At 40.5% G+C, this 52,037-nt stretch carries 40 protein-coding genes; 16 read left to right on the forward strand and 24 right to left on the reverse strand.

Annotation, left to right across the window (positions count from 1 at the left end; all coding sequences use genetic code 11):
- Positions 1-211: 211 nt before the first annotated feature.
- The 4 genes from QZ576_RS18345 to QZ576_RS18360 all read left to right on the forward strand — a co-directional run bounded on the left by QZ576_RS18345 (position 212) and on the right by QZ576_RS18360 (position 2,623).
- Complete coding sequence (locus QZ576_RS18345) at positions 212-820, forward strand: hypothetical protein (RefSeq protein WP_297099734.1); 609 nt, start codon at positions 212-214, stop codon at positions 818-820.
- Positions 821-999: 179 nt separating this feature from the next.
- A complete protein-coding gene (locus QZ576_RS18350) occupies positions 1,000-1,554 on the forward strand; it encodes an ester cyclase (RefSeq protein WP_297099736.1) in 555 nt (184 codons plus the stop codon).
- Positions 1,555-1,594: 40 nt separating this feature from the next.
- Positions 1,595-2,188 (forward strand): YceI family protein, encoded by a 594-nt coding sequence (locus QZ576_RS18355; protein ID WP_297099738.1) that lies wholly within the window; start codon positions 1,595-1,597, stop codon positions 2,186-2,188.
- A gap of 9 nt (positions 2,189-2,197) precedes the next feature.
- Entirely contained in the window at positions 2,198-2,623 is a 426-nt protein-coding gene (locus tag QZ576_RS18360; protein WP_297099740.1) for a DoxX family protein, read from the forward strand.
- A 96-nt stretch (positions 2,624-2,719) separates the two neighbouring features.
- On the opposite strand, the gene QZ576_RS18365 is transcribed toward QZ576_RS18360, so the two are convergent.
- Positions 2,720-3,964 (reverse strand): ATP-binding cassette domain-containing protein, encoded by a 1,245-nt coding sequence (locus tag QZ576_RS18365; protein ID WP_297099743.1) that lies wholly within the window; start codon positions 3,962-3,964, stop codon positions 2,720-2,722.
- A gap of 231 nt (positions 3,965-4,195) precedes the next feature.
- Between QZ576_RS18365 and QZ576_RS18370 the strand changes: the two genes are divergently transcribed.
- On the forward strand, positions 4,196-4,792 hold the full coding sequence (locus tag QZ576_RS18370; protein ID WP_297099745.1) for a c-type cytochrome: 597 nt from the start codon (positions 4,196-4,198) through the stop codon (positions 4,790-4,792).
- Between the two features lie 144 nt (positions 4,793-4,936).
- On the opposite strand, the gene QZ576_RS18375 is transcribed toward QZ576_RS18370, so the two are convergent.
- The gene (locus QZ576_RS18375; protein ID WP_297099747.1) at positions 4,937-6,994 is read right to left on the reverse strand and encodes an acetate--CoA ligase family protein; all 2,058 of its coding nucleotides are present in this window, start codon (positions 6,992-6,994) and stop codon (positions 4,937-4,939) included.
- A gap of 113 nt (positions 6,995-7,107) precedes the next feature.
- Between QZ576_RS18375 and QZ576_RS18380 the strand changes: the two genes are divergently transcribed.
- The 3 genes from QZ576_RS18380 to QZ576_RS18390 all read left to right on the forward strand — a co-directional run bounded on the left by QZ576_RS18380 (position 7,108) and on the right by QZ576_RS18390 (position 11,417).
- Entirely contained in the window at positions 7,108-7,920 is an 813-nt protein-coding gene (locus QZ576_RS18380) for a hypothetical protein (RefSeq protein WP_297099749.1), read from the forward strand.
- A 117-nt stretch (positions 7,921-8,037) separates the two neighbouring features.
- Entirely contained in the window at positions 8,038-9,015 is a 978-nt protein-coding gene (locus QZ576_RS18385) for a hypothetical protein (RefSeq protein WP_297099750.1), read from the forward strand.
- 200 nt (positions 9,016-9,215) lie between these two features.
- Complete coding sequence (locus QZ576_RS18390; protein WP_297099752.1) at positions 9,216-11,417, forward strand: hypothetical protein; 2,202 nt, start codon at positions 9,216-9,218, stop codon at positions 11,415-11,417.
- Positions 11,418-11,475: 58 nt separating this feature from the next.
- On the opposite strand, the gene QZ576_RS18395 is transcribed toward QZ576_RS18390, so the two are convergent.
- The 3 genes from QZ576_RS18395 to QZ576_RS18405 all read right to left on the reverse strand — a co-directional run bounded on the left by QZ576_RS18395 (position 11,476) and on the right by QZ576_RS18405 (position 17,499).
- Complete coding sequence (locus tag QZ576_RS18395; protein WP_297099754.1) at positions 11,476-11,619, reverse strand: S46 family peptidase; 144 nt, start codon at positions 11,617-11,619, stop codon at positions 11,476-11,478.
- 78 nt (positions 11,620-11,697) lie between these two features.
- Positions 11,698-15,057, reverse strand: coding sequence for a sensor histidine kinase (locus QZ576_RS18400; protein ID WP_297099756.1), 3,360 nt, complete (start codon positions 15,055-15,057; stop codon positions 11,698-11,700).
- Positions 15,058-15,351: 294 nt separating this feature from the next.
- Entirely contained in the window at positions 15,352-17,499 is a 2,148-nt protein-coding gene (locus QZ576_RS18405; protein WP_297099758.1) for a S46 family peptidase, read from the reverse strand.
- A 183-nt stretch (positions 17,500-17,682) separates the two neighbouring features.
- Between QZ576_RS18405 and QZ576_RS18410 the strand changes: the two genes are divergently transcribed.
- A complete protein-coding gene (locus QZ576_RS18410) occupies positions 17,683-19,479 on the forward strand; it encodes a histidine kinase N-terminal 7TM domain-containing protein (protein ID WP_297099760.1) in 1,797 nt (598 codons plus the stop codon).
- On the opposite strand, the gene QZ576_RS18415 is transcribed toward QZ576_RS18410, so the two are convergent.
- From QZ576_RS18415 to QZ576_RS18455, 9 genes are all read right to left on the reverse strand, one after another.
- The gene (locus QZ576_RS18415) at positions 19,459-20,550 is read right to left on the reverse strand and encodes a serine hydrolase (RefSeq protein ID WP_297099763.1); all 1,092 of its coding nucleotides are present in this window, start codon (positions 20,548-20,550) and stop codon (positions 19,459-19,461) included. The genes QZ576_RS18410 and QZ576_RS18415 overlap by 21 nt on opposite strands.
- Positions 20,551-20,583: 33 nt before the next feature.
- A complete protein-coding gene (locus tag QZ576_RS18420; RefSeq protein ID WP_297099765.1) occupies positions 20,584-21,714 on the reverse strand; it encodes a glycerate kinase in 1,131 nt (376 codons plus the stop codon).
- A 250-nt stretch (positions 21,715-21,964) separates the two neighbouring features.
- The gene (locus QZ576_RS18425; RefSeq protein ID WP_297099767.1) at positions 21,965-23,275 is read right to left on the reverse strand and encodes a Gfo/Idh/MocA family oxidoreductase; all 1,311 of its coding nucleotides are present in this window, start codon (positions 23,273-23,275) and stop codon (positions 21,965-21,967) included.
- A 41-nt stretch (positions 23,276-23,316) separates the two neighbouring features.
- Positions 23,317-24,240 carry a PmoA family protein gene (locus QZ576_RS18430; protein WP_297099769.1) on the reverse strand — a complete coding sequence of 308 codons (924 nt, stop codon included), beginning with the start codon at positions 24,238-24,240 and terminating at the stop codon, positions 23,317-23,319.
- Complete coding sequence (locus tag QZ576_RS18435) at positions 24,237-25,172, reverse strand: FAD:protein FMN transferase (RefSeq protein ID WP_297099771.1); 936 nt, start codon at positions 25,170-25,172, stop codon at positions 24,237-24,239. The genes QZ576_RS18430 and QZ576_RS18435 overlap by 4 nt, the downstream gene beginning before the upstream one ends.
- Positions 25,173-25,342: 170 nt before the next feature.
- Positions 25,343-26,686 carry a Gfo/Idh/MocA family oxidoreductase gene (locus tag QZ576_RS18440; protein WP_297099773.1) on the reverse strand — a complete coding sequence of 448 codons (1,344 nt, stop codon included), beginning with the start codon at positions 26,684-26,686 and terminating at the stop codon, positions 25,343-25,345.
- A 17-nt stretch (positions 26,687-26,703) separates the two neighbouring features.
- Positions 26,704-27,543, reverse strand: coding sequence for a sugar phosphate isomerase/epimerase (locus QZ576_RS18445; protein WP_297099775.1), 840 nt, complete (start codon positions 27,541-27,543; stop codon positions 26,704-26,706).
- A 313-nt stretch (positions 27,544-27,856) separates the two neighbouring features.
- A complete protein-coding gene (locus tag QZ576_RS18450; RefSeq protein WP_297099777.1) occupies positions 27,857-29,965 on the reverse strand; it encodes a S9 family peptidase in 2,109 nt (702 codons plus the stop codon).
- A 126-nt stretch (positions 29,966-30,091) separates the two neighbouring features.
- Positions 30,092-32,053 (reverse strand): GNAT family N-acetyltransferase, encoded by a 1,962-nt coding sequence (locus tag QZ576_RS18455; protein ID WP_297099779.1) that lies wholly within the window; start codon positions 32,051-32,053, stop codon positions 30,092-30,094.
- 175 nt (positions 32,054-32,228) lie between these two features.
- On the opposite strand from QZ576_RS18455, the gene QZ576_RS18460 reads away from it, so the two are divergent.
- Positions 32,229-33,572 carry a sodium:solute symporter gene (locus QZ576_RS18460; RefSeq protein ID WP_297099781.1) on the forward strand — a complete coding sequence of 448 codons (1,344 nt, stop codon included), beginning with the start codon at positions 32,229-32,231 and terminating at the stop codon, positions 33,570-33,572.
- A 79-nt stretch (positions 33,573-33,651) separates the two neighbouring features.
- Here QZ576_RS18460 and QZ576_RS18465 read toward each other — a convergent pair whose 3' ends face one another.
- From QZ576_RS18465 to QZ576_RS18485, 5 genes are all read right to left on the reverse strand, one after another.
- Positions 33,652-35,433 (reverse strand): aminopeptidase P family N-terminal domain-containing protein, encoded by a 1,782-nt coding sequence (locus QZ576_RS18465; RefSeq protein ID WP_297099783.1) that lies wholly within the window; start codon positions 35,431-35,433, stop codon positions 33,652-33,654.
- Positions 35,434-35,436: 3 nt separating this feature from the next.
- Positions 35,437-35,967 carry an NUDIX domain-containing protein gene (locus QZ576_RS18470; protein WP_297099785.1) on the reverse strand — a complete coding sequence of 177 codons (531 nt, stop codon included), beginning with the start codon at positions 35,965-35,967 and terminating at the stop codon, positions 35,437-35,439.
- Positions 35,968-36,049: 82 nt separating this feature from the next.
- The gene (locus QZ576_RS18475) at positions 36,050-36,952 is read right to left on the reverse strand and encodes an alpha/beta hydrolase (RefSeq protein ID WP_297099787.1); all 903 of its coding nucleotides are present in this window, start codon (positions 36,950-36,952) and stop codon (positions 36,050-36,052) included.
- A 2-nt stretch (positions 36,953-36,954) separates the two neighbouring features.
- Complete coding sequence (locus QZ576_RS18480) at positions 36,955-37,488, reverse strand: hypothetical protein (RefSeq protein WP_297099789.1); 534 nt, start codon at positions 37,486-37,488, stop codon at positions 36,955-36,957.
- A gap of 73 nt (positions 37,489-37,561) precedes the next feature.
- Positions 37,562-39,982: a LysM peptidoglycan-binding domain-containing protein gene (locus QZ576_RS18485; protein WP_297099791.1), complete on the reverse strand. Its 2,421-nt coding sequence runs from the start codon at positions 39,980-39,982 to the stop codon at positions 37,562-37,564.
- Between the two features lie 215 nt (positions 39,983-40,197).
- On the opposite strand from QZ576_RS18485, the gene guaA reads away from it, so the two are divergent.
- The 5 genes from guaA to QZ576_RS18510 all read left to right on the forward strand — a co-directional run bounded on the left by guaA (position 40,198) and on the right by QZ576_RS18510 (position 46,381).
- The gene (gene guaA, locus QZ576_RS18490; protein ID WP_297099793.1) at positions 40,198-41,727 is read left to right on the forward strand and encodes a glutamine-hydrolyzing GMP synthase; all 1,530 of its coding nucleotides are present in this window, start codon (positions 40,198-40,200) and stop codon (positions 41,725-41,727) included.
- Positions 41,728-41,805: 78 nt separating this feature from the next.
- Entirely contained in the window at positions 41,806-43,431 is a 1,626-nt protein-coding gene (locus tag QZ576_RS18495) for a S41 family peptidase (RefSeq protein WP_297099795.1), read from the forward strand.
- Between the two features lie 5 nt (positions 43,432-43,436).
- Positions 43,437-44,042, forward strand: coding sequence for a nicotinamide riboside transporter PnuC (pnuC, locus tag QZ576_RS18500; protein ID WP_297099797.1), 606 nt, complete (start codon positions 43,437-43,439; stop codon positions 44,040-44,042).
- 257 nt (positions 44,043-44,299) lie between these two features.
- Entirely contained in the window at positions 44,300-45,226 is a 927-nt protein-coding gene (gene epsC, locus QZ576_RS18505) for a serine O-acetyltransferase EpsC (RefSeq protein ID WP_297099799.1), read from the forward strand.
- An 18-nt stretch (positions 45,227-45,244) separates the two neighbouring features.
- Entirely contained in the window at positions 45,245-46,381 is a 1,137-nt protein-coding gene (locus tag QZ576_RS18510) for a class I SAM-dependent RNA methyltransferase (RefSeq protein ID WP_297099800.1), read from the forward strand.
- A gap of 74 nt (positions 46,382-46,455) precedes the next feature.
- On the opposite strand, the gene QZ576_RS18515 is transcribed toward QZ576_RS18510, so the two are convergent.
- The 3 genes from QZ576_RS18515 to QZ576_RS18525 are packed head-to-tail and all read right to left on the reverse strand — an operon-like array spanning position 46,456 to position 46,936.
- Entirely contained in the window at positions 46,456-46,602 is a 147-nt protein-coding gene (locus QZ576_RS18515; protein ID WP_297099802.1) for a hypothetical protein, read from the reverse strand.
- An 18-nt stretch (positions 46,603-46,620) separates the two neighbouring features.
- Entirely contained in the window at positions 46,621-46,758 is a 138-nt protein-coding gene (locus QZ576_RS18520; RefSeq protein ID WP_297099804.1) for a hypothetical protein, read from the reverse strand.
- A gap of 31 nt (positions 46,759-46,789) precedes the next feature.
- The gene (locus tag QZ576_RS18525) at positions 46,790-46,936 is read right to left on the reverse strand and encodes a hypothetical protein (RefSeq protein ID WP_297099806.1); all 147 of its coding nucleotides are present in this window, start codon (positions 46,934-46,936) and stop codon (positions 46,790-46,792) included.
- Positions 46,937-47,072: 136 nt separating this feature from the next.
- Between QZ576_RS18525 and QZ576_RS18530 the strand changes: the two genes are divergently transcribed.
- Complete coding sequence (locus tag QZ576_RS18530) at positions 47,073-49,958, forward strand: CHAT domain-containing tetratricopeptide repeat protein (protein ID WP_297099807.1); 2,886 nt, start codon at positions 47,073-47,075, stop codon at positions 49,956-49,958.
- Between the two features lie 47 nt (positions 49,959-50,005).
- On the opposite strand, the gene QZ576_RS18535 is transcribed toward QZ576_RS18530, so the two are convergent.
- Both QZ576_RS18535 and QZ576_RS18540 read right to left on the reverse strand, forming a co-directional pair.
- The gene (locus QZ576_RS18535; RefSeq protein ID WP_297099810.1) at positions 50,006-51,505 is read right to left on the reverse strand and encodes a hypothetical protein; all 1,500 of its coding nucleotides are present in this window, start codon (positions 51,503-51,505) and stop codon (positions 50,006-50,008) included.
- Positions 51,495-52,037 (reverse strand): sigma-70 family RNA polymerase sigma factor (locus tag QZ576_RS18540; RefSeq protein WP_297099811.1); only part of this gene is annotated, 543 nt, incomplete at its 5' end. The genes QZ576_RS18535 and QZ576_RS18540, both read right to left, overlap by 11 nt.

A 52,037-nucleotide genomic window follows, 5' to 3' on the forward strand; every position in this document is an offset into this window, starting at 1 on the left:
AATAACGAATTTTATGATTAGCAACCTAAAGGTACTCGAGCCTGAGCACTTTAGCTACCTTTAGGTTTCGTTCAACAATTTGTAAATTGCATTGCGGGGTTCGTGGTGTGTCGTTTATTACTAATAACTAACGCAACCATTTAACCTTTAAATAAATCTTTTAAGAAAAAGCCATAAATACGAAGCTTGCAAATTTTTCACACCAAAACCGATGAAGAAAAGCATACTACTCCTGTTCCTGTTCATTTTTGTCTTTAGTTCTGCTAAAGCTCAATTTTCAGAAAATAATGCCATTTATTACTCCGACGGACTGAGTATTGGCAACTACTTTGGAGTTGATGTAAACCTGAACTACGTTTATCGGGAGAAGTATTCGTTAAAAATCGGGTACATTCACAATTGGAGAGAACCAAAATCTCAACCCGGCGACTATTCTGCAGGATTAGCAAAAGCATTACTTTTCGGTGCTGCAGATCCTCACGATCAAATGAGAAATTACCAAATTGCTGTGGGGAAAATATACCTTCTTAACGAAAGCCGGACCATACGGATCAATTTTAGTGTTGGGCTGGGTTATACAGAAATTAAAGAACCTGCAAACTGGCTAAAAACAGAATCGGCATTCCTTGCCGAGAATTATACCTGGAATTACGAAAACCGGAATACGCTTAGCCTATTAATAAATCCACGAATTGAATTTCCGTTTACCACCATTTATGGTTTATCCCTCTCGCCAATGGTACAAATAAATAAACACCGTACCTTCTTCGGTATTGGTGTTGGACAAATGATTGGCTTGCTTCGAAACAGAAATTATTAATCTCCGCTCCCACTTCCAAACCCAACAGCCACAACCTTATTTACTCATTTACAGCATTGTAAACCAATGTGTGGTAACTCACTCTTGACCTACATCAAGGCGCTTTCTTATCATAGGTCAAGTGTACGAGGCATGGCTCCACGGTATCTTTGTATCATAAAATTTAAACAACGAAAAAAATGAAAAAATTAAATTTACTTCTCGTAGCAGTAGCACTATTAGGCGCACTATCTGCCAATGCACAGTCGAAAAAAGAAATCGCTGAAGCAAAAAAACAACTCAATGAAATTTTAGCCGGCCAAAAGCTGACTGAAGAGTACCTGCAAAAATTCGATACACTGGATTTTGTGGTTTACAGTAACCAGGAATGGGAAAGATTGCACGAAAGTCATGCTGAAAACATTCTTGTTTATTACCCCGACGGAAGCACAACGGTTGGTTTGGAAGACCACATTGCAGCATTAGAACCGATGTTCGTTTTTGCACCGAACACCAAAATCAACGTTCACCCAATTCGTTTTGGAACCGGACAATACACCGCAGTTACCGGTTATATTGAAGGAACATTCTCTGAACCAATGCCAATCGGCGACGGAAAATTTATTGATCCAACCGGAAAATCGTTCAAATTACCGATGGTTACCATTGGCCTGTGGAAAGACGGTACCATGTACGAAGAGCACCTGTTTTGGGATAACATGGCATTTATGCAACAAATCGGATTGGCAAACTAAATAGAAGTATTCACAATTATCACTATTAAAAATTATTACCATGAAAAAATTAAGTTTATTATTCTCGATAGTGGCTGTACTGACTTTATCAGCATTCACAGCCGGAACTTCGTCGGTTTGGACAAACGACGCAGCACACTCTCAACTGTTCTTTACTGTAACGCACCTGGGCATTAACGATGTAAGCGGAACATTCGACGACTTTACAGTTAGCATTGAATCATCAAAAGCGGATTTTAGCGACGCCGTGTTTAACCTCACCGCTAAAACCAGTTCGATTAATACCCGTGTGGAAGCCCGCAACAACCACTTGAAAAGTGCCGACTTTTTTGATGTGGAGAAATACCCGGAACTGACGTTTACAAGTACAGGTATTAAACCGGCAGGCGAGAACAAATACAAACTTACCGGAGATCTTACCATCCACGGCGTTACAAAAACGGTAACTGTTGATTTGTGGTACCGCAGACAAACCACCAACCCAATGTCGTCGAAACTAACTACCGCGTTTCAAATTGACGGAACCATTAAACGTTCCGATTTTGAAGTTGGCGGAAAATTTCCGGAAGCGATTGTTAGCGACGAAGTAAGAATTGTTGCAAACGGCGAGTTTGTACAAGCCGACCAACAATAATGTAGAACAATGGAACTATTAAATAGTATATTAGGAATTAACCAGAGTGCTGCAACTATTGATGTAGCACTCCTGGTTTTACGAGTAGCCATAGGCGTGTTAATGCTCCGCCATGGTATTCCCAAAATAAAGAAGTTACTATCGCCCGAGCCGATACATTTCTTTAAAACATTCGGATTAAGCGAACGACACTCGTTAATGGCCGCAGCATTTGTGGAAGTCTTCTTTTCACTTTGTTTGATACTGGGACTGGGAACTCAGCTTGCCGTTCTGCCCTTACTGTTTACCATGTTGATCGCCGCATTTTACACCCTGAAATCGCAACCGTTCGACACCAAAGAAATCCCCGTTTTGTTTCTGCTGATCTACATTACTTTGTTTCTTGCAGGAAGCGGTAAATTCTCGTTGGATTACCTGCTTTTTGGAATTCGATAAATAGTTGCTTTGAAATTAAATTGTCACTGCTGCTTTCTTAACCGTCTTCGCTATTCAGTCGCCGGCGTTTTATGAAATCAGCAGTGACAATTTATGTTAACACACCACCTCTCCCACCGATCCGTTCTCTCCGGGCACTAACTCAAAAACAAACTGTGGTCTTAAATCCGGCTCTGTACGGTGCGAGACATAGAGAATAGCCGTCTGACTTTCGTCGGCAATTTTATTGATGAGAGCCGAAAGCAGCGCCGCACTTTTATCGTCCAGTCCCGTTGATGGCTCGTCGAGTATCAGCAGTGGCGGGTGTTTTACCATCGCACGTGCAATCAACACCATTCGGCGGTGCACCTGCGAGAGTTCGATAAAAGTATGCCCTCCTTTGTTTTCAAGTCCCAGTACTTTTAACCATTTGTTGGCCACATGTTTTTGTATCTCGCTAGGCCGGTGGTACAAACCAATGGAATCGTGAAAACCCGAGATCACCATCTGTTCGGCCGTATGGCGGCGTTTAAACAACTCCATCATCGACGGCGTAAAATACCCGATCTTCTTTTTGATCTCCCAAACACTTTCGCCGGTTCCCTTTCGGCGGCCAAATAATTCGATGTTCTGCCCAAAAGCTTTTGGGTTATCACCATTTATCATGGTAAGAATGGTAGTTTTCCCTGATCCGTTAGGACCTTTCAATTGCCAGAACTCACCGGCTTTTATGATCCAGTTGATATTATTTAGGATTTGCCTTTCCTGGTAATGCACTGATACATCGCTGAGTATGATCAGCTCGTTGTACTTCACCTCTTCCTCATGCAACGGTCCCGGAATTTCGATAGCAAAATGTACCTCTACCTCCGGTTCATACTTTTCAAGGTATTGTTTTATACTGTCGGAGTATACTACTCTTCCATTGTCAACGCGCATGGCATGCTTTATAAACGGCAACAGGTCTGACTTTCTTTTGAACACCAATATCACCGGCATTTTTGTAGCGATCGTTTCCAAACGAACTTTTAACTGTTTTACCGATTCCACATCCAGCGCATCAAAAGGATTATCGAGAATAATAAAATCAGGCTGTTTCGCCATCAGGTATTCCAGCAGCGCCTTTTTTTGCTCGCCACTGGAGAGTGTACGTATGCTACGGCCGTAGTTTTGGGTCAGCTCAAAATTATCATGTCGGAACTCGTCCTCGATAAACTTCGCCAGCGTTGTATTCGAAAACAACACGCCCTTTTTGCCTTGCAATTCCGGAAAATGCTCCGTACTCTCCCCTTTCAAAAGTTGTTTCATAAAGGCCGAATCCATCGCCAAATCATCGCCATTTAACGCCACATGTTTATGCATACTCTTGTTTTGAATACGCCAAATTAGAAATATCTGAGCAATTTCTAGGATGCATTCCTGACATTCGGATAAATCCTTCCGACATTTTATTTTGAATTAATCTTAATAAAATGTAAATTGAATTCAATTACCCTCCGGCATACATTCCAAGCCAAAAAAACATCCAAAGTCAGCCTGCTTTTTGTGAAAAGTGAAGCTATTTTATGATATGTATAACTTAAAGTAAACACTATGAGAAAGAACAAATTTGTTTTACTGATTTTTGGAGCCATGTGCTTTGCCCTGCTTAATTTTTCGTGCACCAATGGATCGAAACCGGCGGCTGCTGAAGCTCAACCCGCCGAATTAACGGGCGAAGAACTGGTAGTTCGTGGCGAGTACCTGGTAACAATTATGGGTTGTAACGATTGTCATTCGCCCAAACGAATGGGCGCCAACGGGCCGGAGCTAATCCCCGAGTTACTTTTATCGGGCTACCCGGGCGACCGCCCAATACTTGATTTAAAAACAGAAATGACCGCGCAGGGTTTTGCCACATTTTATCCGGATTTAACCGGTAGTGCCGGTCCGTGGGGAATGTCGTTTGCAGCCAACCTAACACCCGATGCAACGGGTATCGGCACCTGGAGCGAAGAACAATTTAAAAAAGCAATGAAAGAAGGTAAATTCAAAGGTTTGGATGGCACACGTCAGCTTTTACCTCCAATGCCTTCCGAGAATTTTAAGGATATAGAAGATGAAGATATCTCAGCAATTTTTGCCTATCTGAAAAGTTTAAAGCCAGTTAAAAATGTCGTTCCGGCAGCAATTCCGCCTAATGAGATGTAATTCTTTCGAATAATAAAGGCTGTCTTAAAAGTGAATTATATAGTATAGACGTCACCCTGAACTTGTTTCAGGGTCTGTGATACAAAGATTCTGAAACAAGTTCAGAATGACGAGACAAAACGCTTTTAAGACGGCCTTGTATTTTTAATGTTCTATCCGAATACGGGCGTCAACAGCCAGAATTTCCTTTTCGTTGCCCAACAGCGGATTAATATCAATTTCCTTGATTTCAGTGGCAAAACGCAGCAACCACGACAAGCGCACAATTATATCCACATACTTATCGATATTCACGCCCGCCTGTTTGCGGAAACCTTTCAGAATTTTGTAGGATTTCAGACTGGTAACCATCGACCGTGCTTCGCTGTGTGTAAGCGGTGCAAGGCCAGAGGCCACATCTTTCATCACTTCTACGTAAATACCTCCCATCCCGCACAACACTACATGCCCGAAAGTTTCTTCGTAAGTAGCTCCCAAAAAAAGCTCGGTTCCTGCAGCCATTTGGGCAATCAACACCCCCTCGGTTCCTTCAATCTGAAACAGGTGATGAAACTCTTTGCGCACCTGGGTAACATTCCTGACATTAAGGATTACGCCGCCAACTTCGGTTTTGTGCACCGGCCCAACCACTTTCATCACCACCGGAAAACCGATGTTCATTGCAGCTAAAACAGCTTCCGATTCTGACTTGGCAACCATTTCTTTTACCCGCGGAATGCCCGCCAGATCAAACAAATTATGAATTACTTCGGGTGGCTGATAACCATCTTTTGCTTCAGCAATTACTGCTTTTACCGCCTCAGGATCGATTCCATGTGCCACTTCTGTTTCTGTTACAGGCTGTGGCGTATTCATCACTTTTGTTAGCGCACGCCCAAGCAACACTTCGTCGGGGAAGTTTACATTGCCTCGTGACAAAAAGTGGGCAACGTCATCTTTTACATTGATAAGCGATGGAAGAATTGGGTAAATCGGTTTTTTACAAACCTTCATTTTTTCGGAAAGCACATCGTAAACATCGCCAATCGGGAATAATCCCGGACTTCCGAAAATTACCGCCATCCCATCTACATCAAAATCATTTTCGCAGGCGTCGATAATATGCCCCAACTGTTCGGCGGTTCCGGTTGCCAGAAAATCGATTGGGTTTTCCACCGACGATCCGGGAAATAACTTTTGCAGCAGAGCAGATTTCGCTTCGGAATCCGCGATCTCTGGTATTTTTAATCCGCCGTCTTCCAAAGCATCGGTAAGCATCACACCCGGTCCACCGGCGTGTGTAATGATCGCCAGTTTTTCGCCCTGCAATTCTTTGCACATAAATACGCTGGCAACGGTAGTCAACTCCTCACGACCGTAACAACGTACAATTCCTGCTTTGCGGAACAGTGCTTCCACCGCGGCATCAGAACTGGTTAGTGCCCCGGTATGCGACGATGCAGCACGGCTTCCGGCCGATGAACTTCCGGCTTTTATTGCAGCAATCCTGCATCCTTTTTTAATCAAAGAAGTGGCGTGATAGAGCAATTTATCCGGATTATTGATATTCTCGATATATAGCAATTTTACGCGCGGACTTTCGCCATCCACATAGTGTTCATCAAGGTAGGCCAAAACATCTTCAACACCAATGTGTGCGCTGTTTCCCACTGAAAAAACACTGGCAAAACGCAAGCCTTTCGGGATTCCCGATTCCATAATAAAAACGGCTGTAGCTCCCGAGCCGGAAATAAAATCGCAACCTTCAGAAGTCAGCTCCGGAATCGGCGTGGTAAAAACGCTGGCATGCCACGGCGTCATCACGCCAATACAGTTTGGTCCGATCAAACAAGCATCGTGCTTTTCAACAACCTTAACAATTTGCTGCTCGAGCTCTTTACCGGCGTCGCTGGTTTCGCCAAATCCTGCCGAGATGATGATAAAAGCTTTGGTGTTATTTTGCTCCGCCAGATCAGTAATGGTTTGCAAACAATACTTGGCAGGAACCGCCAAAATCGCTAAATCGATCTCCGGAAGTTCCGCTACATCGGGAAAGGCAGGAATTCCCTGAATTTTAGATTCGTTGGGATTGATCGCGAAAAGATCGCCGGCAAAATGATGATCCAGCAGGTTTTTAATGATCTTTCCTCCGGGTTTTGCAATATTATTCGACGCACCAACAACTACAATACTGTTGGGTTTGAGCAATTTTTCGTTAATCATAGTTTGCGCTTTAGCAGCATAAAAGTAGGTAAAAGCATGTTAACCTTTCCTGATTTTTTTCAACAACAAATAAAAGCGTAGCCGAAATCCTTATTTTTACCTGAAAAACTACAATGGCCAATAGCAAAGAGCAGAAAATAGTTGTGTTTATCGAGCTAAAAGACTCGGATCAGAACCTGATTATTCATGGTTTAAAACTGGCAGCTATTTTCAAAAAGGAGCTTTGTTTACTTTATAATTATCAACCCAAACAAAAAAAGCAGCGCGACGAGTTAAAGCAAAAATTGCAAAGTTATGCAGCCATCGTAAAACAGGAAGTACCCGAGCAATTAGTATCAACACTTTTGTTGTGCGAGAGCCAAACGCAGCTGCCTGACCGGCTTGCCGAAGATTATGAAGGGATAATCATTGTACTGAATTCCCTGAATTTGAGAAGCTATACAACGGCACTTGCCGAGACTTCGATTCCGTTCTTGTTCGTTCATCCCGAGTCGAAAATTATGGATTACAATCACCTGTTACAGCCCATTGATCTGCGCAAGGAAATCAGCGACAGTTCACTTTGGTGTTCGTATTTTGGCCGCTTTAATGCTGCACAGATCGTTACCATTTCGGCCAACGACAAAACAAAGGAAGCCAAAACCAATGTGATGAAGAATACGGAAATGACGCGGAAACTGTACGAGAAATTCAAGATTGCACACAAACGTTATAAAGGCAGTAGATCGAGCTTACGCAATGTTTTTGAAGCACTGGAGCTGGCCCTTGCATCCGATTGTAACTTGTTGGTAATTCTGGGAAGTTCTACTATTACGCCTGTAGATTTGCTGATTGGCTTACCCGAAAGAAAAGTGATAAAAGCGGCAGGCAAACTGCCTGTAATGGTTATTAATCCACGGAAAGACAATTATATTTTGTGCGACTAAGATTCGTTTGCAGTCTAAATGTACAATCACAGATTAACAATTTTGCAGTTTAACAATTTAACCGTTTATCAATTGATGAAGGTTTTATTACTTTCGCAATGAAATTCTGAGTTTAAAATGAAACGAACACTATTTATAATTTTCCTTTTCGGTGCGTTGTTCAGCCGCGCACAGGAATTTAAATACCAGCTATTATTTGAAGGCATTGGCGATAACCGCGAGTTTACGCAGCCTTATGCTTACCCGCAAACCATTATGGGAAGTCGCGGTGCTTTTGAAGTAGGAGTTGACATCGACAACCATCAATTACGCGGAGGATTGAGCCACTTACTTGAATTTGGCAGCGATTTGGATGCGCAAAAACCAAAACTGACGCTCTACTATCAGTTTCAGGATGAAGACAAAGAGTTTGCTTTTGGAGCTTTTCCACGACGCGATAAAATTGATTTTCCGCTAGCCATGCTAACGGATACTTTGCAATATTACCGCCCCAATATTGAAGGAATGTTTGGCGAAATCAGATGGGACTGGGGACATCAAAATGGATTTGTTGACTGGGTTGGTAGGCAAACCGAAACGCAGCGCGAGCAGTTCATGGCCGGACTTTCGGGCGAGATCTTCTTTAAAAACCTGTTTTTGCAAAATTACCTGCTGATGTTTCACAATGCACACACACTGCACAACGATCCGCCGTTACACATTGAAGATTACATGGGATTTGCGCTTCAGGGAGGAATTCGCACACCGGAGAATGTTAGTGTTCAGGGAGAGCTAAAAGCGGGATTGCTGACATCGCAATATCGCGAACGGAATGTAACTGACGGTTACGAAACGGCCACAAGCTTTTTTGCTGAAGCCAATATGCGCTATAAAAACCTCGGAATAAAATCGGTGATGAGTTTGGGAGCCGGACACAAATTTGCGTACGGCGATCCATATTACCGTGCTAAAAACTACTCGCGCACCGACCTGATATGGTATTTTATCAATCACGAAAAAATTCAAGGCAAATTCAACCTGTCGATGCATTTTGTTGATTGGGATACACTCGATCAGCAACAGCAGCTTTCCATTATTTATATTTTTGGAAACTAGACTTTTACATCCTACAACATACTCTACCCTCTTCTTTTTTAGATAATTATTCATTAAATTGATGGGTATTATACAAAAAGATAAAAAACCAAATTTTAATCGTTAACCGAATGGAAGCCTTGTTCCCGATACAGCTTTAATTTCAAACTATTGATCGCGTTCTTGATGCATCCGTTTTGTTAACCTAACACCAATTCGTTATGAAAATATATTTAACGCTGTTACTAGGCACAACACTAGTATATGCGCTGGCGGCTCAGAACAATAAAACTTTGTTCTTCGACGATTTTGAAGAAACAATCAGTTACGATGCCACTTTTCAGAAATGGACAACCGAAAACCTGGAAGGCTGGCAATACTGGCACCTGGTTAGCTGGGGCTACAATTCGGGGCAATCGATGCGCTTCGAAAACAACGATCTGGCACAAGACGACTGGTTAATTACTCATGAAATTACGGGTGAAGATATTACGAATGCCTTAATCACTTTCGATGTTTATCACAGTGGCCAGGGCACCAAACCAATTTTACTTTATACCAACGGGTATAATGGAAACGCCGGCCAGAGTTCCTGGACCGAGATCGATTATTCGTTAGGCGATGAAAACGACGCATGGTTCAACTGTAGTGTTCTTCTCGAAGATCCGGGCGACACCCTGTATTTTGCTTTTCGCAGCCAGGTTGCAGCCAATGCCGGAATGTTGTTTCTGCTCGACAATTTCAGGGTAACCGATTACACTCCTCCTGCCCCGTTTAATTTTGTGGATTCAAGCGATCATTTTGAATATTATACAAATATCGAAGGCGAAAAAGATTATGCGCTGGCCATAAAAGACGATCTCGAAAAACAATTTGACAAATTAAGCTCGCTATGGAACAGACCTGGTATTGAACCGGTGTTTCAATCAGGTTCTCTCATAAAAATCTATTTTTCCATACGCGATGATATCAGTATGACAGAACAAAATACTCCAACTTGGAAATGTGGCTTTCACAACAATTCTGTGAAAGAAATTTATCTGGCACCACTTGAAAACCAACTGCAAAGCAATTTTTACGGCAACTTCAATAAGTTGGCTGTTAATGAATTCTCACAGTTGGCAATTTCCTGCAAATTTTTAAGAGAGAACAATAATTACTTTCCTCCATATTTTCTGGAAGGTTTCGGACTCTACGAATCCGGATTTAGACCAAACAGAGATGATGTGATTCAATATGTCACTGATGGCCTCGCATACGATTACATTACCGATACTTCAGATATAGCCAACAACACTATAAAAAAGAGCCTGATAATCGCCAATATTGAGGGACAGGTTCTAACTCCCTGGAGTTATCTTAATGTAAATCCGGGAGCAAGTTCATTCATCAGTTCTCAGTGGCAGAATTTTTTGAAGCACTTTTATACCAAACCTGAACCTGACAGGTTAAAACTTCAATATTCATCAGAACACTTTGATTTTTATAGTGCTAACTCAGACAGCGCACATATGACAGAGGCATATTCTTATTTTGAGGATGCATGTTCATATTACATGGAAAATTACGGGTTACAACCAGAGCACAGGTACAATGTAGTATTTTGTCCTGACGATCAGATTGGAGGCGATTTAACAGGCTGGGGTCCACTCAGTGGTGGTGCTGGTTGTGGAGGTGATTTGGTCATCGAAGTTTCACCAAATTTTAATTATAATCAATCCAATTTTTATAGCGACTATTTTGGATACACAGGAATGTGTGCTCATGAGTTCTTTCATATTTACTACAATCATTTTATGTGGTCTATCCCGGGCGGATTCTGGGCAGAAGGAACGGCAGATTTTAATCAACGTCATTCTCTGAACTGGCCCATTCCTCAACACAGTTTATGGAAAATTAATGAACTGTTCGGTGCCTATAAACAAAATCATAATGCCACTATCAATCTTGAGCATATTTATACCAATCCATACAATGAATTAGACATTTACTTTTTGGGAGACATGTTCTTCGAGTTCGTTTACCAGGAATATGGAGGATTCGAAAACATTATGAAGTTTTTTAATGAAGAAATGGATTATTCAGTTTTCGGTGTTAGCTATGAAGAAATTGATAACGGATATATTAATTTTCTTAAATCACTGGCAGGGATTACAGATGTCGAACAAATAACAGAACCTAGAACAGAAGTATTTATTGAATCGAATAAATTATGCATTCAGAATGCAGAACAAATGCAAAATGCAAAATTAGAACTATTCAACACTTCCGGGCAAAAACTTCTTCAAACCAGAATTAATATCATCTCTAATGGAAACTTTTCGTTGCCATTACCAGGCTCTGTTAAATCTCAATTTATTATTGTCCGGTTACAAACGAAAACGGATGTAATTTCAAAAAAACTATTTAATCCCATTTACTAGTCGTTATAAAAAAGAATGTCATCTGTCGCTGACGGATGACATCCTTTGTATTCGCGCTTCAAGCTTCCGGCTTCCTACTTCCAATATCCATCTCATCAAGCAAATAACCTGGACCGCCAAATTTATCGATGAGAAAAAGTGCATAACGGATATCGATTGAAATATTACGACACTGATCCGGGTCGAACATTATATCGCTCATTGTTCCTTCCCGCAACAGCAACTTTCCATTATCTACATTTTTGAAAATTAGTAGAAAGAAAAGTTTCAATCACCGAATTTACTGCTTGCTTTCGATGGTAAAAAAGAAAGTACTTCCCTCACCCGGTGCACTTTCCACCCAAATTTCACCACCATGACTGGTTACAAATTCTTTGCATAATGAAAGTCCGAGGCCGACACCTTTCTCTCCATTTGTTCCTTCGGCCACATTAATATTCATGTTATCGCTAAAAATGGCAGCCGCATAATCAGGCTTCATTCCCACTCCAAAGTCTTTTACCGAGAACTGCACCTTACCATCCTCTGTTGAAACAGCATCAATTTCAATGCGACTTTCTTCATTGCTAAACTTTATCGCGTTCATCAGCAGGTTTCGCAAAATAAGCTTAATCATGTTCCTGTCGAAGAATATTGAGAGCTCCCCATTTTCAAGTTTGCTTTCAATTTTTATCTGCTTCTTAAACGCCGTTGCTGCAACTTCAGTAATTGCGTTTGTAATAATCCCGGTAACATTTAACTGCTCCGGTTTAAACTCAATTTTTTTATCCTGACTTCTGGCCCAGTGCAGCAAGCTGTTCAGCAGATCAAAAGCATTGCGCGACGATTCGTGGATATGTTTTACCAACTCATGCCTGTTTTCTTCATCCAGACTTTCATAATCCTGCTCCAGCAAATTCGAGAATCCCAAAATCGCATTAAACGGATTGATTAGGTCGTGAGCAATAATAGAGAAAAGCTTATCCTTAGTGGTGTTAGCTGTTGTAAGCTCAGCATTTATTTGTGAGAGGTTTTCAGCCACCTCCGCTATTTTTTCTGTCTGTGTTTCAATTTGCTGCTTTTGCTGTTTGAGCAACAAATTTTTATCGTGGAGTTTATCCTTTTGTTTCTCCAGAATACGGTTTTTGTCGTTAAGTACCTTTGTTCTGTTTTGCACCAGCTCCTCCAACTTGTGTTTTTCAGCCTTAAGTTTTGCCACGCGATACCTGAAAATCACAATTACCAGGAACACAAGAAATAAGGTTAAACCTGAAATAAACCACCACGAAAACCACCAGGGAGGACGTATCACCACTTTAATCGATGCGCCTTCGGTATTCCAAACGCCATCGTTATTTGCCGCAATAACCCTGAAAACATACTTTCCATGTGGAAGGTAATTATAGGTTACATCGGGATGATCCGTTTCGATCCAGTCTTCCTCAAGTCCTTCGAGTTTGAATTTAAATTTGTTTTTTGCATGATCGACATAGCTGATCGAAGAATATTCAAAGCCAATGGAATTTTGGTTATGTTTTAGAATAATTTCATCGGTACACAGCGGGCTCTGTGGAAGAATTTCGTTTGGCCCAAACTTTTCAACTTTTTTATTGTGAAGGTAAATCCCGCTGATGAATACATCAGGCACATCGGTGTTTATTTTCAGCTTTTCCGGATCAAAACTTGCGATTCCTTTATCTCCTCCAAAAAACAAAACGTTATCGGCATTTTTAGCACTGCTTCCGGGTTTAAACATTCCGGGCGGCAGTCCGTCTGATTCATCAAGATTCATGATCAATTGCTCGGTTTCAGGATTAAAACCAGTAATTCCTGCAACCGAACACACCCATAAATTTCCGTTTTTGTCTTCTTCCACAGAACAAATATTCTGCGCTAAAAAGCCGGGGTCAACCCGATGAAAATCATTGCTTTCGGGGTTGTATCGGCACAAGCCGGAGAATGTTCCAATCCAAATACGCTTTTTTGAGTCCAGAAACAAACAGTTTATAAAATCACTCGGTATTGTATTGGTATATTCCGGTACATTGTAGTAGGTGGTGAATTTCTTTTCACCTTTCTTCAAAACACTCACTCCACTTGGAGTTGCAGCCCATAGGTTCTCTTCCGAGTCAAGCAGAATCTGGAATGGCCAGTTATTCGAAAGATCGTTTTCTGCAAAGTTGTAATTGTAGAATTTTTGTTCCTTATAATCGAAATAATCAATTCCCTTTCCGTGTGTTATAACCCAGAAATTTCCGTCGGCATCCTCCTGAATTCCCCTGATGTCGTTGTTCGATATTGAGAACGAATCCAGCGGATCGTTTAAATAAGTGATGAACTCGTCGTTTACCGGATCATAACACTGCAGCCCCCCAAGGTTGGTACCTACCCACATCCTGTTTTGGCTGTCGTTGTATAAACAGCAAACCGCTCCCTGCCCCAGGCTGCTGGCATCACTCAGGTCGGAATGATAAACCCGGCGATTCATGTTCTTAAAATCAAAAACATCAAGTCCGTCGTTTCCATTTCCAATCCAGCACACGTTGTTATCGTCGAAAGCGATTGCCGAAATATTATTGTTGATCGTATGCCAGAATTTCGATGGATTTTCATCATAAGTGGTTATTCCCTTCGACGGATATCTCATACCAACACCTCCGGGGCTATTCACCGTCCAGTAGTTGCCCTGTTTGTCCTGAAGCATCTGAGAAGGATTCTCTTCAATTAGCTCTCCGGCACTGTTGTAGCTCTGTATCCTCACAAAAGAATCAGACTCCTTTTCAAATATTCGTAATCCTATTAAATCGCAAACCAGAATATTTTGCTGATTATCGACATAGGTAAAAACAACATAATCGGAATAGTTATCTTCCTTGCCATATCTTTTTACTTCTCCGGTTTTAGGATCCATAACATTGACTCCACCACCATAAGTTGCAATCCACAGTTTTGAATCTCCTACCAAAGAAATATCAGGCACATTATTGTCGCTTAAACTTTTGCTGTCCGCTTTGTTCGAAACATACCTTTGGGCTGTTCGTTCGGAGGTGTTATAATAAGTCAAACCTGCGTTATTCGACGCAATCCAAATGTTATTGTTTTCGTCGAAAAGAAAGTCGGTAATCCAGATTTCGGGATTGTTGTATACCAGATTGATTGTATTTTGCTCCTGATCGATACAGTAAATTGAATTCTCGGCAGAAATATAGATCTTCTCATTTACATCCTGATTGATGGCTAAAATTTGACGAAATGCCCCCTCCTCCAATTCAAATCCATTCAGAATACGGTTAAAGTTATCGAAGCAAGGATTGTAGGTACACACCCCACCAACCGAGATGATCCAGACCATCCCCGATTGATCGATAAACAATTTCTGAATACGGTTATCGTACAAACTACTGCTATCGGCACCGCCCGACACGTAGCGAGTTAAGTTGTTCCCTTTTAAGCAATAAAGTCCATCGTTTGTTCCAATCCAAATAAAACCGTTATTGTCCTGAACGATGCATGTACTATTTTTACTTTTAAATTCTTTATCCGGAATAGGATCAGAATATATTAAGTCGACAACTTTACCAAATGAAACAATATGAATAAGAATTGCACAAAACAGCAGGAGAGGTTTAGTCCAATATTTCTTCTTAATCAATTTAATCATACAAAACACACTCTTAACAATTTAAAAGTCAGATCGTGTCGGTGAGTTTTTGTTGAAAGCCCCTTTTCAACATCCCGGTCATTTTTAAGCCCCGCACGGACAACTAAAAATTTACCAGGAATGCACATTTTTTATCAAACACAAATGTATTGTATTCTTTAACAAACGAGGGGTAAATAGGGATGATATTGCCTTCAAAAAAGATTAAAATTTAATAGCTGAGCAAAATTAAAAAGGTGTTTTTGAATGTTTTAATATGTATAAAATAGCTACTTAAGCCTATTCAATTTTCAATTATTTTACAATATTCATTTCGTCGAGTAGATAACCGGCACCCGCAAACTTATCGATGATAAACAGCGCATAACGAATATCGAGTGAGATATTACGGCAGCGCTCCGGATCGTACATAATGTCGCTCATGGTGCTTTCCCATGTTCTGTCGAAATTCACTCCGATCAGCTCGCCATTGGCATTTACCACCGGGCTACCCGAATTTCCTCCCGTTGTATGGTTCGATGCCAGAAAACAAACCGGCACATCTCCATTTACTTCGTACTGTCCAAAATCTTTAGTCTGATAAAGTTCTTTTAAACGATCCGGCACATCGTAATCGTAAATCTCCGGATTGTCTTTTTCCATTATCCCCGTCAGCGTTGTGTAGTACTTGTATTTCACGCCGTCTTTTGGCTCGTAACCTTCCACTTTTCCGTAGGCAACGCGCAACGTAAGGTTTGCATCCGGGTAAAAAGCCTGTCCTTTTTTCATTTCCATCAATCCGGCCATGTAAATTTTCATGTTGTCGTCGATGGATTTGCTGATCTTTCGAACCTCCGGAATTATGTCTTTCTCGTATATAAAGTTCAGTTGATTAAACATTGCAATAATCGGATCTTTGCGCAATTTCAACAATTGCTTTTCCGATCCGTTTTCAAGCAGGTCTTCCAGCTTCTCACGATCGGTTAATATCGATTTCTGATATAATTTTTTTAGCAGTTTCTCACGGTCGTTTTGTTTGATTGTTTCCACCACTTCGGCAGGTAAAAACGATGCATCAAGCCCATTAATCAACTCCGGCATCAGTGTTACAAACAGAGCTTCGTCGGTAGGCTGGTTAAAATCTTTGTAAAAGCCGGGAAGCCCTTTCAGCATGGCCGAACGCATACTTTCAACTCTTTCATCCTGATCGTTCTCAATGTTATTGATGATCGAATTAATGGTGCGTGCCTGTCTGAACACCTCCACTCCACTCATCACAATTTCGCGGTAATAATCGTAGGCTTTTATGTACTTTGCATAGTCGGAATACAGCTCATCAAAAGCATCAAAAACCGGTTCGTATTTATTATTCCAGGTATTGTTTTGCTGTGCCCATTTTTTGAATTCCTCTTCGTAAGCCAACTTTTTATTAATGGCATCCAGGCGATTTAAACCTTTAATTTCGCCCTGCCATTTTTTCCAAGAGTTACTTATTGATTGATATTTTGCCGCGTACTGAATACGAATTTTCGGATCCGACTCCATGTCGCTTCCAATAATATCCAGCTTTTTATCGCGCAGCATAATGCGGTCAGGGTCGCGCTGGTTCATGGTTACATCAACCGCCTGGTGCGGCCAGTATTGCATGGTAGATCCCGGGTTACCAAAAACCATTGTAAAGTCGCCGGGCTGAATTCCTTTCATCGAAACCGGGAATGACTTTTTGGGTTTAAACGGCACATTGTCGGGCGAATATTCGGCCGGTTCGTTGTTCTCATCGGCATAAATACGGAACAGCGAAAAGTCGCCGGTGTGGCGTGGCCACATCCAGTTATCGGTGTCGCCGCCAAATTTTCCAATGGCCGATGGTGGCGCTCCAACCAAACGTACATCTTTGTACACTTTATAAACGTAAAGGAAATACTGGTTACCATAAAAAAGCGGTTTTACTGATGCGGTGAATTTTCCGTCGTTTTTGGCTTCTTTAATAATACGGTCGGTATTTTCTTTAATCTTTTTGTCCTTTGCTTCGCCTTCCAAATTTTCGGTTTCGGCCATTACTTTTTCGGTAACATCTTGCATGTACTCCAGAAAACTTACCGTTAAACGTTCGTTCGGCAATTCTTCATCGCGGTTCATGGCCCAAAAACCGTTGGTCAGGTAATCGTGTTCCACCGTACTGTGCGACTGGATCTGGCGGTATCCGCAGTGGTGGTTGGTAATCAACAATCCATCGTCCGAAATCAGTTCTCCGGTACAACCTCCACCAAAAATTACCACCGCATCTTTCATGCTCGAGTGGTTCACATCGTAAATATCGTCGGCAGTTAGTTTAAAACCCATTTCCTGCATTTCTGCCAGGTTATATTTCTCCAGCAAAATCGGAATCCACATTCCTTCTTTGGCCGAAAGTTGAAACAGACTTAAACCCAATAATAACAGCAATAAACTCTTCTTCATCATTCTTTTAAGATTTTAAAGCGTTAAAGAGAATAAAACTGCCGAAACAAAACAATGATTAATTACATTTTGACGGGTGATTTTTATGAACTTTTATCAGGCAATCCTGTTTGCATAAAAAACCAAAATGCCAATAAGAATTTATAGGATTTTATAAATTTGTGCATCAAGCAACAGACGCTACCTATGATTGATTTTATACCGAGTATAAGCAGTATACAACTTATAACCGCCTTTACTGCCATCGGAACCTGTATTCTTTTATGGAAATTTAGACAAGCCGCGGAGGTGCGCTTCCTTATTTTATTGGAAGTTTTTGTTGCTATTTGGGCTTTCTGTTACGCACTGGAATTTGGAACTCCCGTGTTGGAAGAGAAAGTTTTCTACTCGCAAATGTCGTATATGGGAATCGCGTTTATTCCTGTTTCGTTCTTCTTTTTCACCACCGCTTTTAGTCAGAAATTTCGTTTGGTAAATAAACGTAATATCATTCTAACGCTGATTATTCCAATAATTACGCTGGTTCTGGTATTTACCAACGACAAACACGGACTCATCTGGAAAGATTATAGTTTAAACAGCAGTACTAATATTCTCCATTACACACACGGGATTTGGTTTTGGATTTTCGACATCTATACATTTACGCTAATCGCGTGGGGAATTTTTAACCTGATTAGCTCGATCTCGACCTTTACCAGTTTTTACAAAAAGCAAATTCGTTTATTGATCATTGCCTCGCTGATTCCGGTAATTGCCAACCTGATGTACATTTTTAACATCAATCCGGTTCCGGGTTTCGACTGGACCACCGTATCGTTTGTTTTAACCGGGCTGATCATTGTATTTGGCATATTCCGTTATAAAATATTTGAGCTGATTCCGCTTGCCCGCCAGAAACTGCTCGACACCATGAATGAAGGTGTTTTGGTAATCAATACAAACGGGGTTATTGAAGAAGCCAATCCGGCCCTGATAAAAACGTTTAGCCTCGATGCAAAAACGATCATTCATTCCAACTTTGTTGATACGTTTGAAAAATTTCCGAATATTATTGAGCTGCTTCGGTCGGCCGACGACAGTTTTACCGACTTTGAGATAAACCATAACAACCAAACCTATTACTACCAAATCAGGGTTTCAACAATTTACAACCAGCTTGGGAAACTTGGCGGAAAGCTGATGGTTTTAAGCGATGTTTCGTCAATTCGAGTTGCAGAAATTCAGCTCACTAAAAAGAACGAACAGCTGAAAGACCAGAACAGACGAAACGAAAAACTGATCGACGATTTAGATGCATATGCCCACACGTTGGCACACGACTTGAAAAACTCATTGGGAGTGATCTATTCATCCAGCGACATTATTATTGAAGCGATTGAGGATGGCGATATGGATACGGTTAAGCAGTTTTCGAAAATGATAAAAGAGTCGTCGTCGAAAACCATAAGCGTAACCAACGAATTGCTGAAAATGGCCACAGCCGGGCACGAAGATGTTGAAACCACACCAATTGAAATGCAGAAGGTTTACGCTGCGGCAATGGCACAGATTACGGATCTTGTTAACGATTACAAGGCTACAATTGAAATTGAAAGCAGCTGGATTGATGCGCAGGCTTACGCTCCGTGGATTGAGGAAATCTGGATAAATCTGCTATCGAATGCGATGAAATACGGTGGAGTTCCACCAGTTATAAAAGTGGGTTGCGAACTTACCGGACGCGGCATGGTAAAATACTGGGTGAAAGACAATGGCGATGGTATTCCGAAAGATCAGCACCTGAAGATATTCCGGAAACATACACGCCTGCAACCCGACAAGGCAAACGGTTACGGACTTGGGCTTTCGATAGTAAAACGTATTATTGAAAAGCTCGGTGGCAAAGTGGGTGTTGAAAGTACCGGAGAAAAAGGTGGGGGTTCACTGTTTTATTTTAAACTGCCGGCTGTTAAAGTTGAATCACTCAAAGAGGCGCGTTAATATTTCCCATATATCGTCGTGAAAAAGCACAGGAAGCAAAGAGTCATCGGGCGCCTCTCCCATTCGTACAACAACAATTCCTTTACTGGGTAAAATTTCAATAAACTGACCATCTTTTCCCATGGCTGAAAATAACTCGTCGGGAGCATTGGGGCACATATCACGAGGAACGGAAATCGTTAACCCCGGCAAAACAACCGAACCTTTCCCGTTTAACCACCACAAATAACCGTACGAAGGATTTAAGTTTTGTGAGGTGTTCACCATTTCATTATAATAGCTTTTATCGCTCAAAACCTCCACATCATCCCACTTCCCTTCGTTTTGAATTAGCAAGCCAAAACGTGCAGCATCGCGCGGAGTGCTCCAGTAAACATTATTGTAATCGCCTTTAATCCAGGTGCCATCGATTCCGGTTGTTTTACCCACATAATCGCGCGTAAACCGGCTGTAAGTCATATCCGCAGCGGCGGCAACAACTTCCTCAAGCAAAGTGTAGGGCGCGTTATGGTAAAACCACTGTTCTCCGGCATCAACTTCGTAAGTTAAACACTCGGGCAAAGTACAGTAAAAATCATCAACCTGGTGATTGATTCCAGTGGTCATGGTTAACTGATGTTTTATGGTAATCAGGTTTTCCTTTTCCGCTTCCATGCTTGTCCAGCCTTCACCAAGATAATCCGACGTTTTATCGTTGATGGAAAGAAAACCTTCTTGCTGGGCAATGCCGACCAAAAGAGCAGTTAACGATTTACCTGCTGATGCCCAATACCAGTTCGAATTTTTATCGAACGAAGCAATATTCAGGATATCTTTTCCCCAGTATTGCTCAACAACGATGCGTCCGTTTTTAAGAATCAGGAAAGCTCGTGTATTGTTGCTCTCCAAAAAATTATAAAGTTCGGGTACTACTTCTTCATTCCACCCCATTTCAGAAATGGAAGTGCTTTCCCAGGTTTCAGAATCAGTTGGCGGAAAATATAAACCGGTATCTGTTTGATTGTCGACAACAGAATCGTCCGAACATCCGAACAACAATAACAGGGCTAAAAGAAAGGTATAACGATACATGAATATTGATTTTGCTTTTTCAATATACAAAAATTATTTCTCTGATTTAATGCTAGTTGCAAACTGTTCCGCAGCTTGTTCCAGGTATTTACCGGCATTTTTTATGGAATCTTCAACATCGGTAGCCTGCTCCATCATTTCAGCAAGGAAATCGATTTTATGCGCTTTAATTTGCTGATCAGTTAACTCACTTAACCCGCAAAAAACAGCCAGATTCTGGTTGGTTCTTGAATCGAGCACGCCTTTGATCACTTTCCCTGAAAATGTCTGTTCATCGAATTTACCTTCGCCGGTAACAATCCAGTTGGCGTCTTTTACCTGCTCATCAAAATCAGCAATTGATTTTATCAGTTGTGTCCCCGATTTTAGCTTTGCGTTCAGAAACAATACGCATCCCGCACCAAGTCCTCCGGCCGCTCCTGCCCCGGCAATATTTTGCAGGTTCTTCCCGAATTGTGATTCTACCTTTTCATTAAAGTTTTTTAGTCCGGCATCCAACTCTTCCACCACTTGCTCCGATGCTCCTTTTTGTGGCGAATAAATATACGCTGCACCGTTTGGTCCGAATAATGGATTATCAACATCACAGGCCACTTCAAATTTTATTTTGCTGAGATCTTCATTAACCATCGAAGTATCGATAGTTGCCAAACGATTTAAATCCTTTCCACGTCCTTCCAACAAGTTATTTTCAGCGTCAAAAAAACGAAATCCAAGTGCACTGGCCATTCCCATTCCGGCATCGTTGGTTGAGCTTCCGCCAATTCCCAAAAGAATATGTTTGGCACCCCGTTTTATCGCATCCAGAATCAATTCCCCGGTTCCGAAAGTTGAAGTCTCCAAAGGATTCAATTCTTCGTTTTTTAGCAAGCGAATTCCGGATGCTTCAGCCATTTCGATAAAAGCCAGCTTTTCTTTCTCAGCATACAAATAATTGGCTTGAATGGGGCGAAACAAGGGATCGTGCACCTCCGCTGAAATCAACTCCCCTCCGGTATAAAATTTCAGGGCATCAACCGTTCCATCTCCGCCGTCAGCAAGTGGCAACTTTATAATTGTCACATTTTCGATGTGCTTTTTAATGCCACGTTCTACGGCATCGCAAAACTCAATTCCGGTTAACGATCCTTTAAATTTGTCGGGTGCAATTACGATCTTCTTCATTTCCCTAAAATAATACCAATTCTGAAAATGTTTAGGCTATTTTTAACTATTTTCAGATTGGTATAATGCCGATATGGAAAAACACAGGCATTGGGAGTGAGCGAACCAATGGCTCAATGTTTTTCATCATCGGTATAAGAATATTTATCAGGAGTTTGCCGTCCACAAAAAACGGGAAGCCATAATTAACCTCCCGTTTTTAATTGAATTTATAATTTTCAGAAATCGTATAAAAATCCTAGTCAATCAATTAAACTTTTGGCAATTGCCAGTTTTTATTGTAATTCAGCGTCATCAAATCCGTGGCAGCTGCCTCGTTAAACGACTGCGATGCATTATTCCAGTGAATCCGCTGCCCAACGCGATAAGCCATATTTCCCATCTCGGAAACGATAGCGGTTTTGGCACCAACTTCAACCGGAGCATTCAACGACCCACCTTTTCGAATGCACGACAACAGATTTTGCACGTGCTCATTAAGTCCATCGCCATATTCTTTCTGGGCTTTGGCTTCAAAGAAAGGCCCCTTTAATTCGTTACTGTGATCGGGTAATATTTCGTAACCACTTCGGGTAACTACTAAAGTTCCCTTTTGCCCAACAAACGCCACACCGTGCGCTTTTTGGTACGGTCCGATTCCCGGATTTAACCCGCATTCCCAAATCATGGTATGTTTTGGATATTGATAAATGGCCTGCTGAATATCGGGCGTTTCAATGGCTCCCGGCTTGTGATAGAAAATACCGCCACCCGGAGAAATTGACTCTGGCATATCGGCATCCATCGCATACAAGGCAAAATCAAGCAGGTGAACGCCCCAATCGGTCATTGCACCTCCTGCATAATCCCACCACCAGCGGAAATTATAATGAAAACGATTTAAATTAAACGGACGTTTAGGGGCAGGTCCTAACCACATATCATAGTCGACATAATCCGGCGCTACCGAATCCTCCATTACCGGATATGGTGTATCGTAACCTTTGTAAATCCAGGCTTTTACCAAATGAACGTCGCCCAATAAGCCAGACTTCACAATTTCAGAAGCCTCAAACCAATGTTTCGAGCTGCGTTGCCACATGCCTACCTGGCAGTACAATTCAGGATGTTTTGCCTGGGCAGCCACCATCGCATTACATTCTTCAATGCTGTGCCCCATCGGTTTTTCCACATATACGTGTTTTCCCGCATCCAGAGCCATCATCATCATTATGGCATGCCAGTGGTCGGGTGCACCAATTATTACCGCATGTACATCTTTGTTATCCAATACATCACGGAAATCGGCGTAAGTAAGCGGTCGTTTCCCCGTCATTTTTTCAACATCGGCAGCTCTTTTCTCCAACACATTACTGTCAACATCACAAAGCGCCACACAAGCAACATTGTTTTCTTCGCGCAAAAAACTTTGAAGGTTGCTAAATCCCATCGAACGACAACCGATAAGCGCCACGTTGACCTGTTCGGCAGGCGATGCACAGGCGTTCAAAAGCCCGGGAGCAACACCCACTGCCGCAGTGGCTATCGCCGAATGTTTTATAAATTTTCTTCTGTCTGTCATTGTTGTATTAAAAACTTATGTTTTCTGTTGTTCTAATCGCTTTATTCATCAACTAATTTTGATATCTTTTTTGAAGTCATTTTGCCGGAATAAACAATAAGCGAATACTTTAAAACCAATGGCTCGGTAGTTGACAGCGCAACCGGCTCAGTACCCGGCCAGGCAATATTTTGCATGCTGTTCTTTTCGCGTAGGATCAGGTTCTGCGGATAACCGGGATTGTCCTTGTTATCGAGGATGGCAAGACCAGCCTTTGAATTTCCTTTGCCCAGCGTACCCGAAATATTTACAAATCCCTCCGACGGAATGGCATTATCCTCAGGTTTTATGTTGCCACTTTTTCCTGAAAACTGAACATCGTCGGGTAAAATCATACGAACGGAAAAACCTCCGTAACCTTTTTCATCATCTGAGCCTCCAATCCGTAAATTCTCTTCCAGAGCTATCAGCCGGATTTCAAAATCAATTCTTCGGTACTTTAACGTGCTTTCGTGAATATGAATAGAAACATTCTCACGGATGTAAGGTTTGTTAATACCATTCTTTTTCCATTTGTCGGACGACCACAGCACCTCACTTTTCAGCCACACCGTTTTATCCGGATCTTTCATAAATTCAATCTCGGTAATTTCCTGGTCAAAATCTTTTATTTCCCACGGATCGCCGATACGTTCATCGCCAATCCAAACCTGATGCCAAGCCCAAAATACGCCCCGGTGATGCAAATGATCAGCAGGAAAATCTTCAGTAAGTATTTTGCCATTTAAACCCCAAAGCGGGTGAATATAGTTGCAGCGTTCGTAAGCTCCATCCTTATTCAGCGGATGCATCTGGTAAAACAAAACGTTTGATGAGCCATCAACGATTTTTATTCCATCCTGCTGCTTTTTCATGGTCAATTGTCCCCAAACCAAACCGTTGGTGATCAGCACAAAGAGAAGCGATATTATAATGGATCTTTTCATGACGGATCCTCCTTTTCTATTATCGTTGCCTTTGTTTTTACATCATCGTCGGTGTATTCAACTTCCAGAATTTCAACATTGCTGAGTTGGTTGGAGATGATCGCTTTATCATTTTCGGGTAGAATGAGCCAAATGTTGGCAATAAACGCCCCCATGGTTGCAGAGTCGGCTTTTACCGAAACAGTTCGTTTTCCTTCAACAGGTAGACCGGTTGCCGGACTGATGGTCTTTCGGGCTTTCATTCCTTCGCCATCGTCGCGAATATAAACGGTTCCGGTTGTGTAAACGGTTTGACCTGACACCTCAAAAACATGTGCAAATTCGTTGGGCTGCTGCTGATTTCTAATTCCCAGTGGCCACTCTGTTCCGGCCGGATGATTTCCGAGTGCCAAAACCACGTCTTCCTCAAAACTGATGATGGCATCTTTAACACCCAAATCAATTAAAAGTGGCTTAACCAAATCGAGGGCAAAACCCTTCTCAATAGCACCAAAATCCAACTCAACACCATCTTCTTTAAAACGAAGTTGTTTATTTTCGAGGTCGAGTTCTATTTTATCAAAACCACATTTTTGCAGCGATTCTTCCAGTTCGCTTTCTTCAACATCTTCTTTTTCAATCCAAAGCGATTGCACCGGAAACATGGTAACATCAAACGCGCCCTGACTCATCTGGTTAAAGTCAATTGCTATGGTAAGAATTTCCCATAATTCATCGGGAACTTCCACCCAAACGTCCTTTCCGGTTTGATTGAGTTCGTGAATATCAGACAATAAACTAAAGCGGCTGATGGTACTTTCAAGCTGCTCAATATCGGCTTTTATCTTTTGAAATATATTTTTTGCGGTATCGGCCTCAAGGTTGGGGAGCACTACGTCGCAATGACTGCCAAAGGCCAGAAAAGTATCACTAAAAATAGTAGGTTCCGTCATTCTCATAGTTTTATGGTTTCAGTAGAGCACTAAATTAAAAAAGTAAGCGAGATTTACAGACCTTAGAGCCAACAAATACAGCACTATTGTTAATTTATATTCCTTCTTTTTAAAAATTTGGATACAAAAAAAGGCAGGGAAATCCCCGCCTTTTCATGCCTTATGTATTTCTAAAGTTTTGGTTCCCAATTTGGATCGTAGTCACGGCCCCACAATTTCATGGCGTCCCGGTCGTACATAATTCCGGTTTTATCGTCAATGTCAAAACCATGACCGATGCGATAGGCAACATTTGAATAATGCACCATTGTCTGACTGATAGCGCCTTCCATAATGTGCGAATTCAATTCACCAACACCACGAATTCCGTTAAACCAGTTTTGAACATGTTTGGTCGACATGTCGCCACCGCCGCCAAGTGCTGTGCCGGCTTCCTGCGATGCAGACACGCTGTCTTTTACAACTTTTCCACTTCGGTCGTAAAGCACATATTTTCCACGGTCGACAAACACAGTTCCTTCGCTACCATAGATAATTGTTCCGCGGCCTCCCATTCCGTAGGTATCGTGTGCATTTCGGCTGCGGCCATCCCACTTAATCACTTTGTCGCCACCAAAAAGGAAAGTAGCATCCATGGTGTCGTACATTTCCCAGCCATCGTCGAAGAAATGACGTTTGCCGGCTTCAACATGTACATTGTTTGGCAAACCAACCTGCAATGCCCAACGCGCTACATCGAGCTCATGTGTTGCATTGTTTCCGGTTTCGCCGGTTCCGTAATTCCAGCCATACCAGTGCCAGTTGTAATCCCAGGTTTCTTCGGTGTAGTCGCGGTGAATAGCCGGTCCCTGCCAGATTTCCCAATCCAAGCCAGTTGGAACAGCCGCTTTTTTCTGTACCGGCACTTCTCCCCTTTGATTCAGGTAAAAAGCCACTGCACGATACGGAACGCCAATTACTCCGTTATGGATTTCTCTAATAATTTCAATGGTGTGATCTGACGAACGTTGCTGGTTACCCATTTGAACCACCCTGTTGTACTTTTCAGCCGCTTTAACGATCATCTCATTTTCGGCCATGTTGTGGCTGCAAGGCTTCTCAACGTAAACATGTTTTCCGGCTTGCATTGCCATTACCGAACCCGGAGTATGCCAGTGGTCGGGCGTGGCATTTATTATACAATCCACATCCTTATCTGCAAGAATTTTTCGGAAATCGTTCTCCAGTTTTGGTTTGTAATCGATGTGTTTTGCAAAATTAGCAGCTGCATTTTCGCGTTGATGTTGCATTACATCGCATAAGTATTTTAACTCAACATTACTTTCTTTTTCAGCAATTGGTGCGTAATAAGCCCCCAAACGGCGGCCCAGCCCCATAATGGCGACATTGAGTTTATCATTGGCACCTAAAATTTTGCTGTAACTTTTTGCCGACATGCCCATGGCAGTTCCACCAACTGCAACACCGGCTGCACCTGCCGACACCTTTTTTAGAAAATCTCTTCTGTTAGTCATATTATAGTTTTATTGGTTTACAATGTTGCTAAAATTCCTCTAATGTAGCCAAAACTTTCCATCATTGCAGGCAGCGGATCTTTTCCTTCCGGTTCGTATTCCAGCGCCAAAGTTCCTTTATAATCTAATTTGATTACTGCTTTCAGGAACGACTGAAAATCGATTACTCCATGCCCGATGGTGCACGTTGATCCATCGTGCTCTGCTTTGGTTACATCTTTAATGTGAATATCGAAAACACGATCGAAAAAGTCTTTTACATCCTGTTCCGGATCGCGGCCAATACGTTTGGTGTGACCGATATCGATACACAAACCCATACGGGCATCCATATCTTTTATCAGCACATAAGCACTTTCTGCACTTGGGTACAGTTTGTCGCCCGGGCCATGATTATGAATCGCCAGTTTAATATCGTATTCTTTTACTTTGCCTTCAACATACTCCAACAACTCGTGATTCGGCACACCAATTATCATGTCCATTTGTGCCATTTTTGCGTAATCAAAAGCCTGGTCAACATCTTCTTTCGATTTCATGTAAACCACGCCGCCACCATAAAGCGACACGCCTTTTTCTTTGCATAAAGCCAGCGTTTTGTCAATGGCAGCTTTATCAGAATCTAAAGGCAGGTGCATGCTTTTAAAGGTTACTCGATCTACCCCGCAACGTTTTACCATATCCAATGCTGTTTCGGTGTCGAACTCGCGCAAGGAATAAGATGCCACACCAAAACCAAAATCAAGTTTTGCTTTTTCTTTGTTTGCGGGTTGTACTGCGGCCTGCGAGAAAACTGGAATTGCAGATGCGGCAATTCCCACCCCGGCCACTTTCAGGAAATTTCTTCTGTTAGTCATAAGTAGTAGTATTCAATTTGTCTTATTACAGTAAATAAATTATCGCTTCAGATCAAGACAAGCCTATCTGCAAATCACTTCATTCTAATAAGTTGCACTGCTTTTAACAAGAACGAACAAATGTAAATTGACGAAACGGCCCATTTGTTGCAATTATTAGATTTTACGTTGGTTTAAACTTGCCGTGAACGAACACGACACACAAATATAACCATAATTTGGAGCTTGCCAATCGCTTCTTATAAATACAGGAAATTTTTTATTGTACTACTCCAATAACAAAAAAGGCTACTTAAAAAGTAGCCTTTAATATTTATTCTGTAATTCCTATCTGGTCGAAAATAAATGCATATTCCAGTGCCGTTTCTTTTATCCATTCATAACGGCCGGATGCTCCTCCGTGTCCGTATTCCATGTTTATATGGAACAGCAGCGGATTATCGTCGGTTTTTAATTCGCGCAATTTGGCTACCCATTTTGCCGGCTCCCAATATTGCACCTGCGAGTCGTGCAGTCCGGTTGTAACCAGCAAGGCCGGATAATCTTTGGCTTCCACATTGTCGTATGGCGAATACGAAAGCATATAGTGATAATACTTTTCGATTTTTGGATTTCCCCATTCGTCAAATTCGCTTGTGGTAAGCGGAATACTTTCGTCGAGCATGGTAGTAACCACATCAACAAAAGGAACTGCGGCAATAACACCTTTATACAAATCAGGACGAAGATTTATACAAGCTCCCATTAACAGTCCGCCGGCACTTCCTCCCATGGCAAATAATTTATCGGAGTTGGTATATCCGTCGTCTATCAGGAATTGACCACAGTCGTTAAAATCAGTAAACGTGTTCATCTTTTTCAGCAACTTTCCGTCTTCGTACCACTGGCGGCCATTGATCTGGCTTCCGCGAATATGGGCAATTGCATATACAAAGCCGCGATCGAGCAATGGCAAACGGGCCAAAGAAAAACGTGGATTGTAAGTATATCCGTATGAACCATAACCATACAACAGTGTAGGATTATTGCCATTCTTCACCATGCCTTTTTTATACACGATCGACATCGGAATTTTGGTTCCATCGCCGGCAGTTGCATAAATACGTTTGGTTTCGTAATCGTCTTTGTTAAAACCACCCAACACTTCATCCTGCTTCAACAAAGTGCGTTCCTTCGTTTTCAGATTGTAATCGTAAATCGAATTAGGTGTTGTTAGCGAAGTATAACTAAAACGGAAAACGTCGGTATCAAAATCGAGGTTTACATTCGGACTAACCGTGTACACCTCTTCATCAAAATTGATGAAATATTCTACGCCATTCCACGGAATAACGCGAAGTTGGTTGATTCCCTCTATACGTTCGGTTACAACCAGATAATCTTTTAAAATCTCAAAATTATCAAAGAAAACATCGCTGCGATGTGGAATAACCTCGGTCCAGTTTTCTTTTTCGGTTGCTGAAACCGGAGTTTTCATTAAACGGAAATTCAGCGCATCAAGATTGGTACGAATGTAAAAGTCGTTACCAAAATGATCAACCGAATATTCCAATCCTCTAACACGAGGCTGAATGATCTTAAATTCACCCTCCGGATTATTGGCATCCAGAAACCGATATTCAGAAGTCAATGTACTTTCACTTCCAATGATCAGATATTCTTGCGACTTAGTTTTGAATATAAAAACAGAGAATGTTTCATCGTCTTCGTAAAACACTTCCACATCATCTTCAACCGGTGTTCCCACAACGTGCTTCATAATTTTCTCCGAACGCAGCGTAACATCGTCCTTCAAAGTATAATAAACCGTTTTGTTATCGTTGGCCCAAACCGCACTTCCGGTGGTTAAAGGAATGGCATCTTCCAAAGTTTCGCCGGTTTCCAGATTTTTGAAATGAATGGTGTATTTTCTGCGGCTAACGGTATCAACGCCGTATGCGATGAGTTTGTTATTCGGACTTACCGATAACCCACCAAGCATAAAAAACTCCTGTCCTTCAGCCAGTACGTTTTCATCGAGCATCACTTCTTCTTCCGCATCGAGGCTTCCCTTTTTCCGGCAGTTTACATCGTATTCTTTTCCGGGTAATTGTTTGTAGTAATAGTAGTAACCATTCTTTTTGTAGGGTACCGACTCGTTTTCCGGCTTGATTTTCGCCTTAATTTCCTCAAACAATTTTTCCTGAAGCGGTTCAGTGTGTTTCATCACAGCATCTTTGTAGGCATTTTCTGCTTCCAAATGTGCGATCACTTCAGGGTTTTCGCGCTCATTCATCCAGTAATAATTGTCAACGCGCGTATGACCGTGTATCGTAAGTTCTTTCATTATCTTTTTTGCAACAGGCGGCTCTATCTTCTCTTTAGAAGTACATGCCACTAAAAATAGTCCCCAAATAAAACTCAAATAAATTAACTTTTTCATGCTTTTGGTAATTAGGTGATATTCTTAATATTTTTTTCAGGAAGTTCTGAAATTACACTTAAACAACCAGCTTTCAAAATGAAAGTTCAATCAATTATGATCAATTTCAAGACCTAAGAAATGTTTTTACTTATTTCTGAAATTTATCCTCTGAATATTTTTCGAGATTTCGATTCGGTTATAAATCGATTCGATGACCTGATCGTACAATTTATCTTTCAAAATATAATCCTCAATATCCACGTCGATGTTCGGATTATCATTCACTTCAACCACATAAACTTTATCGTTTACCAACTTCAGGTCAACACCATACAATCCGTCGCCAATCAATGCCGATGCTTTCAAAGCTGTTTTTACCACTTCTTCTGGAACGTCTTCTATATTCACGGTTTCCGAATCGCCGGAATACTCTTCCGCTTCACCAGTCCAGTTGTAAATTTGCCAGTGCCCTTTCGACATAAAATACTTGCAGGCAAAAAGCGGTCGATTGTCGAGCACCCCTATTCTCCAGTCGAATTCAGAATACAGAAACTCCTGGCAAACGATCATATCCGATTTTTTAAACAGCTGGTTAATCGCATCAAAAGCCTCTTCCTTATTTTCCACTTTTGTTATTCCCAACGAAAATGCACTGTCGGGCTGCTTTAACACCAGTGGAAAATTCATATCATCAAGGTCTTTCTTTTCAAAAATGTTCTTGGTAAAAACAACTGTTTGCGGCGTTAGTATTTTGTGTTTCCGGAATATCTCGTTCTGGAATATTTTATTGGAACAGCGCAATATCGACCACGGATCATCAATAACAACCAAACCTTCGGCATACGCCATTCGTGAAAATTCGTAGGTATGATCGTTTACATTCGTGGTTTCGCGGATAAACAGCGCGTCGAATTCGTTGATTTTATCAAAATCATTTTTTGTAATAAACTCCGCGTACAATCCTTTTCGGTTGGCCGCTGCTTTAAACTTTTGAAGTGCACGTTTACACGACGGTGGCGTTTCTTCTTCAGGATCGATAAGAATGGCAATGTCGTATTTATAATTGATGAGCGTGGTTTTATTAAAACGCCGCTTGCTAAAATATTTACGTGCAAACTCGTAAATAAGCTCAATTTCGCTTTCTGGCAACTTGTTTAAGGTTAAAACTTTTATTCCCTTAATAATCCACTTCTCCTGTTTTACAAACTCAATCTCGAAAAGCGGCGTTTCAAACAAAAGGTAAAGCCGGTTGGCAATTGAGTTAAAACCTTTTGAGGCTGTCTGCCCAAAATAAATCTTCAGCTGAAATTTATCGCCTTTAACTTTTTGTAATGCTTTGTTTATCAACTCATCAATATCGTACGATGTGGAATGGATAACATTCAGCATTTTAAAGTCGCGCAAGGTAACCGAGCTCGGAATTACACGGTGACCGCGGGCTGCCGCCAGCAACGACACATAATAACCGTAGCTCTGGTATTTGTACGAACTGCAGAGATTAAAAACACGCATATCAGCGCTGTTCTGATAAACCGGGTTGCTGATGTACTCTTTTACCGAAATTACTTTAGCATTCACATCGGAAAAAGTCCATTTGTGTGGTTGGTTGATTACGATAATATTCGTAGTCTTTTTTCGAACTTCCTCGGTTTCTAAAATGTATTCCATTTTAACCGCATCTTCCCCACTCGCATAATAATCGGCAATCGTATGCGACTCCTTGAATCCCTTCTTTTTATACCACTCGATCAGTTCGTTGTTTTTCGACTGAACCTCAATCAATATTTTCTGATAATGATTTTCGATAGCCTGGTTTTTCACGTAATTCAACATGAAAGTGCCTAATCCTGCATTTCGGTGTTCTGCCACAACAGCAATCGAATAAATTCGTAGTGCATGTTTATATTTAAACAATGTGAGCGCCCCTACAGAAATTACATTTTTGCCTTCTTTCGATTCTGCGATTAAAACTTCCTGAAATGTACTATCCAGGCTGTGTTTGATACTTTTGCGGGAACTCTTCTGAAACTGCGGGAAAGATTCGTTTTCCAGCTTTTCAAGGAAATAAAAATCACCGGGTTGTGATTTTCTGATAGTCAAATCCATTTATTGCGTTATAAATCAAAATTAATTGAAACCTAATTAACACTTCAACCCCATAAACACTTTTGGCAATTGCCGCCTGCATTTACAGGATCAATAAAATGAATACGTTTTCCTATTTTATTGACAAGCAAAAATACAATATTGCTACATTAATTCCCATATTTGTCAACTAATTATGCAAACGGAAATAACCATACTTATTTATTTTGTTTTTATTGTCGGGATTGGCGTTTATTCGGCATTTCGGATTAAAAAACCAGCCGATTATTATGTTGCCGGAAAGAAAGCCGGATTATTGCCGGTATCAGGTAGTTTACTGGCTACAATACTTGGTGGCTCAGCACTGATGGGAACGATCGAACTAAGCCAAAGCAGAGGCTGGGCTGCCTTGTGGTTTTTGTTTTCTGCTGCTATTGGCCTGTTTATCCTGGCACCTATCTCAAAATATGTAAGTCGTTACGGAAATTATACACTTCCCGAATTGTTGGGAAAGTTTTTTGGGCGCAAAGCAGAACGATTTTCGACGATTATTATTCCTTTGGCGTGGCTGGGAATTGTAGCTGCACAAATAATTGCTGCAGCACAAATACTGCAGGGCTTGGGTTTTATTTCGTATCAGAATGCTGCCATTTTATCGGGACTGGTTTTTATTGCTTACACCCTGCTGGGCGGCCAGTTAAGTATTCTTAAAACAGATACCTTGCAAGCTGTTTTAATTATCAGCGGGTTGGCAGCACTGCTGTTTTTCGCTATTCAATCACCGGAACATTCGCAGGTTGAGCCTTTAAAAATTACAGCGCTGTTCAATTCTAAATTTTCGGTTGTCGACCTGATCGTTCTGTTAATGACTTATTCGGTAACATTTGTTGTAGGGCCCGATATTTACTCCCGCTTGTTTTGTGCCGGAAGTGAAAAAACTGCACGAAGAAGTATACTGATCGTGGCATCGATATTAATTCCGGTTTCGTTTGCTTTAACCTATTTAGGTGTTTATTCCGGAGGAGAAAACGAGGGAATAATGGCATTTGCAGGGCACCTGCTTCCCAATTGGGCTTATGGTTTATTTATTGCAGCGCTGCTTTCTGCAGTAATGTCTTCGGCCGATACAACCTTGCTCACTTCGTCAATGATTTTAAGCGAACTGTTTAGCGGTAACCTGGAGAAAAAACAATCGCTGCCACTCACCCGCTGGCTGGTGGTTGTAATCGGGATTTTAAGTTTGTTGATCTCGTTGTATATAACTTCTGTAATTCAGGCTTTGCTTTTGGCGCTAAGCTTTTTCTCGGGTGCCTTTGTAGTACCAATGCTTTGTGGTTTACTTGCCATTCAGGTGAACCGAAAGAATGTAATCTGGGGAATGCTACTGGGTGGAATTACCGCATTAATCGGCAAATTAATGACCATGAACAATTACCAGGATTGGGGAAATGCAGTAATTATCTCAAGTTATTTTGTAAACGGATTATTGCTGTTTGTGGGGCGTTCTTCTGCTAAAACCAATCAACAACAGAATCAATAAAAACGAAGAGCAGCATTTCTATAGAAATACTGCTCTCCAATTTTATAATAATCTGGAACTAAGTGTACAGATTCTATTACTAGATTGCTTGCGTTATCTCATCCAAAAACGCATGATACTTATCTTCAAGTAATGGTTTCAACTCGTCGTTCACCAATTGGTGATAATCGTTTAACCACTTACGCTCCTTCTCTGTCAACAAATCAACTTTAATCAACGTTGTGTCGATCGGGCAAAGTGTAAGTGTATCAAAACCAAGGAAACGCCCGAATTCTGTAGTTTCGCGTTCCACACAAACCATCATATTTTCTGTTCGAAGTCCGTATTGTCCCTCACGGTAAAAAGCCGGTTCGTTAGAAAGTACCTGTCCCGGAAGCATCAAATTCTCGTTGTATTCCAAACGGATGGCCATCGGTCCTTCGTGCACATTCAGAAAATGGCCAACACCGTGGCCGGTACCATGACCGTAGTTCATACCATTTTCCCACAATGCCTGACGCGCCAGAATATCCAAATGACAGCCTTTTACGCCGTATGGAAATTTAGCTTGTGTTAAACCGATCATTCCTTTCAGGGTGAGTGTAAAATCAGTTTTGAATTGATCTGAAACGGCTCCCAAAGCAACTGTGCGGGTTACATCAGTTGTTCCGTCGATGTACTGACCACCAGAATCAAAAAGTACTACACCATCGGCTTCCAGCGGTTGCGCATCCTCGGCAAAAACGTGCAGATGAACAATAGCACCGCGACTTTTATAACCAACAATCGGGTGGAAACTCTCGCCTTTAAAACCGTCTTGTTTTGCTCTGATTTCGGCTAGTTTTTCGCCAAACTCATAATCGGTTACCGTTTGTTTTCCAATAATGGCCTTCAACCAGTAAATTGATTCCACCAATGCCACACCGTCTTTTTTCATAGCACTTCTGAAACCTTCCAGCTCTGTTTCGTTTTTCAGCGCCTTTTGTATGGCTACCAACGAAGTTCCTTCAACAGTTTCGTTATTGTTTGCAAGTGCATTATAAGCGGCATAGTTTAAAGTAGACGGATCAACAAATACAGTTTTCCCCTCGATTTCTGTCAGGTAATTGTAAAAAGTGGTATAATCTTTCAACTCAACGCCATCAGCTTCAAGTTTCGATTTTAGCTCCGAATCAATTTTACCCGGATCGACAAAAAGTACACTTTCTTTTTCGCCAATTACCGCAAAACCTGTAAAAACAGGATTGTAAGGCACATCCGAACCACGCAAATTATACAACCACGCCAGTTCGTCTAACATGGAAACAACGTGAATATCGGCGCCAAATGCAGCCAGTTCCCCGGCAATTTTTTGTTGTTTTTCAGGTCGTCCAACTCCTGCGTATTTTACGTCAAGCTCAAAAACTTTATCGTTTGGAACAGCAGGACGGTCTTCCCAAATAGCTTCCAACAGATCCGGAGTTTCCACCAGTTCGATATCTTTTTTCAGAAAACCTTTTTGCAAACTTCTGAAAGCATCAACCGTGAGCGATTGCGCATCGAGCCCCACTTTACTGCCGGCCGGCAAATTCTGGCTCAGCCAACTGTCAGGCGAAACAGCATCTGTAACACGCAACTTCTGCATTTCAATTCCGGTTCCTTCCAACTCTTCGGTAGCCTGTAAAAAATAGCGCGAATCGGTCCATAAAGCCGCTTTGTCAAGCGTTACTGCAACCAAACCGTACGAACCAGTAAAACCGGCAATATATTCGCGGGTTTCCCAGCGTTTGGGTAGATATTCGCTCGAATGCGGATCGGTGCCTGAAATGTACCACGCATCAATACCGAGCTTTTTCATTTCGGCGCGTAAGGCCGTCAATCGTTGTATTATTTCTGATTTCATTGTTTATGCTTTTATGCTTTGAAAATAGTCTTTAACAAATTTTTTAATCGATGGAGCAGGAATATCATCGTAATCCAACTCGTCTTCTGAATAGAATTTATAATCAAGAATATCGTCCATTGGTTTTAGGTTCTCCACAGATTCGGCTGTAACCTGAAATGCCATATCTAATGTGAACACCGTATATTCCGAAAATACATATTCGTTTGGTGCAGAGCCCAGGTATTTTAACGATTTTACTTTCAATCCCAGCTCCTCTTGCAATTCGCGCTTTACAGCTTCTTCTGCCGATTCCATCGGGTCGATAAATCCACCGGGTAGATCGAGTTTTCCATAGTTGGGTTCAACGCCACGTGTTACCAGCATTAATTTTCCAGCATCATCAGTAACCAACGCCGCCACAGCAGCCGCAGAGTTTATAAAAAAGTGAAAACCACAAGTCGCGCATTTTAATGATCGCTCGCCGGATTTATTAAACTCCGCAGAAGCACACTTCGGACAATATTTTAAAACTTTTAAAGGATGTGTATCCATTTAATTCGAATTGCGAATGATGATTAACGATTGTAGATTTTTGATTTCCCGTTCCAGATTGTTTATCTTCCTTCGACATTCATCATTCTATTATTTCTCTTGCTTTTAGCCAGTCGATAAATAAATTTGGCCAGTTGTCAGCCGGAATTCCATTTTTGCGAATGCCAAAACCATGACCACCTTTTGCAAAAATATGTAACTCAGCAGGCACATCAAATTCTTTCAACTTTAAATAGAAATTGATCGAGTTCTTTGGCAACACACTTTTATCGTCGTCGGCCAAAACCAAAAATGTAGGTGGCGTTTCAGCGCTAACATTTAACTCGTTCGAATATTTTCTTATTAACTCTTTATCGTGTCCCTTACCGATCAGGTTTTCGCGAGATCCCATGTGCGTAAACTCTTCTTTCATGGTAATTACCGGATACAACAATAACATAAAATCAGGTCGACAACTTTGCTGCTCAATTTTATCGGCGCTTTCTTTATTTCCATAATCGAAAACAGTTCCGGCAGTTGAAGCCAGGTGTCCGCCAGCCGACGAGCCGGCTATTCCAATCTTTTCGGGATTGATGCCCCACTCTTTTGCATTTGCACGTACGATACGCATCGCTTGACGTGCATCGCTCGATGGAACTTCGTGGTTTCCGTAAGGCAAACGGTATTTTAATACAATTCCGGTAATTCCTTTGCTCTGTAGAAAACGTGCAATATCATATCCTTCATGGTCCATTGCTTCGATCCAATAACCACCGCCGGGACAAATTACGACAGCCGCGCCGGTATTAATCTCGGCTTCAGGCGAGAAAACATACATTTCGGCTTCCGACACATTGCGAACGCGTACACCGTCGTATTTTTCTTCGGGATCGGTCATCCCGTTGTCGTTAGGTGCACCGTTGGGCCACACTTTTAAAGTTTTATTTTGTGCGATAGCAATTCCGGTTATCAATGAGAATAGTAGGATTAGGTTGATTTTCTTCATAATTATTTAGTTTTTGCTCCAACAAAGTAGTGTTCCTTTTCGGCAAACAGCACATTAAAAGTTGTTAGCGATCCGTAAGCCCGTGTTATGTATTGCTGGATATTCACTTTCTCTTCGTCGGTCAGCGATTTACTGCTGTTAATGTTTTGCTCCAAAACACGCAGCCTGTCGCGCAACATTACAATTTTATGAAAGAATGTTTCAACAGGAATTTCTTTTGGTTTCAAATCAGGATTGGCCGGCTGCAATAACATTGTTCCACCTTCCCATTTTTCACCTAAGGGAACCACCTCATTCAACGCAGCATGTTTATCCAGTACATAGCTCAGTACCTTTTCTATTTCGCTGATTGACAGCCCTGATTTTGGTGCAGTTTCATTTGCTTGCAAAACCGTCAGGTCGGTATTTCGTTTTGTAATCTCCATTTTACCACCTCGCTCAAAAAATATTTCGTAGGCAGTAAGGTTGTCTTTACTAATTATTCCTTCTCCGTAACGCGGATGTTCAACCCTTGTTCCAATAGTTAAATCTTCCATTTCAGTTTAATTTATTTGATCGGTTAAGATAAAATATTTTCAGGTATCAGTTTATGAGAAATGCCACCAACTTTTAATTGTCGGAAGCCATAATCAAACGAGGCTGACCCTTAACACGTTTACGTTTTACCTCGTAATCGCGGGTATATGAAATTACCGAAACTCCTTCATTCATATAACCACCAAACTGTGTCAATTGCTCGAAATGATAATTTCCCTGCATCTGAAAAGTATGCATGTAAGGCAGACATCCGGCAAAATCGTTACCGTAAGTTATTAATGCCGTTAAAAAATACAGCGTTACATCGTAGCCCTGAAAACTAAAATTATCAGGTTCCGTTCCGAAGTTTTCCTTGTATTTTTCCACGAAATTAATGGTTTGCTTATTGGTATAATCGGTGTAGTAAGGCGCGATGTATTTAAGCTTCAGATTATGAAACTGCTCCAATTGAATACTCGAATAATTTGGATAACGGTTTGAACCGATCAGCGTAATCGAATACTCATCAGAAAGGTTGTTTATATTGGAAATTGCCACACTTAACTCGCCTTCGTTTTCCGATGGAATGTATACCACATTTTCTTTGGTTTTCGACATAATTCGTCGCAAGCCGAAAGCACCTTCGTTTTGAAAATCGTATATCGTAAAATTAACCCCCTCGTTACTGCTTAATAATCCCGAATTGAAAAATTTCTCGCGTAACAATTCAACCAGCTGACCTTCTGGAGTACCTGAATAATTCGAGGTTTTTACGATGATAAAATTACTGTTATAATGCTCTTCGGCCACCATTTCAGCCGTTTGGCGAATCAGGTAATCGCGCGATGGATTTACCTGGAAGTATTCCGAATTCGATCGCGTAATTGAAGTCTGCGAAGCCAGTGGCGAAATAATCGGAATCCGGTTCTTCGCGGCGTAGGCAGCAATCTCCTGCTGCACGTTCGTGAAAATCGGCCCGATGATCAAATCAGTGTTGAAAAACTCATTAGCCATAAAATACTGGCGTACCGAATCTTTGTTTCGCTGCGTATCAAAAACGTTGAGTTTTACATCAAAGCCAATATTCTGCAACGAATCGACAGCTAAAAGTACGCCTTCGTAAAACTGTACAAAGTTTTCACTTCCACCATAAAACTGCTTGAACAGTTCTTTTCGTTCCTCCAGTTCAATAGTTGTATCTTGAGCAATTTCAGTTTCTTCAGTTGTAAAAAGTGCCATCGAATCGATCACTAAATCTTCACGGTTCAGCGTATCATTCGCTTCGTAATAAAAAGGCAAAAACAAGGCAACATTATATGTTTTTCCGGAATACGATGCCGACAGATCCGGAATACACGATTCAGGAATTTCAACCGGCATTTCTACCGCATAAAACTCTTCCAGCATTTTTGCCGAATCGATATCTGCAATCACAACATTGTCACTTTCCGGTTTGGCAAAAACTTCTTCTGGCTTTTTAGGAATTAAAATGGTTTCGCCATACGCCAAATTGCGTCGGTCGAGTATCGGGTTGTATTTAATAATGTCTGGAATACTTACACTGTATTGTTTCGACAAACCATATAAAGTCTCCCCTTTTTGTACCAAATGTTTTTCGAAGGCTTCTTCGTTAACCGGTTTTGCCATTGGCTCGTTGGCCTCTGCAACCGGGATTTTAATTACCGCTCCGGCCGGAAACCCGGTATTCAAAATCGGGTTTATCGCTTGTAGTTCCTCTGCAGAAACATTGTATTTGCGGGTTATTCCCCACATTGTTTCTCCCGATTCAATAATGTGTTCGATATAATTTTTGTTGCCACCCAACTCAATCGGTTGAGGCAGATTTTCAGCTTCCGTTTCAGCAGCTTTTATTTTTAGCTTCATTCCGGTTTTTAGCTGCGTTGCGTCAGGATTTAAAGCAATAATTTCCTGCTCGGTTGTTCCGTATTTTCTCGCCAGCGAATACAGCGTTTCTCCCGAAACTACCTGATGCGTGATAAATTGTTCCTTCAACCCGGATTCTGAGAAATCGGTTGATTCCGTTGTTGTCTCCTCTTCTTTCCAGTATGGAATATTCAGCTCTGTACGCTTTTTAAATTTCCGAACAGTTGGGTTGTAAGCATAAAGTTCCTCCACAGTAATTCCAAACTGTTTGGCAATGGAATACGCTGTTTCTTTTCTCGATTCGATTTTGTATTTAATAAATCCTGAAGGATCGCCTTTCTGATCTGCTGAAGAATTCTGAAGTTCGATTCCTTCAACATAAGGAATTTTTAGCACCTGCCCGATCGTCAGTCCTTTCTCAATTCCCGGATTGTTTTCCTCAAGTGCAGCTTGTGTTACACCATACTTCTTGCTTAACGAATAAATTGTTTCGCCGGTGCGAACCTGGTGCATAACAAACTTTTTGCCTTGAAAAATAACAACCTCGTTTTCAGCAAAATTCTGCCCGAAAACCTGTTCGGTTGGTAACAACAGTAAAAATGCCATGCATAGCAGCAAAAGACTTCTCATTAAAAAATGGATTTAAAAATTCGCTCAAATTTAGTAATTCTGTAAGAACACTTAAATCTTAACGCATAGTTTCGGAATTAATTTTACATATTTTAGGGCAAAGCACTACATAACAACAACCTCTTATTAACACAAGCCTTAATTTCATTCACATTTGAAAAGATTTTGACGCGTTATTAGTACTTTTGTGTTTTCATTAACTAAAGTAGTTTTTCATGCAGGAAAAGATTTTAATCCTTGATTTTGGTTCTCAATACACACAATTGATTGGACGCAAGGTCCGCGAACTAAATGTTTATTGCGAAATTCATCCTTACAACCACTTTCCGGAAATTGATGAAAGTGTAAAAGGAGTGATACTTTCGGGTAGCCCGTATTCGGTTCGCGACGAAGAAGCACCTCGTCCTGATCTATCGGAAATTAAAGGCAAAATGCCGGTTTTAGGTGTTTGTTACGGAGCGCAATATATGGCTCACTTTTATGGTGGCGAAGTTGCTCCATCGAACACTCGCGAATATGGAAGAGCGAATCTGGGATTTATCGATCACGATAGTATTCTGTTTGAAAACATTAGTCTACACTCGCAGGTTTGGATGTCGCACGGCGATACCATCGTAAAACTTCCGAAGAATTATAAAGTAATTGCATCAACCGAAGATGTAAATTTTGCAGCGTATAAAGTTGATGGTGAAAAAACCTGGGCAATTCAATTTCACCCAGAGGTTTATCATACAACTGAAGGGAAGCAATTGCTGCAGAATTTTGTTACCACAATTTGCGGATGCGAACAAAACTGGACTCCGGATTCATTCGTAGAAACCACAGTTCAGGAATTAAAAGATCAGTTGGGTAACGACAAAGTTGTGCTTGGTCTTTCGGGCGGTGTTGACTCGTCGGTTGCAGGCGTATTATTGCATAAAGCCATTGGAAAAAATCTTACCTGCATTTTTGTTGACAACGGTCTGCTTCGTAAAAACGAATTTGAAGATGTTTTGCATTCATATGAAGACATGGGACTGAATGTAATTGGCGTTGATGCCCGCAAAAAATTCTGGGACGATTTGGCCGGCGTTACTGATCCGGAACAAAAACGAAAAATTATCGGTCGCAACTTTATCGAAGTTTTTGATGAAGAAGCGCACAAAATACAAGATGTAAAATGGTTGGCACAGGGAACAATTTATCCCGATGTAATTGAGTCGGTTTCGGTAAACGGACCTTCTGCAACTATTAAATCGCACCACAATGTTGGCGGACTTCCTGAAAAAATGAAACTAAAAGTGGTTGAGCCACTCAAGCTTTTATTTAAAGATGAAGTACGTCGTGTAGGTGCTGCTTTAAATATCAAAAAAGAATTGCTGGGACGTCACCCGTTCCCGGGACCTGGTTTAGGAATTCGTATTCTTGGCGATGTAACTCCCGAAAAAGTTCGTATGCTGCAGGAAGCCGATGCCATTTTTATTAATGGATTGAAAAGCTGGGGGCTGTACGACGAAGTTTGGCAAGCCGGTGTAATGTTACTTCCTGTTCAATCGGTTGGTGTTATGGGCGATGAACGTACTTACGAAAACACCGTTGCTTTGCGTGCCGTTACTTCAACCGACGGGATGACTGCCGACTGGGTGCACCTACCCTACGATTTTATGGCAAAAATGTCGAACGAGATCATTAATAAAGTTCGCGGCATCAATCGCGTAGTTTACGACATTAGTTCGAAGCCACCTGCAACAATTGAGTGGGAATAGTTGTTGCAGAATGAAAACGAAATTAATTTTGGCAGAATTATTGCTTGATTGTTTCGTTATTATTTAAAATTGAGAATTATGGCTGGAACAAAAATTAAACATATTAAAACAATTGGGTTAGGTATATTTTTAGCATTCTTCCTGATTGGTCCTGTTGCAACACAGGCACAAAACGAAGTGCAGGAAAACCAGGTAAAATTTGCCCGTTTACTGCGTTTAGTTGATGGTTACTATGTAGACTCAGCCGATGTTAGTGACTTAACAGAAAAAGCCATTGTACATTTGCTCGAAGATCTCGATCCGCACTCAACGTACATTTCGAAAGAAGAAGTGGAAAAAATGAACGAACCGCTTAAAGGAAACTTCGAGGGGATCGGTATTTCATTTAATATATATAAGGACACTCTGATGGTAACTACAACAATTGCCGAAGGTCCTTCTGAAAAAGTTGGGTTGCGTGCCGGTGACCGGATTATTGAAGTTGACGGTGAAAACATTGCCGGAATAGGATTGAAAAATTCGGATGTTTTTGATTTGTTACGCGGAGAAAAAGGCAGTAAGGTAGACTTAACTATTGCCAGAAAAGGCGAAACCAGTCCACTTGATTTTACAATTGTAAGAGATAAAATTCCAATTTTCAGTCTGGATGCTTCGTATATGTTGGACGAGTCGACCGGTTATATTAAACTGAATAAATTCTCGGCAACTACAACCGAAGAGTTTTTATCGGCAATGTCGGATCTAAAACGTGACGGAATCCAAAACCTTGTTCTCGATTTAAGAAACAACGGTGGTGGTTACCTAAAATCGGCCATTGAGTTGGCCGACCAGTTTTTAACCGACGATCAGATGATTGTTTATACCGATGGAACAAACGATCCGAAAAGAGATTATAAAGCCACTGCAAAAGGTTCTTTTGAGAACGGGAAAGTAGTTGTTTTGGTTAACGAGGGTTCAGCGTCGGCAAGCGAAATTGTTTCAGGAGCCGTTCAGGATTGGGATCGCGGAGTTATTATTGGCCGTCGCTCGTTTGGAAAAGGATTGGTGCAAAAACCATTCTTCCTGAATGACGGGTCGATGATTCGTTTAACAACAGCCCACTATTACACACCAAGTGGCAGATGTATTCAAAAACCGTATGAAGAAGGTGTTGGTGAATACCGTAAAGATTATGCCAACAGAATTAGTAACGGTGAGATGTTTAATGCCGACAGTATTCATTTTGATGATGAATTAAAACATAAAACGCTGGTTAATGGCCGCGATGTTTATGGAGGTGGCGGTGTAATGCCCGATATTTTTGTTCCGATGGACACATCGTCGCATTATGCGTACATGAATAAACTTAGAAGAAAGCAGGTTACCTATAATTTTGTGTTGGATTATGTTGATCTTCATCGTGAAGACATCGCAAAAAAATATCCGAAATTTGATAAGTTCAATGATAATTTCGAGATCTCGGATGAAAATATTGAGCAGGTAGTTGCCAAAGGTGTTGAGGAAGGAATTGAGAAAGACGAAGAAAGTTTGTCATTCCTTAAAGATGATCTGAAACGGGAACTAAAAGCTTTGATAGCCCGCGACGTGTACTCAAGAAACGACATGTATAAAGTTCTAAACGAAGATGACGATGCTATTTTAAAAGCTCTTGAAGTTTTTGACAACCAAGACAAATATGCAGCGCTTCTGGTTACAGCTGATTAAATTTTATGACTGATATAGTTTTGGAATGGCTCTTAGGTAATTACATTGAAATACTGGGAGCCATTCTTGGTTTAGCCTACATTTTCTTTTCCATTAAACAACACATTTTAACGTGGCCAACCGGTTTACTAACCTCGGCACTTTATGTGGTTGTATTTTTCAATGCCCGTTTATATGCCGACATGGGGCTTCAGGTCTATTATGTAGTTATCAGCATTTATGGCTGGTATTTTTGGCTTACGGGTAAAAAACAAAACGAAAAGAAAGTTGCAGTAAAAACCACCCGAAAAGTTTTGTGGCTAAAGTTGGCTGTGGTTTCAATTGCACTTTACGCCCTACTCCTTTTTATCTTGACTAATTATACGAATTCCGATGTTCCGCACATGGATTCCATAACAACAGCTCTCAGTATTGTTGCTACCTGGATGTTGGCAAGGAAATACATCGAACACTGGCTTTTGTGGATATTTATCGACGCTTTTAGTGCAGGTTTGTATGTGTACAAAGGTTTGTGGGCAACTGTAATTTTATTTATCGTTTACACCGTTATGGCTTTGTTGGGTTATCTTGAATGGAAAAAGGATTTGAAAAGTATCGAAGCAAAAATCTAAAATTATAGTTAATACGTGACAATGTCTGTAGGAATATAAGCACAGATCGTGAAAAACTTCAACAAACCGATATTCAGCAATTGCAAAATACACTTCCCTTTTCATACAATTAATGGGAATTATAAAGAGTGTGGAAACGCTGCAATTCAGTTCATCTCAAGTTTAGATTAAAAACCATCAACAAGAAGCTTCTTTTATACGTTATATGTTACAATTCTTAAATGATTGTAATTAGTTTTGTAATATAATTCACCGATATGACAAATAATACCGTTGACCAAAAAATTTCTGAAACAGTTTCCAAGTTAAGTAACCCGGAATCGTACAAATTAGTTTGTCATAAACATATGATGGGAGATCCGCTGCCATCGAATAAGCAACTGAAACGAATTATTAACCTGGTTCGCGAAATTCTTTTCCCTGGCTATTTTGGAACAACTACTTTAAAAACCACTATAACTCCGCATTACATGGGAGTTTATGTTGATGAGTTGCTTGAAATGCTTACCCGTGAGATTTTGGCCGGACTGTGTTTTGAGTGTACTGACGAGTCGGAACAACGAGTTGAAAAGCATAAAGTAGATGCGCAGGAAAAAGCTGTTGCTTTTATTGAGTCGCTGCCGGAGATTAGGAGAAAATTAGTGACTGATGTGGAAGCTACATTTTTGAATGACCCAGCAGCAAAGAATTTTGGCGAGGTTATTTTTAGCTATCCGGGAATTAGGGCAATTACTAACTATCGTCTTGCACACAAACTCCTGCAATTGGATGTTCCGCTTATTCCGCGTTTTATTACCGAAATGGCACACAGCGAAACCGGAATAGATATCCATCCGCGTGCACAAATTGGCGAGAGTTTTACGATCGACCACGGTACGGGAGTTGTAATTGGATCGACATGTATTATTGGCGATGATGTAAAAATATACCAGGGTGTTACCTTAGGTGCTAAAAGTTTTCCACTTGACGACGATGGTAATCCAATTAAAGGAATTCCACGTCACCCGATTTTGGAGAACAACGTAGTAATTTATGCCGGTGCAACTATTCTGGGCCGCATAACAATTGGCGAAAACTCTGTAATTGGAGGTAATGTTTGGGTAACCAACGATCTTCCTGCCAATTCTCGTGTGGTGCAAAAACGCCCAAGAGACATTCCTTTTATGGATGGAGCAGGTATTTAAAAACAAAAAATCAAATCATTGAAAGAGTATAAATTAATTGCAAAAACCTTTTCCGGACTGGAAGATGTTTTGGCCAAAGAAGTGAAGCGCATTGGCGGTAAAAACGTACGACGCGGAAAACGTGCCGTATTTTATGATGGCGATCTTGAGTTGATCTATAAATCAAACTATCACCTTCGTGCAGCTTTGCGCATTTTAAAAGAGATTGAACATTTCAATTTTAAAAATGTCGATCAGTTCTATTTAAAATGTAAAAGGATAAAGTGGCAAAACTATTTTAATGTCGATCAGAATTTTGTGATTAACAGCGTTGTTGTAAACTCACGCGATTTCCGTAATTCAATGTTTGCCTCACTCAAAGTGAAGGATGCAATTGCTGATTACTTTCGTGAGAATTTTGGTAAACGCCCGAACGTTGACACAGACAATCCAGATATTATTATAAACGTTCACATTTTCCAGGATACCTGTACTTTATCGATTGACAGTTCGGGAGAATCGTTACACAAACGAGGATATCGTGTAAAACAGGGAGACGCACCTTTAAATGAAGTTCTTGCAGCCGGAATGATCTACATCTCCGGTTGGTTAGGAAATTCGGATTTTATGGATCCTATGTGCGGATCGGGAACTTTACCGATTGAAGCCGCAATGATTGCGCAAAATATTCCTGCAGCTAAATTCAGAAAAGAGTTTGCTTTTCAACTCTGGAACGATTTTGATCCATTGCTTTGGGAGAAAGTAACGGAACCGGTTGAAAAGAGAGAATTCAGGCATAAAATATATGCTTCGGATATTTCGGGAAGTAATTTGTTAAATGCCCAAACAAATGCTCGTCGTGCATTGGTATTTAACAAAATTCAATTTGCCTGTTCCGATTTTAAAAATCTGGATATAGATTTGAACAACGCAACCATTGTAACTAATCCTCCCTACGGAGAACGATTAAAAGAGAATGACCTCGACGGCCTTTATTCGATGATTGGAGAGCGTTTAAAACACCAATATGCAGGAAACAGTGCCTGGGTATTAAGCTCCTCGATAGATAGCTTAAAATACGTTGGGTTAAAACCGTCGCAAAAAATCGATTTATTTAATGGGGCGTTAAAATGTAAGTTTAATAATTACAGGTTATTTGAGGGGAAGGGAAAATAAGGACATAAAAAAAGGGTTAAAACCGTCCTTGTTTTAACCCCTGTACTAACAACTCAATTGGTTCTGTATATAGGCTATTCTTCTTCAAAATCGAAAATATCTTTATCTCTTGATTTTGGTTGTCCCCCTCCTCGAACTTCATTAAGTTCTTCTTGAGAAAGAACGTCAAAACCGAAATTATCTAATTCCAACGATGTATTGTGTATAGTTATAGCTTTCATTGTTTCTATTTTTTAGGCTTATTCTTCTTCAAAATCGAAAATGTCTTTGTCTCTTGATTTTGGTTGTCCACCACCACGTAATTCAGTCATTGCTTGTTCAGACAATATCTCAAAATCACTATTGTTTTCTGTAAAAAAATTAGCTATAACTTTCATGTCATTAAATCTTAACAGTTAAATACTTTTTTTATTCTTCTTCAAAGTCAAAAACGTCTTTGTCTCTTGATTTTGGTTGTCCACCACCACGAACTTCGCTCATTGCTTCTTCGTTGATAACTTCAAAACCAAAAACTTCGAAAGTATTCTCTGTTGATTCAAACTGTACTCTTTTCATCGTATAATAAATTAATTCGTTAAACTTTTAAAACACACATTCACTAATATATTCTGATAAGTAGAAAAAGGTAACCCCTCTTTTTTGAAAAAAATTGAAAAAAGTTCTATTTTGGTGGTATAAATCACGACATCAAATGACAATTTTCAAGAAGTTAAACTTCATATTTCTTATAGTATTCCTTCCCAATATCCTACTTGCACAAGCTCAAGATTCTACTGTTTTATTGCAGAAGTCCAATGAGTTACGAAGAGAGGGAGCATACCTAACCGGAGAAGGAAAACATAACGAAGCTCTGGAAGTTTTTAAAGAATATTTAGAATATCGAAAAAAAATTTACGGAAATAAAAATTATTACCTGGCAACGGCATATTATTCCATTGGAATTAGTTACAAAAACTTGGGCGAAAATGACAAAGCATTAGAAAATTATATGTTGTCTGAGAAAAATATGTTTCTTCGGGAACCATTAAATTATGGACTTCTTGGTAATCTTTATATAAATATTGGAAATGCATACAGAGCGAAACTTGATTATTCCAATGCCGAAAAGTACTTTAAACAGGCATTAAGCTCTTATCAAAGTCAAACTCCGGTCGATCTTGAAGATGTAGCAAAGGCATATTATGCGATCGCCGAAATTTATTATACCACTTATAATCACCAAATGGTTATTGATATTGCAAAGGAGTGTTACTTTTTGGCAGACACGTCTATCCAAATATACTTTGACAATATTTTAGGTGGAAGTTTCTATAGCTTAAATAATTACAACAAAGCAGATTCTTATTATCAACATGCAATTGAACTCACTGAGCAGTATTATGGCATCAGCTTGGATTTAGCGTATGCATACCTGAATTATGCAGATTTTCTATCTAGAATTAATCGATATGAAATAGCTGTTGAGAATTTATCTTTTGCATATAAAATACTAGAAGAAAAGCAAAAAACTTCCGGAACTGAACTTTCCAATTACTATGAATTTGAGGGAAATATTTACAGAGACAAAACAATAAATACGCAGGAAATAAATCGGTTCAAAAAGGAAAAAAGACAAAACCTTCATAAGTCGATCGATTCGTATAAAAAAGCTTTAACAGCTTTAGAAGTTGATAACAATAATCCTGAAAAATCAGATATTCAAATTCAACAAACACGTTCGCTGGTGGATTGTATTGGTCTTATAAAAGTAATTGGTGATGTATATCTGGAAATAGCACTACTTGATAATGAGAATAAAGGACCTGATTTCGGTGAAAACCTAGACTATGCAATAAGTTGTTATAACAATACCAGTAATCTCATTCAACAGGCGCGTAAAGAAATTTCGAATGATGAAAGCAAGATCCAGCTTTCAAATCTGCAATATCAAACCATCAGTAAAATTATTGAAACAGCTTACCTTGCGTACAATTATTCTGCTAACCAAGAATTCCTAGAAATTGCTTTCAATAATTCGGAGCAGTTAAAAAGTAGCGCGCTATTCGATAAAATTTCCAATGAACTGGCTCAGGAAAATAGTTTGATTCCTGATAGTCTGTTGGAGCTGGAACGGAAATTAAACAATACAATCGCCAATTATTCTGAATTACAATACGAAGAATTAAACTACGATGAACCTGACAGTTCGCTGTTGGAAGAATATAACGATGAGATTTTTAACGCATCACGGCAAAGGGATGAGTTAAATCGTTATATGGAAGAAAGTTACCCCGACTATTATCAGCTGAAATACTCCAATTCCACGCTAAGCTTAAATGAAATACAAGATAAAGTTGACAGAAAAGAGGCGATTGTAGAGTACTTTTTAGCTGAACCATCAGCAGAAAATGCTGATAATGATGCTGATACTTTAACTTCGTTGTACACCTTTTTTATAACAAAAGACAACATTGAATTTCATAAAAAGACACTCATTAATAATGAATTACAAGCTTTAGAAGAAACCTTTCGGTTTATGTCGTCAACCGATTACATGTTTACACATAACGAAGATGCCAAACGATATTGTGTTTCTTCGAACCGCCTATACAATCTACTGGTTGCCCCTTACGAACAAGATATTACTGAAAAGCACCTGACAATAATACCTGACGGGAAACTGAATTACATTGCATTCGACGGACTATTAAAATCACTGCCCGATACAAGTGAGGCCATCCGGTTTAATGAACTGAATTACCTGGTAAAAGATGTAAATATTAACTACGCCAATTCGGTAAATATTTTCTTGAAGAACAAAGCTTCAAAACCAAGGCTGCGCAACCATACTCTGGCTTTTGCACCTGAATACAATTCTGAAGAATTTAAAATGACAGGAACAAGTTATAAACTTGCACCGTTGCCGGGCGTACAAAAAGAAGTTGACGATATAGCTAATTCGGTTAATACAACTATTTTTAGAAGCAGAGAGGCAACCGAGCAAAATTTCAGAGAGCAAAGTGGCAATTTCGACATTCTACATTTGGCTATGCACGCCTACATAAACGACTCGTTACCGGCCTACTCTCGCTTGGCTTTTAGTCAAAACGCTGACACGACCACATTGGATAATGACGGCTGGTTAAACACAGCTGACATTTACAATCTCGATTTAAATGCCAGCATGACCGTGCTAAGTGCATGTAATACCGGTGTGGGAAAACTTCAAAAAGGAGAAGGTTTGATGAGTTTGGCCCGAGGTTTTTTATATGCCGGATGTCCATCGGTTGTAATGTCGCTTTGGGAAGTTGAAGATGTAGCCGGCACAAAAATTATGACCTCTTTTTATAAATACTTAAAAGCAGGAAAAACAAAAGATGAAGCTCTTCGTCTTGCAAAACTAAAATATCTTGAAGAATCAAATTCAAGACTTGCACACCCGCACTACTGGATGAGTTTTAAATGTATTGGCGATAATTCGCCGGTTTATACAAGTTACGATCTTTACTTTTTTGCCATTCTTATTCTTTTGATTATCGCTTTTTCTATCGACCAGGGAATTCGCATAAAAAAAGCCCGTCGTAACCGACAGGCTTAATTGAATGTGTATATGTTTTCGAATTAATCTTTTGGACGATCCTTCGATTATTTAAAAGAGTACTTGAGCTTCCTTAAAATTGCCTTTGCATCTTTTTCGTAATGACCTTTGCGATCAATCACTGCAAGCAATTCTTTCTTAGCCTCTGCCCTCTTATTCATTTTCAGGTAACAAAGTGCTTTATACCACTCGGCTTCCTCGATAAACATGTTATTTCCGTGATCAATAACTTTAGTATACTCAGTAACCGCACTCGGGTACTTATTTAAGTTCTGATAACTCAATCCTTTGTAAAACTGTGGAACAAATTGTTCATCAGCTTTAACCGTTGCATCATTTAACAGGTCGATAGTTTTCTGGAACTCATTCTGCTGAAAATACATTTGAGCCTGTTGTATAACACTCACATCGCTGTCAACCGAACGTTCAGATGCCCATGTTGTCGACTCAAAGTACTTGTCGTACGAATTGTCAATCGTATTGGTATTCATTTGCATTGCGCCAAGTAAACCTACCAGCACTAAAACAACGGCTACGCTGCTGCGCCAGAATTTGGTAGAACCGATCTCGATGCGAGGCATTATAATCGATTTCACCTCTTTCTTCTCGGATTCGTCTCTTGCGTCCTGCAGTTTCTGACGTAAGCCCATGATATCCATTTCCGAAACGGCAGAGTTTATATTCTCGCGAAGTGCAACTTCCGCCATCAGATCGGTATTTTCTTTTAATTCAGCACTGAATTCTTCTAACATACCTTCCTCCAGTACTCCATCAATAAAGTCTTCAATGGCTTGCTCGCTAACATTCCACGATGTTTCAGACTCCATGATATTTCTTAATTCACTTCTCAGATCCATTACATCGTTTTCTGCAACAGCCATTTCAAGCTCTTTATGCAGATTAACTTCTGATTGTAACAGCTCGTTTTGGTTCAACTCACCTTCGAATTCGGCCAAAATATCGTCGCCCATTTCTCCTTCAAGATATGAGTCGATATCTTCAACTGAATATTGTGGTTCAACCGATTTTGCAACCTGCTGCAATGTTTCGCGCAAGTTCAAAATGTCTGTTTCTAAAACAGCTTCTTCAAGGCCTTCCAGACCTTCCATATCAAAACCGTTCAGGTCGTCTTCAATGGCGACTTGCTCAGAACCGTTTTGCTCTTTATAATAATGGTGTATGTTTTCGTTGCTGGTTCGCTCATGCTGATATACATGAACTTTTGGGAGCGATTCGAAACTTTCAATAAGTTCTTCGGTGGTTAACTCTGCTGTGGCTTCTTCAAATTCGCTGAAGTCGTCTAACAGCTCGAAAGAGCCATTTAACTTGCCATTTGTACTGTTTGTTTGAATTTCTTCGAGTTTCCCTTTAAGATCGAGAACATCCATCTCCAATACGGCATTCTGGATATTCATCTGAAGTTCAACTTCTTCTCTTAATTCCGGGTTTAATTTTAACTCTTTTTCAAATTCGTCTCTCTCTGGTTTGTTTAAAAGATCTAAACAGTAATCTTCAATGCGTCCAAATAATTCTGCTTTAGGTGTCATCTTCAAGTATCTTTTTAAATTCTGTATCTTGCTTAATGCGCTTTATCAACAGTTCTTTACATTTATACTTTCTTGTTTTAGCGTATTTTTCAGATTTGTAGCCCATAATTTTCGCAATTTCTTTTAGCGGGACCTTTTCAAAAAACATCTGCAATAGCTTCTGACAATCTGTACTCAAGGTTTTGAAATGCTTCTGATACAATCCGTATTTTTGGTTTTTATCGACCAATTCTACCAGGTTGTCGTCGTAAACGTCTTCCTGAAACGGTAATGAATCGTTCAGCTTTTCTCTTTCAATCCGTCGTTTCTCCAGTTGCTTTAACCATAAAAATCGACACACCGAAAATAAATAACCTTGAAAAGAACTCTTTTCGAAAATTAAATCGTTTTCTTTTAATTTCCTGTAAATAACGATAATAGCTTCCTGAAAAATATCACTGGCATCGTCCTCACTACCTTGGTTTTTCTTAATGAAATAATTTACTTTATAGTAGTACTGTTTGTATATGTACTGCAAAATTAAATTATCGTG

Origin of the sequence: uncultured Draconibacterium sp. (genome assembly GCF_913060805.1) — a bacterium.
Taxonomy (GTDB): Bacteria; Bacteroidota; Bacteroidia; order Bacteroidales; family Prolixibacteraceae; genus Draconibacterium.

What these genes read in the sequence shown, in the direction of transcription:
- QZ576_RS18345 (WP_297099734.1), top strand. Translation starts at nt 212, where the DNA reads ATGAAGAAAAGCATACTACTCCTGTTCCTGTTCATTTTTGTCTTTAGT.
- QZ576_RS18350 (WP_297099736.1), top strand. Translation starts at nt 1,000, where the DNA reads ATGAAAAAATTAAATTTACTTCTCGTAGCAGTAGCACTATTAGGCGCA.
- QZ576_RS18355 (WP_297099738.1), top strand. Translation starts at nt 1,595, where the DNA reads ATGAAAAAATTAAGTTTATTATTCTCGATAGTGGCTGTACTGACTTTA.
- QZ576_RS18360 (WP_297099740.1), top strand. Translation starts at nt 2,198, where the DNA reads ATGGAACTATTAAATAGTATATTAGGAATTAACCAGAGTGCTGCAACT.
- QZ576_RS18365 (WP_297099743.1), bottom strand. Translation starts at nt 3,964, where the DNA reads ATGCATAAACATGTGGCGTTAAATGGCGATGATTTGGCGATGGATTCG.
- QZ576_RS18370 (WP_297099745.1), top strand. Translation starts at nt 4,196, where the DNA reads ATGAGAAAGAACAAATTTGTTTTACTGATTTTTGGAGCCATGTGCTTT.
- QZ576_RS18375 (WP_297099747.1), bottom strand. Translation starts at nt 6,994, where the DNA reads ATGATTAACGAAAAATTGCTCAAACCCAACAGTATTGTAGTTGTTGGT.
- QZ576_RS18380 (WP_297099749.1), top strand. Translation starts at nt 7,108, where the DNA reads ATGGCCAATAGCAAAGAGCAGAAAATAGTTGTGTTTATCGAGCTAAAA.
- QZ576_RS18385 (WP_297099750.1), top strand. Translation starts at nt 8,038, where the DNA reads ATGAAACGAACACTATTTATAATTTTCCTTTTCGGTGCGTTGTTCAGC.
- QZ576_RS18390 (WP_297099752.1), top strand. Translation starts at nt 9,216, where the DNA reads ATGAAAATATATTTAACGCTGTTACTAGGCACAACACTAGTATATGCG.
- QZ576_RS18395 (WP_297099754.1), bottom strand. Translation starts at nt 11,619, where the DNA reads ATGAGCGATATAATGTTCGACCCGGATCAGTGTCGTAATATTTCAATC.
- QZ576_RS18400 (WP_297099756.1), bottom strand. Translation starts at nt 15,057, where the DNA reads ATGATTAAATTGATTAAGAAGAAATATTGGACTAAACCTCTCCTGCTG.
- QZ576_RS18405 (WP_297099758.1), bottom strand. Translation starts at nt 17,499, where the DNA reads ATGATGAAGAAGAGTTTATTGCTGTTATTATTGGGTTTAAGTCTGTTT.
- QZ576_RS18410 (WP_297099760.1), top strand. Translation starts at nt 17,683, where the DNA reads ATGATTGATTTTATACCGAGTATAAGCAGTATACAACTTATAACCGCC.
- QZ576_RS18415 (WP_297099763.1), bottom strand. Translation starts at nt 20,550, where the DNA reads ATGTATCGTTATACCTTTCTTTTAGCCCTGTTATTGTTGTTCGGATGT.
- QZ576_RS18420 (WP_297099765.1), bottom strand. Translation starts at nt 21,714, where the DNA reads ATGAAGAAGATCGTAATTGCACCCGACAAATTTAAAGGATCGTTAACC.
- QZ576_RS18425 (WP_297099767.1), bottom strand. Translation starts at nt 23,275, where the DNA reads ATGACAGACAGAAGAAAATTTATAAAACATTCGGCGATAGCCACTGCG.
- QZ576_RS18430 (WP_297099769.1), bottom strand. Translation starts at nt 24,240, where the DNA reads ATGAAAAGATCCATTATAATATCGCTTCTCTTTGTGCTGATCACCAAC.
- QZ576_RS18435 (WP_297099771.1), bottom strand. Translation starts at nt 25,172, where the DNA reads ATGACGGAACCTACTATTTTTAGTGATACTTTTCTGGCCTTTGGCAGT.
- QZ576_RS18440 (WP_297099773.1), bottom strand. Translation starts at nt 26,686, where the DNA reads ATGACTAACAGAAGAGATTTTCTAAAAAAGGTGTCGGCAGGTGCAGCC.
- QZ576_RS18445 (WP_297099775.1), bottom strand. Translation starts at nt 27,543, where the DNA reads ATGACTAACAGAAGAAATTTCCTGAAAGTGGCCGGGGTGGGAATTGCC.
- QZ576_RS18450 (WP_297099777.1), bottom strand. Translation starts at nt 29,965, where the DNA reads ATGAAAAAGTTAATTTATTTGAGTTTTATTTGGGGACTATTTTTAGTG.
- QZ576_RS18455 (WP_297099779.1), bottom strand. Translation starts at nt 32,053, where the DNA reads ATGGATTTGACTATCAGAAAATCACAACCCGGTGATTTTTATTTCCTT.
- QZ576_RS18460 (WP_297099781.1), top strand. Translation starts at nt 32,229, where the DNA reads ATGCAAACGGAAATAACCATACTTATTTATTTTGTTTTTATTGTCGGG.
- QZ576_RS18465 (WP_297099783.1), bottom strand. Translation starts at nt 35,433, where the DNA reads ATGAAATCAGAAATAATACAACGATTGACGGCCTTACGCGCCGAAATG.
- QZ576_RS18470 (WP_297099785.1), bottom strand. Translation starts at nt 35,967, where the DNA reads ATGGATACACATCCTTTAAAAGTTTTAAAATATTGTCCGAAGTGTGCT.
- QZ576_RS18475 (WP_297099787.1), bottom strand. Translation starts at nt 36,952, where the DNA reads ATGAAGAAAATCAACCTAATCCTACTATTCTCATTGATAACCGGAATT.
- QZ576_RS18480 (WP_297099789.1), bottom strand. Translation starts at nt 37,488, where the DNA reads ATGGAAGATTTAACTATTGGAACAAGGGTTGAACATCCGCGTTACGGA.
- QZ576_RS18485 (WP_297099791.1), bottom strand. Translation starts at nt 39,982, where the DNA reads ATGAGAAGTCTTTTGCTGCTATGCATGGCATTTTTACTGTTGTTACCA.
- guaA (WP_297099793.1), top strand. Translation starts at nt 40,198, where the DNA reads ATGCAGGAAAAGATTTTAATCCTTGATTTTGGTTCTCAATACACACAA.
- QZ576_RS18495 (WP_297099795.1), top strand. Translation starts at nt 41,806, where the DNA reads ATGGCTGGAACAAAAATTAAACATATTAAAACAATTGGGTTAGGTATA.
- pnuC (WP_297099797.1), top strand. Translation starts at nt 43,437, where the DNA reads ATGACTGATATAGTTTTGGAATGGCTCTTAGGTAATTACATTGAAATA.
- epsC (WP_297099799.1), top strand. Translation starts at nt 44,300, where the DNA reads ATGACAAATAATACCGTTGACCAAAAAATTTCTGAAACAGTTTCCAAG.
- QZ576_RS18515 (WP_297099802.1), bottom strand. Translation starts at nt 46,602, where the DNA reads ATGAAAGCTATAACTATACACAATACATCGTTGGAATTAGATAATTTC.
- QZ576_RS18520 (WP_297099804.1), bottom strand. Translation starts at nt 46,758, where the DNA reads ATGAAAGTTATAGCTAATTTTTTTACAGAAAACAATAGTGATTTTGAG.
- QZ576_RS18525 (WP_297099806.1), bottom strand. Translation starts at nt 46,936, where the DNA reads ATGAAAAGAGTACAGTTTGAATCAACAGAGAATACTTTCGAAGTTTTT.
- QZ576_RS18530 (WP_297099807.1), top strand. Translation starts at nt 47,073, where the DNA reads ATGACAATTTTCAAGAAGTTAAACTTCATATTTCTTATAGTATTCCTT.
- QZ576_RS18535 (WP_297099810.1), bottom strand. Translation starts at nt 51,505, where the DNA reads ATGACACCTAAAGCAGAATTATTTGGACGCATTGAAGATTACTGTTTA.